At 72.0% G+C, this 55,703-nt stretch carries 37 protein-coding genes and 1 pseudogene; 15 read left to right on the top strand and 23 right to left on the bottom strand.

Going from position 1 to position 55,703, the window contains the following annotated elements:
* Positions 1-240, bottom strand: a pseudogene (locus tag ABD481_RS39905) (hypothetical protein); the annotation flags it as partial.
* Positions 241-355: 115 nt separating this feature from the next.
* Here ABD481_RS39905 and ABD481_RS39900 point away from each other — a divergent pair.
* Together ABD481_RS39900 and ABD481_RS39895 are read left to right on the top strand one after the other, a co-directional pair.
* Positions 356-2,041, top strand: a complete 1,686-nt coding sequence (locus ABD481_RS39900) for a Rieske 2Fe-2S domain-containing protein (RefSeq protein WP_344671090.1) — start codon at positions 356-358, stop codon at positions 2,039-2,041.
* Positions 2,042-2,159: 118 nt separating this feature from the next.
* A complete protein-coding gene (locus ABD481_RS39895) occupies positions 2,160-3,032 on the top strand; it encodes an LLM class flavin-dependent oxidoreductase (protein WP_344671089.1) in 873 nt (290 codons plus the stop codon).
* A gap of 400 nt (positions 3,033-3,432) precedes the next feature.
* On the opposite strand, the gene ABD481_RS39890 is transcribed toward ABD481_RS39895, so the two are convergent.
* Together ABD481_RS39890 and ABD481_RS39885 are read right to left on the bottom strand one after the other, a co-directional pair.
* Positions 3,433-4,011 carry a mycothiol transferase gene (locus ABD481_RS39890; RefSeq protein ID WP_344671088.1) on the bottom strand — a complete coding sequence of 193 codons (579 nt, stop codon included), beginning with the start codon at positions 4,009-4,011 and terminating at the stop codon, positions 3,433-3,435.
* Between the two features lie 77 nt (positions 4,012-4,088).
* Entirely contained in the window at positions 4,089-5,060 is a 972-nt protein-coding gene (locus tag ABD481_RS39885) for an oxygenase MpaB family protein (protein WP_344671087.1), read from the bottom strand.
* 27 nt (positions 5,061-5,087) lie between these two features.
* On the opposite strand from ABD481_RS39885, the gene ABD481_RS39880 reads away from it, so the two are divergent.
* Positions 5,088-5,543 carry a pyridoxamine 5'-phosphate oxidase family protein gene (locus ABD481_RS39880; RefSeq protein ID WP_344671086.1) on the top strand — a complete coding sequence of 152 codons (456 nt, stop codon included), beginning with the start codon at positions 5,088-5,090 and terminating at the stop codon, positions 5,541-5,543.
* Positions 5,544-5,563: 20 nt separating this feature from the next.
* On the opposite strand, the gene ABD481_RS39875 is transcribed toward ABD481_RS39880, so the two are convergent.
* The gene (locus ABD481_RS39875) at positions 5,564-6,097 is read right to left on the bottom strand and encodes a DUF5336 domain-containing protein (RefSeq protein WP_344671085.1); all 534 of its coding nucleotides are present in this window, start codon (positions 6,095-6,097) and stop codon (positions 5,564-5,566) included.
* A gap of 341 nt (positions 6,098-6,438) precedes the next feature.
* Here ABD481_RS39875 and ABD481_RS39870 point away from each other — a divergent pair, with 341 nt between their 5' ends.
* The 4 genes from ABD481_RS39870 (at position 6,439) to ABD481_RS39855 (ending at position 11,549) form a co-directional block, all read left to right on the top strand.
* Entirely contained in the window at positions 6,439-7,629 is a 1,191-nt protein-coding gene (locus ABD481_RS39870; protein ID WP_344671084.1) for an acyl-CoA dehydrogenase family protein, read from the top strand.
* A gap of 17 nt (positions 7,630-7,646) precedes the next feature.
* Positions 7,647-8,771 carry an acyl-CoA dehydrogenase family protein gene (locus tag ABD481_RS39865; protein WP_344671083.1) on the top strand — a complete coding sequence of 375 codons (1,125 nt, stop codon included), beginning with the start codon at positions 7,647-7,649 and terminating at the stop codon, positions 8,769-8,771.
* A 9-nt stretch (positions 8,772-8,780) separates the two neighbouring features.
* Positions 8,781-10,394 (top strand): acyl-CoA synthetase, encoded by a 1,614-nt coding sequence (locus tag ABD481_RS39860; RefSeq protein WP_344671082.1) that lies wholly within the window; start codon positions 8,781-8,783, stop codon positions 10,392-10,394.
* Between the two features lie 174 nt (positions 10,395-10,568).
* Entirely contained in the window at positions 10,569-11,549 is a 981-nt protein-coding gene (locus tag ABD481_RS39855; protein WP_344671081.1) for an acyl-ACP desaturase, read from the top strand.
* 1,429 nt (positions 11,550-12,978) lie between these two features.
* Here ABD481_RS39855 and ABD481_RS39850 read toward each other — a convergent pair.
* The 3 genes from ABD481_RS39850 to ABD481_RS39840 are packed head-to-tail and all read right to left on the bottom strand — an operon-like array spanning position 12,979 to position 16,139.
* Complete coding sequence (locus ABD481_RS39850) at positions 12,979-13,881, bottom strand: carbohydrate ABC transporter permease (protein ID WP_344671080.1); 903 nt, start codon at positions 13,879-13,881, stop codon at positions 12,979-12,981.
* Entirely contained in the window at positions 13,881-14,816 is a 936-nt protein-coding gene (locus ABD481_RS39845; RefSeq protein WP_344671079.1) for a carbohydrate ABC transporter permease, read from the bottom strand. Before ABD481_RS39845 ends, ABD481_RS39850 begins: the two co-directional genes overlap by 1 nt.
* A gap of 24 nt (positions 14,817-14,840) precedes the next feature.
* The gene (locus tag ABD481_RS39840; RefSeq protein WP_344671078.1) at positions 14,841-16,139 is read right to left on the bottom strand and encodes an extracellular solute-binding protein; all 1,299 of its coding nucleotides are present in this window, start codon (positions 16,137-16,139) and stop codon (positions 14,841-14,843) included.
* Between the two features lie 436 nt (positions 16,140-16,575).
* Here ABD481_RS39840 and ABD481_RS39835 point away from each other — a divergent pair, with 436 nt between their 5' ends.
* From ABD481_RS39835 to ABD481_RS39825, 3 genes are all read left to right on the top strand, one after another.
* Complete coding sequence (locus tag ABD481_RS39835; RefSeq protein ID WP_344671077.1) at positions 16,576-17,250, top strand: cysteine hydrolase family protein; 675 nt, start codon at positions 16,576-16,578, stop codon at positions 17,248-17,250.
* Positions 17,251-17,254: 4 nt separating this feature from the next.
* The gene (locus tag ABD481_RS39830; RefSeq protein ID WP_344671091.1) at positions 17,255-18,163 is read left to right on the top strand and encodes a GlxA family transcriptional regulator; all 909 of its coding nucleotides are present in this window, start codon (positions 17,255-17,257) and stop codon (positions 18,161-18,163) included.
* Positions 18,164-18,345: 182 nt separating this feature from the next.
* A complete protein-coding gene (locus ABD481_RS39825) occupies positions 18,346-20,439 on the top strand; it encodes a phosphodiester glycosidase family protein (protein WP_344671076.1) in 2,094 nt (697 codons plus the stop codon).
* A gap of 304 nt (positions 20,440-20,743) precedes the next feature.
* On the opposite strand, the gene ABD481_RS39820 is transcribed toward ABD481_RS39825, so the two are convergent.
* From ABD481_RS39820 to ABD481_RS39785, 8 genes are all read right to left on the bottom strand, one after another.
* The gene (locus ABD481_RS39820) at positions 20,744-21,298 is read right to left on the bottom strand and encodes a COG4315 family predicted lipoprotein (protein WP_344671075.1); all 555 of its coding nucleotides are present in this window, start codon (positions 21,296-21,298) and stop codon (positions 20,744-20,746) included.
* A gap of 155 nt (positions 21,299-21,453) precedes the next feature.
* A complete protein-coding gene (locus tag ABD481_RS39815; protein WP_344671074.1) occupies positions 21,454-22,530 on the bottom strand; it encodes an FHA domain-containing protein in 1,077 nt (358 codons plus the stop codon).
* 207 nt (positions 22,531-22,737) lie between these two features.
* Positions 22,738-24,072 (bottom strand): vWA domain-containing protein, encoded by a 1,335-nt coding sequence (locus ABD481_RS39810; RefSeq protein ID WP_344671073.1) that lies wholly within the window; start codon positions 24,070-24,072, stop codon positions 22,738-22,740.
* Positions 24,069-25,136, bottom strand: coding sequence for a protein phosphatase 2C domain-containing protein (locus tag ABD481_RS39805; protein ID WP_344671072.1), 1,068 nt, complete (start codon positions 25,134-25,136; stop codon positions 24,069-24,071). Before ABD481_RS39805 ends, ABD481_RS39810 begins: the two co-directional genes overlap by 4 nt.
* Positions 25,133-27,418 (bottom strand): serine/threonine-protein kinase, encoded by a 2,286-nt coding sequence (locus ABD481_RS39800; RefSeq protein WP_344671071.1) that lies wholly within the window; start codon positions 27,416-27,418, stop codon positions 25,133-25,135. The genes ABD481_RS39805 and ABD481_RS39800 overlap by 4 nt, the downstream gene beginning before the upstream one ends.
* A 79-nt stretch (positions 27,419-27,497) precedes the next feature.
* Complete coding sequence (locus ABD481_RS39795; RefSeq protein ID WP_344671070.1) at positions 27,498-28,733, bottom strand: hypothetical protein; 1,236 nt, start codon at positions 28,731-28,733, stop codon at positions 27,498-27,500.
* Between the two features lie 63 nt (positions 28,734-28,796).
* On the bottom strand, positions 28,797-29,891 hold the full coding sequence (locus tag ABD481_RS39790) for a glutamate ABC transporter substrate-binding protein (protein WP_344671069.1): 1,095 nt from the start codon (positions 29,889-29,891) through the stop codon (positions 28,797-28,799).
* 13 nt (positions 29,892-29,904) lie between these two features.
* Positions 29,905-31,293 (bottom strand): hypothetical protein, encoded by a 1,389-nt coding sequence (locus ABD481_RS39785; RefSeq protein WP_344671068.1) that lies wholly within the window; start codon positions 31,291-31,293, stop codon positions 29,905-29,907.
* A gap of 135 nt (positions 31,294-31,428) precedes the next feature.
* On the opposite strand from ABD481_RS39785, the gene ABD481_RS39780 reads away from it, so the two are divergent.
* The 3 genes from ABD481_RS39780 (at position 31,429) to ABD481_RS39770 (ending at position 35,518) form a co-directional block, all read left to right on the top strand.
* On the top strand, positions 31,429-32,673 hold the full coding sequence (locus tag ABD481_RS39780; protein WP_344671067.1) for a L,D-transpeptidase: 1,245 nt from the start codon (positions 31,429-31,431) through the stop codon (positions 32,671-32,673).
* Between the two features lie 30 nt (positions 32,674-32,703).
* Positions 32,704-34,527: a glycoside hydrolase family 15 protein gene (locus ABD481_RS39775; protein WP_344671066.1), complete on the top strand. Its 1,824-nt coding sequence runs from the start codon at positions 32,704-32,706 to the stop codon at positions 34,525-34,527.
* A gap of 283 nt (positions 34,528-34,810) precedes the next feature.
* Complete coding sequence (locus ABD481_RS39770; RefSeq protein ID WP_344671065.1) at positions 34,811-35,518, top strand: HAD family hydrolase; 708 nt, start codon at positions 34,811-34,813, stop codon at positions 35,516-35,518.
* A 118-nt stretch (positions 35,519-35,636) separates the two neighbouring features.
* Here the strand turns inward: ABD481_RS39770 and ABD481_RS39765 are convergent, their stop codons facing one another.
* From ABD481_RS39765 to ABD481_RS39750, 4 genes are all read right to left on the bottom strand, one after another.
* Positions 35,637-38,540 carry a hypothetical protein gene (locus ABD481_RS39765; RefSeq protein ID WP_344671064.1) on the bottom strand — a complete coding sequence of 968 codons (2,904 nt, stop codon included), beginning with the start codon at positions 38,538-38,540 and terminating at the stop codon, positions 35,637-35,639.
* Positions 38,537-41,899: an FtsX-like permease family protein gene (locus tag ABD481_RS39760; RefSeq protein WP_344671063.1), complete on the bottom strand. Its 3,363-nt coding sequence runs from the start codon at positions 41,897-41,899 to the stop codon at positions 38,537-38,539. The genes ABD481_RS39765 and ABD481_RS39760 overlap by 4 nt, the downstream gene beginning before the upstream one ends.
* A gap of 132 nt (positions 41,900-42,031) precedes the next feature.
* Entirely contained in the window at positions 42,032-44,791 is a 2,760-nt protein-coding gene (locus tag ABD481_RS39755; RefSeq protein ID WP_344671062.1) for an ABC transporter permease family protein, read from the bottom strand.
* A gap of 83 nt (positions 44,792-44,874) precedes the next feature.
* A complete protein-coding gene (locus tag ABD481_RS39750) occupies positions 44,875-48,288 on the bottom strand; it encodes an FtsX-like permease family protein (RefSeq protein WP_344671061.1) in 3,414 nt (1,137 codons plus the stop codon).
* 102 nt (positions 48,289-48,390) lie between these two features.
* Between ABD481_RS39750 and ABD481_RS39745 the strand changes: the two genes are divergently transcribed.
* Entirely contained in the window at positions 48,391-48,894 is a 504-nt protein-coding gene (locus tag ABD481_RS39745) for a GNAT family N-acetyltransferase (RefSeq protein WP_344671060.1), read from the top strand.
* A 115-nt stretch (positions 48,895-49,009) separates the two neighbouring features.
* On the opposite strand, the gene ABD481_RS39740 is transcribed toward ABD481_RS39745, so the two are convergent.
* The 4 genes from ABD481_RS39740 to ABD481_RS39725 are packed head-to-tail and all read right to left on the bottom strand — an operon-like array spanning position 49,010 to position 53,878.
* Positions 49,010-50,098 carry an ABC transporter ATP-binding protein gene (locus ABD481_RS39740; RefSeq protein ID WP_344671059.1) on the bottom strand — a complete coding sequence of 363 codons (1,089 nt, stop codon included), beginning with the start codon at positions 50,096-50,098 and terminating at the stop codon, positions 49,010-49,012.
* A gap of 44 nt (positions 50,099-50,142) precedes the next feature.
* Positions 50,143-51,030: a carbohydrate ABC transporter permease gene (locus tag ABD481_RS39735; protein ID WP_344671058.1), complete on the bottom strand. Its 888-nt coding sequence runs from the start codon at positions 51,028-51,030 to the stop codon at positions 50,143-50,145.
* Positions 51,027-52,481 carry an ABC transporter permease subunit gene (locus ABD481_RS39730; protein WP_344671057.1) on the bottom strand — a complete coding sequence of 485 codons (1,455 nt, stop codon included), beginning with the start codon at positions 52,479-52,481 and terminating at the stop codon, positions 51,027-51,029. Before ABD481_RS39730 ends, ABD481_RS39735 begins: the two co-directional genes overlap by 4 nt.
* Before the next feature lie 2 nt (positions 52,482-52,483).
* On the bottom strand, positions 52,484-53,878 hold the full coding sequence (locus ABD481_RS39725; protein WP_344671056.1) for an ABC transporter substrate-binding protein: 1,395 nt from the start codon (positions 53,876-53,878) through the stop codon (positions 52,484-52,486).
* A gap of 211 nt (positions 53,879-54,089) precedes the next feature.
* Between ABD481_RS39725 and ABD481_RS39720 the strand changes: the two genes are divergently transcribed.
* Entirely contained in the window at positions 54,090-55,277 is a 1,188-nt protein-coding gene (locus tag ABD481_RS39720) for an ROK family transcriptional regulator (RefSeq protein ID WP_344671055.1), read from the top strand.
* Positions 55,278-55,703: the final 426 nt, after the last annotated feature.

The raw sequence follows: 55,703 nt of genomic DNA, 5'->3' as shown, positions 1-55,703 counted from the left end.
GTCGGCGTCGGTGTCGGCGTCGCCGGTGCCGCCGGCGGCCGCGGCGGCCAGGCCCGGCGGGTCGGCGGCGGCCGCGGCCACCGCCACGGCCAGCGAGAACGCGTCGTGCCCGGTGGACTCGCCCAGCCAGATCTCCCGGTAGCCGAGCTCGTCGGCGAGGCCGGCCAGCCGCACGGTCAGCGCCGGGTCGCTGTCCGTCCGGTTGCCGAGCAGAACCCCGTCCACGATCACTTGACTCACTGCCCCCTGGTCTGGCCCGTCTCCGTCGGGTTCCGCACACCCGGGGCCGGTCACTGTGATCCGCCCCGCTGGCAGAGTACCGGTCGGGGGTACGGCGGTGCGATACGTTGGATCGATGCGCATCACGTCGATTGGTCACGCGGGGATGCTGGTGGAGACTGCCGCCGGCCGGATCGTCTGCGACCCGTGGTTCACCCCGGCGTACTTCGCCTCGTGGTTCCCCTTCCCGGACAACTCGGCGTTCGGTTCCGACGCCGACCCGGCGGGCATCCGGGACGCGGAGTACCTGTACGTCTCGCACCTGCACCACGACCACTTCGACCCGCGCTGGCTGGCCGCGCACATGTCGAAGGACACCACGGTCCTGCTGCCCGACTTCCCGGTGCCGGACCTGCGCAACGAGCTTGAGGAACTGGGCTTCCGGAACTTCGTGCAGACCCGCAACCGCGAGGTCACCGAACTGCCCGGCGGGCTCCGGATCCTCATCGACGCGCTGATCACCCCGACCGACGGCCCGATCGGCGACAGCGGCATCGCGATCGACGACGGCGAGGTGCGGATCTTCAACCAGAACGACGCCCGGCCGGTCGAGGACGGCCCGGTCGCCGCGTTCGGGCCGTACGACGCGCACTTCCTCCAGTACTCCGGCGCCATCTGGTACCCGATGGTCTACGACTTCCCGGAGCGGATGAAGGCCACCGTCGGCCGCCGCAAGCGGGAGAACGGCATGGCGCGCGCGCTGCGCTACGTCGAGCAGTACCACGCCAAGCAGGTCTTCCCGTTCGCCGGGCCGCCGTGCTTCCTGGACGAGCGCGACGGGCTGTTCGCGATCAACGACTTCGACGACGACCCGACCAACGTCTTCCCGAGCCAGCTGGCGTTCCTGGAGTTCATGCGCGAGCAGGGCCACGACAACGGGCACCTGTTCGTCCCGGGGACCACCGTGGTGCTGGGCGCGGACGGCAAGTGCGAGGTCGAGCAGGTACCGCAGGCGCAGATCGAGGAGATCTACGGGCAGCGGCGCGCCTACCTGACCGCGTACCAGGAGCGGGCGCGGGCGCAGATCGAGGCGATGCACGAGAGCCTGCCGAAGGACAAGTCGGACCTGGTCGGGCAGCTGAAGGAGTGGATCGAGCCGCTGCTGGAGTGGGCCGACCACACCTGCGCGGGGCTGAACGGCCGGATCCTGCTGGAGACCGTGGACCCGGCGACGCGCGAGGTGGACGACCGGATCGTCTTCGACTTCCTGACCCGGACCATCGGCACGTGGGACGGCGAGGCCGAGTGCCGCTACAAGTTCCGGGCCGAGCGGCCGCTGATCGAGGAGCTGGTGCGGACCCGGACCCAGGACTGGGTGAACGAGCTGTTCCTGTCCTGCCGGTTCGAGGCCTCGCGCAAGGGGCCGTACAACGAGTACATCTACACGTTCTTCAAGTCGCTGTCCGAAGAACGCATGACGTATGTGGAGGGCTACTACGCCGAGTCCAGCGACGTCACGGACCTGGCGCAGGCCGACGGGTACGCGGTGCAGCGGCACTGCCCGCACCTGAAGGCCGATCTGACGCGGTTCGGGACGGTGTCCGGCGGCGTGCTGACGTGCTCGATGCACGGCTGGCAGTTCGACCTGGCCTCGGGGCGCTGCCTGACCAGCGACGACCGCAAGCTGGTGGCGCGGCCGTTGACGGCTGAGGACGGGGAGCTGCCGGAGATTCCGGTGGAGGCGGCTGCGGGGGCGGCTGCGGCGCCGGGGGCGGTGGCGGCTCCGGGGGCGGCGTCGGCGGAGGCGTCGGCGGCGGGCTGAGGCCTGGCTAGCCGGTCCCCCGAGCCCCCGGCCCGGGAACAGTGGGGCACGGCGCGGTAGTTTGCTTGTCTGGTCCGGTCCGATCCGGGCCGAAAAGCGAGCGGAAGGACAACGCGCCGTGCGGCTGGGGGTCAACGTCCCGAATTTCGGTCCGGCCACGACCGTCGAGGTGATGGAACGCTGGGCGCACGTCGCCGAGGGTCTGGGCTTCGACCTGCTGATGATGTCGGACCACGTGCTGATCACGCCGGACGTGTCCGTGCGCTACCCGGGGCCGTTCCAGGACCCGTTCACCACCCTGGCCTGGCTGGCCGGCCGCACCAACGGGCGGATCCAGCTGGGCATCACCGTGCTGATCATGCCCTACCGGCCGCCGGCGGTGACCGCGCAGCTGGCGGCCAGCCTGCACCGGCTGACCGGCGGCAAGTTCGTGCTCGGGGTGGCCGTGGGCTGGGCCCGGCAGGAGTTCGAGGCGCTCGGCGTCCCCTACGGGCGGCGCGGGCGGCTGACGGACGAGTACCTGGACGAGATGCACCAGATCTGGGGCGGCGGCGTCGAGGGCGTGGCGGCGGCCCTGACCCCGGAGGAGCTGCCCGGTCCGCCGGTCTGGATCGGCGGCAACAGCGACGCGGCGCTGCGCCGCGCGGTGGTGGCCGGCAGCGCCTGGCACCCGCTCGGCTTCACGATGGACTGGCTCACCGAGGCGGTGGACCGCCTGGCGGCCTTCGCCGACGAAGCCGGCCGCGCGGTACCGACGCTGGCGCCGCGGATCAAGGTGCGCCTGACCGCCGAGCCGGTGACCGACGCGGACCGGGACGCCGGGATCGGAACGCTGGAGCAGGTTCTGGACGACCTGGAGCGGCTGGCGGCGCTGGGATCGGAGACGGTGGTGCTGGATCCGTACCACGGGGACCCGGCGGAGCTGGAGCAGCCGGAGCGGTCTTGGCGGGAGCTGGCGACAGTGGTGGAGGCTTGGCGGGGAAGGAAGTAGGCCGGCTCAGCGGCTGAAAAGGACTGCGGCCGAGGAGGCTGCGGGGACGGCTTGGCGTAAGCAGGCGGCAGCGGCGGTGGAGGCTTGGCGAGGGAGGAAGTAGACGGGCTCCGGCGGACCGAACGGCCTTGGCGGGAGCGGAGACAGCCCGGCCAGGCGGCTGGAAAGGGCTGCGGCCAAGAAGGCTGCGGGGACCGCTTGGCGTGAGCTGGCGGCAGCGGCTTGGCGGGGCCGGAAATGGGCCAGCTCCGGCGGGCCGCGAGGGCTTGGCGAGGCTGGCGGCCGGAGACAGCTCGGCGTGAGCTGGTGGCAGCGGCGGTGCCGGGGCAGTAGCAGTAGCGGTAGCGGCGGCAGTAGCAGTGCAAGCGTGGCGCGGGCAGAGACAGCCCACCCCACCTCCCTACTCCACCACCAACCCTCCGCCCCCGCTCACCGGCCGCCAGCCGGCCGGCGGGTCCTCGCCGACGCGGCCGTCGACGGCTTCGCGGAGCAGGTCGGCGTGGCCGGTGTGGCGGCCGTATTCCTCGATCAGGTCGCAGAGCAGGCGGCGGAGGTTCGCGGTGCCGTGGCCGGCGTGGACTGGTTGGTCGAGGGCGCCGTGGGCCAGGGCCAGGGCGAGGCGTTGGTGGGAGCGGGCCACGGCGCCGTCCCAGAACTCGTACAGTTCGTCGGGGGTGTGGTTGTCGGCTTCGAAGGTGAAGGCCCAGCTGCCCTCGCCGTCCCAGCCGAGGGCCTGCCAGGGGGCGCCGACCGGGGCGCCGGCCAGCTTGGCCGTGAACATGTAGTCCTCGCAGCAAGCCAGGTGCTTCAGCAGGCCGCCGAGGGTGAGGGTGGAGGCGCCCACGCGGCTCCGCAGGCCTGCCTCGTCCAGGTCGTCGGCCTTGTAGCGGAAGGTCCAGCGGAGCCGGTCCAGTGCGCCGAGCAGGGCCTCGGCCTCGCTGCCGGCCAGCGGCGGTTCCCACGGATAGTCATTCGCCATGGGCTCCACCGTAGATCGTCTCCCTGACATTCACCGCCGCGCGCTCCGGCCGGCTCCCAGCCGTGGCGGTGTCCCGTCTAGCGCCGACCGGGCGGGGTCAGGCCCATCCGGCCGTAGGCCGCCGCGACGATCAACGAGGGCTCCATCGCCCATCGCAGCGCTCGGCCCGCGGCCTGTGCCAGCGGCCGGTCGACGAGCAGCCGGGCGGCGTCCGAGCGGCCCAGCCGGAGCGGTTCGCGGGCCCAGTCCGGCAGCAGGGCGGCGGCGCCGTTCATCAGGACCCGGGTCGCGGCGCGCTCCTGCGGGTTGGCGCCGAACGTGCGGATGAAGTGGATGCCCTCGATCGCGGCCTCGGTGATCCGGAGTTCGGGCCGCATGTCGTGCAGATACTGCGCCACCTCGGCCGCCGACTGCGGGACGTCGCGCGCGCCGAGCCGTCGCGCGGGCTCGGCGGTCTCGCGGAAGTAGCGGTCCCGTTCGGCGGGGGTGAGCGGCGGGGCGCCGAAGCGCTCGTAGCCGGCCAGGAAGCAGCGGACCTCGGCGATGTGGACCCAGGTCAGCAGGTGCGGGTCCTCGGCGCTGTAGGGACGGCCGTCCGGCGCGATGCCGTTGATGTGCGGATGCACCCGGTCGCGGACGTGCGCGATGGCGGCCTCGGCCACGGCGGTGCCGCCGAAGGTCGTGGACACGACGTAGGCGACGGTCCGGTTCAGCCGGCGCACCGGATCCTGGCGGAAGTCCGAATGCTGGTCCACCCCGGCCATCGCCAGCGGGTGCAGGGACTGGAGCATCAGCGAGGCGAAGCCGCCCATCAGCATGCCTGGGGCGTCGGCGTGCACCCGCCAGGTGACGCTGTCCGGCCCGAACAGGCCGGGATCGCCCGGCGGCTCGGAATAGCGCTCCAGGTCCAGGCTCCCGGAGCCGTGCACCGTGGAGGAGACCTCGCGCTGGACGTAGTGCCGCACGGCGCGCGCCGGGGCCGTGCCGGATACCTTGCCCGACACCTTGCTCGACACCGTGCTCGATACCTTCGGGAGCCTTGCCGTCATCAACCGAAACCTGTTCTACTTTCCGGCATGAGTCAGCGGGACCGCATCCGGATGTCCGATGCCGAGATCGAATCGTTTCTGACCTCGGCACGCAAGCTCCAGGTCGCGTCGGTCAATCCCGACGGCACGCCCCACCTGGTGACCATGTACTACACGGTACTGGACGGCGACTTGGCCTTCTGGACCTACGGCAAGGCGCAGAAGACGGTGAACCTGCGGCGCGACCCGCGGATCACGTGCCTGGTCGAGGACGGCGTGGCCTACGACGAGCTGCGCGGCGTCACGGTCTACGGCGAGGCGGAGCTGATCGAGGACTACGACCAGGTCGTGGCCTTCGGCATGACGCTGACGGCGCGCTATCCGGAGGTCTTCGGCGCCGACGCCGAGGCCATGCGGCCCTTCGTCGAGCAGCAGGCGCACAAGCGCACGGTGGTCCGGGTCCGGCCGAAGCGCACCACGTCGTGGGACCACTCGAAGATGTGAGCCGCTAGCGCGGGCGTGCGCTAGCGGCCGGTGATCACGCCGGCGTCGAACAGGTATGCCAGCCAGGCGATCACGAATTGCAGGCCGCCGAAGACCACGAACAGCGTCTGGAGATCACCGCCGCCTTCGGAGCCGAGAGCGGACAGCACCAGGGTCACGAAGATCGCGCTGGTGATCATCGCCGGGAGGGCGCCCGCCGAGCGTTCGCCGGGCAGCCAGCCGCGCAGCGCGACCAGTCCGCCGAGGAACAGCATGGTCGGGGCCAGGGCGAAGACGGCGACCCCGGCCTTGTAGAGGTTCACGGTGATCAGGTCGTCGTTGGAGACGTAGCCGAGGAACAGGTTGATGACGCCGAGGGCTGCGACGCAGAGATAGAGCATCTTGCCGAGCGGGACGGTCACTGCGCGCGGCCGGGCAGCCTGGGGCTGGGGCTGGACCTGGGGCTGACCGTGGCCGGCGGCTGCCGCAGCGACGTAGCTGTGTTGTACGTCGTGCTGGGACGACGAGTGCGCGAGCGGATGCGTCGGCGGGTGCGGCGGCGGTGCCGACGGCACGGGAGCGACCGGACCGCCGGGACCGGACCCGGCCGGCCCGACGGGTCCGGCAGGGCCCGCCGGACTGGGCGGAGGCCCACTCGGCGGACCGCTGGGCGGACCACTCGGCGGACCGCTCGGCGGCTCCGGCTGATCCGGCGTGTTCGGTGTGTTCGGCGTGCTCATCAGTGCTCCGTTCCACCCGTCGACGGTCGGCCGCCGTCGGGCGCCGCGTCCTCCCAGCCGAGCACCCGCCCCCGCGCACCGCCCGCCCCACAAGCCGTTCGGGCGATCGCCGCCGCGATCTGATGATCCATCAGAAACTCTTGCCATCGCAGCTGTAACACGTTCTAATTCACCTCATGCGGATCGCGTACACCGAGGCGCAGGCGCAGCTGCGCGACACTCTCCGCGCCTACTTCACCGAGCTCGTGACCCCCGAGGTCGCCGAGGAGATGTCCACCGGCGAGTTCGGCGGCCCGCGCTGCCGGGAGGCGGTGCGGCAGATGGGCCGCGACGGCTGGCTGGGCGTGGGCTGGCCCAAGGAGTACGGCGGCCAGGGCTTCACTCCGGTGGAGCAGTTCGTGTTCTTCGACGAGGCCCAGCGGGCCGGCGCCCCGGTGCCGTTCCTCACGATCAACGCCGTCGGGCCGGCCATCCAGCGCTTCGGCACCGAGAAGCAGAAGGCGGAGATCCTCCCCAGGATCCTGGCCGGGGAATGCATGTTCGCCATCGGCTACTCCGAGCCGGACGCCGGCACCGATCTGGCCAGCTTGAAGACCCGCGCGGTGCTGGAGCCGGACGGCAAGCACTACGTCGTCAACGGGCAGAAGATCTTCACCTCGCTGTCCGACCACGCCGACTACGTCTGGCTGGCCTGCCGCACCGACCCCGAGGCCCCGGCGCGCACCGGCAAGAAGCACAAGGGCATCTCGATCCTGATGGTGCCGACCTCCGATCCGGGCTTCAGCTACACGCCGATCCACACCATCGGCGAGGCCTCGACCTTCGCCACGTACTACACGGACATCCGCGTCCCGGCCGAGAACATCATCGGCGAGCCCGGCGAGGGCTTCCGGGTCATCACCACGCAGCTGAACCACGAGCGGGTGGCGCTGTGCGCGTCCGGCTCGTTGGAGCGGCCGTTCACCGAGGTGGTGGAGTGGGCCCGGCAGACCAAGCTGGCCGACGGCTCGCGGGTCATCGACCGCGAATGGGTGCGGATCCACCTGGCCCGGATCCAGGCCAAGCTCTCGGCGCTGCGCCTGTTCAACTGGAAGGTGGCCGCGGCCGCCGAACTCGACGTCGCCGACGCCTCGGCGACCAAGGTGTGGGGCACGGAGCTGTACTGCGAGGCTTACGGCTTGCTGCTGGAGGTGCTCGGCGCGGCCGGCGCCCTGAAGCGAAGCTCCCCCGGCGCGCTGCTGGCCGGGCGGGTCGAACGCGCCTACCGCGGAGTGCTGATCCTCACCTTCGGCGGCGGCACCAACGAGATCCAGCGGGACCTGATCGCCTTGTTCGGGCTGAGCATGCCCCGTATCCCCCGCCATTAGCCGACGAGGAGCAGGCCATGGACTTCGAGCTGACCGAGGAGCAGCAGGCGCTGGTCGAGCTGGTGGACCGGATCCTCGGTGACCACTGCGGCAACGAGCGGCTGGCCGAGCTGGAGAAGGAGGCGCGGGGCAGCGGCCTGGGCTCGGTGCACGACGCGCAGGCGTGGCGGGCGCTCGCCGCCGCCGGGGCGATCGGCGCGCTGCTGCCGGAGCCCGACGGCGGCGACCTGGGCGTGCTCGGCCTGGCCCTGCTCGCCGAGAGCGCGGGACGGCACACCGCGTATATACCGGTGGTGGCGGCGATCGCCCTCGGCGTGCTGCCGCTGGCCCGCTTCGGCGGCCACGACGACCTGGTCGCCGAGGTCGCGGCGGGCACCAGGCTGATCACGGCGGCGCTGGAGGAGCCCGGCGAGCCCGCGACGCTGGCCACGACCGCGCGCCGGGACGGCGACACGTACGTGATCGACGGCGCCAAGACCATGGTCCCGTACGGCGACCTGGCCGACAGCGTCCTGATCCCGGCAGCGCTGGACGGCCGGCCGGCGCTGTTCCTCGTGCCGCGCTCGGCGCTGACGGCGACGCCGCTGCTGACCACCGGGTTGCAGCCGTACGCGGACCTCGACCTGGAGGCCGCGACGGTGCCCGAGTCCGCGCTGGTCGCGCGGGGCGGCGACGCCCTGGACTGGCTGCGCGACCTGGGAGAGCTCACGCTGGCCGCCGAGGCGTCCGGCGTCTGCGCCGAGGCCGTCGGGATGACGGCGCGCTACACCAGCACGCGCAAGCAGTTCGGCGAGCCGATCGCCTCGTTCCAGGCGGTCGCGCAGCGGGCCGCCGGCGCGCACATCGACGCCCAGGTGCTGCGGCTGACGACGCTGCGCGCGGCCTGGCTGCTGGACGACGAGTCCCGGGGCGGCGACACCGCCGAGCGCGCGGAGGTCTCCGCCGAGGTCGCCGTCGCCAAGTTCCACGCCGGCGACGCCGGCTCCCGGGTCCTGCACGCCGCCCAGCACCTGCACGGCGGGATCGGTGTGGACACCGACTACCCGCTGCACCGGTACTTCGTGCGCGGGAAGCAGATCGAGCAGACGCTCGGCACCGCCACCCGCCAACTCCTCCGCATCGGCGCACATCTCGCAGAGTAGGGACTCCCCATGCAGTTCAACCTCGCGGACCTGTTCGAGAGCGTCGTGGACAAGATCCCCGAGAAGGAGGCGCTGGTCGTCCGGGGCGCGCGGCGCTGGACGTACCGGGAGCTGGACCGTGAGGCGAACCGCCTGGCGCACTTCCTGCTGACACGCGGCGTCGGCGTGGGCGACCACGTCGGGATGCACATGTACAACGGGTCGGAGTACGTCATCGCGGTGCTGGCGTGCCTGAAGATCCGGGCCGTGCCGATCAACATCAACTACCGCTACCTGGCCGACGAGCTGCGCTACCTCTACAACGACGCGAACCTGGTCGCGGTGGTGATCGACAGCGAGTTCGGCGAGCGGCTGGCGGCCGTCGCGGACCGGACACCGAAGCTGGCGACGGTCGTCTCGGTCGGCGGGCGGATCGACCACCCCGGCGCGGTCGCGTACGAGGAGGCGATCAGCGGCCGGTCCGAGGACCGCGACGGTCTGCTCCCCTCCGGCCCGCGATCGGCCGACGACCTCTACATCATCTACACCGGCGGCACCACGGGGATGCCGAAGGGGGTGATGTGGCGGCACGAGGACATCTTCTACGCGGGCATGGCCGGCGGCCGCCCCTACGGGGAACCGATGAAGGTGCCCGCCGAGATCGCCGACGGCATCGACCCGGCGGCGGGCCAGCTCTCGACCTTCCCGGTCGCGCCGCTCATGCACGGCGCCGCGCAGCTGGCCACCTTCATCAGCTTCAACATGGGCCAGAAGGTCGTCCTGAACCGCAAGTTCGACGCCCACGAGGTGCTGCTCACCGTCGCCGAGGAGAAGGCGAACATCATCTCCATGGTCGGCGACGCGATGGGCCGGCCGCTGGCCGAGGCCCTGGCCGGACCGCTGGCCGGCACCGACATGAGCAGCCTGTTCGTGCTCAGCTCGGCCGGGGCGATCCTGTCCGAGGCGGTGCGCGAGCAGCTCCAGTCCCAGCTGCCCCACGTCCTGATCAGGGACAACTTCGGCTCCACGGAGAGCGGCTTCAACGGCGACGCGGCCCCCGGCACCGGCCCGGCCGGCGGGATGCGGTTCACCGTCAACGAACGCACCACGGTCTACCTCGACGAGGAGAAGCGGCCCGCGACACCCGGCGACGGCAAGGTCGGACGAGTAGCGCAGCACGGCAACGTCCCGCTCGGCTACTACAACGACCCGGTGAAGACCGCCGAGACCTTCTTCGAGCACGACGGCCGCCGCTGGGTCCTGCTCGGCGACCTGGGAACGCTGGAGGCCGACGGCTCGGTGTCGGTCCTGGGCCGGGGCTCGCAATGCATCAACACCGGCGGGGAGAAGGTGTTCCCCGAGGAGGTCGAGGCCGTGCTCAAGGCGCACCCCGACGTCTTCGACGCGATCGTCGCCGGAGCCCCGGACGAACGCTTCGGCACCCGGGTCGCGGCGGTCGTCCAACTGCGGACCGAGAACACCACCGACGCCGAACTGGAGGAGTTCTGTAGGTCACGTTTGTCCGGTTACAAAGTGCCGCGCCTGCTGGTGCGCGTGGCGGATATACGACGCTCCCCGAGCGGCAAGCCGGACTACCCCTGGGCCAAAGACCTGGTGACGAGGGCTGTGCATCCCCCACAATGAGACCCGGCCCACACCGCCTGGAATTCCGGTTGACAGCCGCGCCCCCCGGACCGCTGGACCTTTGCCGACACGGTGACTTACGCTAACGTAACCTACGAACCCGTAAGTTTCGGGTCCGTAGGGTCCGTCCCCAAGGGCCCGACCAGCAGGCCAGAGCGTGTAGGAGCCGCCCCGATGACCATCACAGACCTGCCCCGGCAGGGGCGCCCCGACACTCCCGGACTCACCGAGACCGCCCTGCTCACCGAACTCGAGCAGGTCGTCGCCACCAACCTGGACCGGCACTTCGGCACCGCCAAGGAGTGGTTCCCGCACGAGTACGTGCCGTGGACCGAGGGCACCAACTTCGACGGCCCGTACAACGGCACCCCCTGGTCCCCGGACCAGAGCGGAATGCCCGAGATCGCGCGCATCAGCCTGGTCCTGAACCTGATGACCGAGGACAACCTGCCGAGCTACCACCGGGCCATCGCCGTCCAGTTCGGCCAGGACGGCGCCTGGGGCACCTGGGTCCACCGCTGGACCGCCGAAGAGGGCCGCCACGGCATCGCGATCCGCGACTACCTGCTCACCACCCGCGCCGTCGACCCGATCGCCCTCGAACGCGAGCGCATGATCCACATGTCCAACGGCTACGCCCAGCCGGACAGCTACGACGCGCTCCACTCCATCGCCTACGTGAGCTTCCAGGAACTCGCCACCCGCATCGCCCACCGCAACACGGGCAAGATCAGCGGCGACCCCAACTGCGAACGCCTCCTGTCCCGCATCGCGCAGGACGAGAACCTCCACATGCTGTTCTACCGCAACCTCCTCAACGCGGCCTTCGACCTCGACCCCGACCAGGCCATGCGCGCCGTGACCAACGTGGTCCGCCAATTCCAGATGCCCGGCAGCGGCCTCCAGGACTTCGGCCGCAAGAGCGTGATGATCGCCAAAGCCGGCATCTACGACCTCCGCATCCACCACGACGAAGTCGTGATGCCGATCCTCCGCCAGGTCCGCGCCCTGGAACGCACCGACCTCGGCCCGACCGGCGAAATCGCCCGCACCGAACTGGTCGAGTTCCTGTCCGGCCTGGACTTCGCCGCCGCACGCTTCTGCGAGAAGCGCGAAGCACTGCTGGCGAAGCAGGCGGCACGACGGGCCCGCTGACGGCGGCTGACGGCACGAGCCGCGAAGCAGACAGCGGCGCGGCAAGCAGACAAAAGCAGCCGGACGACGAACACTGACCGGCTGCGCGACTGCACGACTGCACGACTGCACGACTGCACGACTGCACGAGCTTGCTTGAACAACAGCACTATGGGCGTGACGACCGAAACTGGTCGCCACGCCCATTGTCATTCGCGAACCGGCGGCCGCAGTCGCCGCGCACCCATCACCGCCGCCGAGTCCTTCAGCCCTCTGCCTGGGTTTTGGTTCGTTCCCCTCGGTCACGTCGGCAGGGCTTTGCCTACAGTGCCGCCGACCGGGTGTCAAGTTCACGCTGTACGCAACCGCCGCCAACACCTCAAAAGCAAGCGCGTGGACTTTACACCCGGGCGGCGGCGCTGTACCCGTAGGGCTGCCGACGGGACCGAGGGGAACGAACCCCCACCTCACCGACCGCCAGCGCAGGGACTAGCAGTCACCCCCCTATGGAGCCGGCGCCAGTTCCCCGAGGGATCCGAGGCCCCCGCTGGAAGCGCCTGCTTTTAGCCTTTCAAGCCCTTCGCCAAAAAAATCTAAACCAGACCCCTAAAGCCCCCCACCATCCCTGCCGATACATCTAATAAGCGGCCCAGCCCAGACGACGCCCACGTACCTGCCCTCCGTGAGCTCGCCACAACTGGATCGCCTCCTGGTAGCAGGTCCCCGACAGGTTGCCCCCCGGCCTGTCGGGGACCAGTTCGACTCCTGTACGCCAAGGGCGCCAACGCGTCCCTCAGAAAAGGCGTCAGCGCCGTCGACGCCGTAGCCGCAGCCGTAAAGTGCAGCCGGTCGGCGCGGATGAGCATCCCATCAGCGAACGCCGGACACTGCCCGTCCGAACAGAACCAGGCACTGGTATCCACGAACCTCGCACGACTGTCGCCAACCGCAGCGATGGCACGGTCTTCGATGACGTCCACCCCTACGAAGCCGCCCACCGGCTGCTTGAAGAGGTGGTCCGCGAAGACCGCCAGGACTGCCACCGCACACTGCCCTTCGATGTCCTGGCGGATCCTACGCGGTGTATGAGCGTTTTCATTCACCTGTCTACGAGGCCCTGCCGCCGGCGCTTCGATGCTCCGGCCACTGATTCGCGAACGCGCCTAGTCAACGAGGAATGCCCGCCGACATGGCTCAGGACATGTCAGCGGGCAGCTCTTGGGACGAGCCCCTCAAACAACGGCTACCCGGCACGGCGCCGCACACAGCAGCGACGACCGACGCATCGGGCTCCAGCAAACCAGCGCGGCCAGCAACAGGCGACAGGCGACAGGCGACTCAAGCAAAGGCAACCACCGCTGGCAACCCCCCTACGGGCCACCAACCATCGCCACCATCACCATCACCGCCACCATCACCATCACCATCGCCACCACCGCCCCACCCACCCCTACTTGATCGACCCCGCCGTCAACCCATCCACAACCTTCCGCTCAATCAACCCGAACAACACGATCACCGGAATCGTCGCAATAACCGTACTCGCGAACAAATGCCCATAATCAACTGTGTACTGCCCGATATAGTTGTCCACCGCCACCGACAACGGCGCCTTGTCCGGACTCGTCGTCAGCGTCAGCGCCACGATGAACTCGTTCCACGCCGCGATGAACGTGAAGATCAGCGCCGTCACGATCCCCGGCATCGCCAGCGGAATCGTCACCCTGCGGAATGCGCCGAAGCGGGTCGCTCCGTCGATCATCGCCGCCTGCTCCAGTTCCACCGGGATGGCCGCGAAGTACGCCGACAGGATCCACACCGCGAAGGCGAGGTTGAAGCCGGCGTCGACCATGATCAGGGCCCAGACCGAGTTGATCAGGCCCAGGTCGCGCATCTCGCCGTAGATGCCGACCACCATGGCGGTCGGTTGGAACATCTGGGTGACCAGTACCAGGACCAGGAAGAGTTTGCGGCCGCGGAAGCGCTTGCGCGCCGTGTAGTAGGCCGCCGGCAGGGCCACGATCAGGACCAGGAAGGTGGCGCCGAAGGCCACTTCCAGGGTGATGCGCATGTTGGTGCCGAAGCTGGAGGTGCCGGAGAACACGGAGGTGAAGTTCGACCACTCGAAGTGCTTCGGGATCAGGGTCGGGTCCGCACCCTCCTTCACCGGTCGCAGCGCGGTGAGGAACATCTCCAGGTAGGGCGTGATGAAGATCAGCGCGATCAGGTACGCGCCGCCCATCACCGCCATCTTCTTCGGGCCGGGCAGGCCCCGCTTGGGCTTGGGCGGCCGGGGCGGGGTGGCCGGGCCGCCGTGCCGGCCGGTGCGGGAGGAGGACGTCAGCGTCGTCATCAGTCGGCCTCGCTGTTCCACTTGCTCACCTTGAGGAAGGCGAGGACGATCACGATCACCAGCAGGAAGTTCACCACCGACAGGGCGGCGGACTCACCGATGTTCTGGCGCTTCAGGATCCACATGAACACCGTGGTGGTGGAGGTGTCGTAGCCGGGTCCGCCGCGGGTCATCTCCCAGATGATCGGGAAGCTGTTGAACACGTTCATCACGTTGATGACCGTGGCCACCAGCAGCGAGGGCCGCAGCATCGGCAGCGTCACCGACCAGTAGGTGCGCAGCTTGCTCGCGCCGTCCATCTTGGCCGCCTCGTACACCTCGGCCGGGACGGTCTGCAGGCCGGCGATCACCGTGTAGCTGGTGAACGGGATGGACACGAAGACCGCGACGCCCATCGCCCAGACGAAGCCGGAGGTCGAGTGCCCCAGCCAGTCGGCGGTGGGGCTGCTGCGGTCCACCAGGCCGAGGTCGTCGAGCAGGATGTTGATGAAGCCGTAGCCCTGGTACAGCATCCACTTGAAGATGATGGCCGTCATCATCACCGAGGCCGCCCAGGGCGCGATCAGCGCCCAGCGGGCCACGGTGCGCCCCGGGAAGCGCTGGTTGAACAACTGCGCGACGCCGAGCGAGACCAGCATGGTGACCGAGACCACCACCACGACCCAGATGCCGGTGCGCAGCAGCACGCCGCCGAGGTCCTGCTCCTTGAACAGCTTGCTGTAGTTGTCCGTACCGTTCGAGCCCAGGTCCACGCCGTAGCGGGACCAGTGCCGGGTCGAGGACTGGACCATCTTGACCACCGGCCAGAGCACGGCGAAGGCGATCAGTACGATCGCCGGGCCGATCCAGGCCAGCGGGGCCAGGCCGGACAGAGCCGACCTGGCGCCGTGGGGGCGGGGCCGAGAGCTTCGGCCCCGCTCAGCGTGCGTCGTCATGAGGGACGTGGACTTCCGCCGGGCTCAGCTGCCGTTGGCGACGGCCTGGATCTGGTCCAGGACGCCCTTCGGGTCGCTGGAGACGGCCTTGCCGACGATGTCCTTGATCTTCTGCGAGGTCGGGTCCCACTGCGGGTCCGAGCTCGGGTACCAGGCGGCCGAGGGCAGCGCGTCGATGAACGGCTTCAGGGCCGGGGTCTGGGTGGACAGCTCGGCGGCCGCGTCCTGGGTGGCCGGCAGCAGGTAGTACTCGTTGTCGAACTGCTCCTGGTACTGCTTCTGGAGCGCGAAGTCCAGGAACTTGCTGACCGCGGCCTTGTGGTCCTTCTTGGTGTTGAAGGCCTCGATGAAGTCCGCGACGCCCAGCGGGGAGGCCAGCGGGCCGGTGTTGCCGGGGATGGCCACCGACTTCCAGTTGTCGCCGATCGTGCCCTGCTTCAGGATCGGGATCAGCGCCGGGGAGCCGTTGATCATGCCGATGTTGCCGGCCGCGAAGTCCTTCCACAGGTCGGTGCGCTTCTTGGTGGCCGGGTCCGACTCGGTCAGACCGGGCTTGACCAGGTTGTCGGTCAGCCACTGGAAGGTCTGGACGTTCTGCGGGGAGTTGATCGCCCACTTGCCGGAGGCGTCCTTGTAGCCGCCGCCGTTGCCCAGGGTCCACAGGTAGGTCTCGGCCTGCGCCTCCTCCGAGCCCAGCGGGAGGCCGAAGCCGGTCTTGCCCAGCGCCTTGATCTTGGCGGCGTCCGCGGCCACGTCGGCCCAGGTCTTCGGGGCGTCGGTGATGCCGGCCTGCTTGAACAGGTCGGTGTTGTAGAAGAACGCGCGGGTGGAGGTGGTGAACGGGATGCCGTACTGCGCGGTCTGGCCGTCCGCGCCCTTGGTCTGGCCCAGCTCGGCGACGTGCGGGATCAGGTTCTTCAGGGTGTCGGCCGAGACGATGTCCGAGGCCTTGTACAGCAGGCCCTGCGCCGCGACGTCGGCGTAGCCGCCGCCCTCGAACAGGTCCGGGGCGTCGTTGTTCTGGATCGCCGTGGTCAGCTTGGTGGCCAGGTTGTCCCAGGTCGCCATCTGCAGGTCGACCTTGATGTTCGGGTTCTTGGCCTGGAAGTCGTTGATGATCTGCTGCCAGTACAGCTTGGTGTCGTCCTTGTCGCTGCTGCCGTAGGACGGCGCGAGCAGCGAGATCGTGACCGGCTTGGAGGAGTCGCCGCCGGCAGCGGTGTTGTTCGCGGACGAACCGCCCGAGGACTTGCTGGAGGAGCAGGCGCTCAGGGCAAGGGACGCGACCAGACCGGTCGCGGCGAGGGTGGCGAGACGCTTCACCTGGGGTTCCACCTTTGTCGTCAAGGGTGAGGGAGGTACACAACGGGGACGTGCAGGTCGTGCGGTTGCGCAGGTCGGCCCATGTCAAAAAGCGTCTACAGAACTCCGTCCGGGGACGAGACGCCGGACAGCGACGGCCGACTGAGGGCACACGCTAACCAGGAAACGCCGAGCGGTATAGACCAGACGGGCTTCAGGTATAGACCAGTTATCGAACCGTCACCTGGGAACCCCAGGAAATCCGGACAAAATCTGACGTAATTCAGCGCTGGAAAGCGACTTCAGGGTGAACCGGAGCCCATCCAAGGATGATCGAAGCGCGTTCGGCGACCGTTCGAGGCCAGTGGTCTATACCGGTAAGCGCTGACCGGATCGTTCCGCATCGGGCCCGGAACGGGTCTGCCGCCGGCCCGGCTCCCCCGGCCACGATGGGGTCATGACCAAGCGAGCCCTCATCGTCATCGACGTCCAGGAATCCTTCCGCGCCCGCCCGCTGTGGCGCCTGCTCGACAACACCGACATCGCCGACGACGTCAACCGGCTGGTGGACCACGCCCGGGCGGCCGGCGACCTGGTGGTGTGGGTGCTGCACAGCGAGCCCGGCAGCGGCACCTCCTTCGACCCGGCCTCCGGCCACGTCCGCTACCTCGAAGAACTGCGCACCCCGCGCGACGGCGAACCGCAGGTGCGCAAGACCGCCCACAACGCCTTCACCACCACCAACCTCCAGCAGGTGCTCACCCAGCACGGCGTGACCGAGGTCCTGGTCTGCGGCCTGCGCACCGAGCAGTGCTGCGAGACCACCACCCGCCTGGCCTCGGACTACGGCTACCAGGTCACCTTCGTGCTGGACGCCAACGGCACCTTCCCGATCCCGCACCGCGACGCCCCGGCCGACCTGACCCCCGAGGAGATCCTCGCCGACCCGCGCACGCTGTCGGCCGAGGACATCACCGAGCGCACCGTCTACGCGCTGGCCGGCCGGTTCGCGACGATCGCGACCGTCGACGAGGTGGTCGGCACCGCAGCCGAAGCGACCGCCACCATCACCACCGCCGCCACCGCCACCACCACCACCACCACGAAGCCGGACCCGGTCGCGGTAGGCTGACCGGATCGTGAACGTCGTCTTCCTGCTCATGCCCCGCGTCCATCTACTGGACCTCTCCGGCCCGGCCCAGGTGTTCTCGGCGGCCGATGATCTCGGCTGTCCGTATCGGCTGCACTACGTGGCGGAGCAGGAAGACGTCACCGCGGCCCAGGGCGTCCGGCTGCGCGCCGAGACCGAGTGGCCGCCGACCGGCCCGGACGACCTCGTGGTGGTCCCGGGCTGGCGCTCCCCGGTCCTGAAGGGCGGTCCGCGCCCGAGCCGGGAGACCCTGGGCCGGCTCGTCGCGCACCACGCCGCCGGCGGCACCGTCGCCAGCGTCTGCTCCGGCGCCGACCTGCTGGGCCAGGCCGGGCTGCTGGACGGCCGCCGCTGCACCACCCACCACGAGCTCCAGGACGAACTGGCCGAGCGCTACCCGCGCACCCGCGTGGAGCGCGACGTGGTCTACGTGACCGACGACCGCGTGGTCACCTCGGCCGGCATCGCCAGCGGCATCGACCTGGCCCTGCACCTGGTGGCCGGCCGGCACGGCCCGGCGGCCGCGGCCCGGGTCGCGCGGTCGATGGTGGTCTACGCGCGCCGCTCGGGCGCCGAGTCCCAGGACAGCGCCATGCTGCGGCACCGCTGGCATCTGCGCGACGCGGTGCACCGCGCGCAGGACCGCATCGACGGCTCCTTCTCCGAACCCCTGCGCCTGGCCGATCTGGCCCAGGCCTGCGGCGTGAGCGAGCGGACGCTGACCCGGCAGTTCGTGGAGAGCACCGGGCTCACCCCGCTCCGCTATCAGCAGACGCTGCGCCTGGAACGGGCCGAGCATCTGATCGGGCACGGCGCGACGGTGGAGTCGGCCGCCCGCGCGGTGGGGTTCGCCGACGCGCGGATGTTACGGCGGCTGCGGGCGCGCACCGACTGAGCGCTTCCCTCAACCACTTGTCGCGTGGTACGGAACACACCTGTTCGCCCCCTTGATCCGGAACCGCCAGTAGTGGTTTCCGCGTCTGAGACCAGGACGCGAAAACTGGCAAGCTGGCGGCACCCATCAACGAATGGCCATACTCTGTGGCTGGATCGGGGACCGGAGCGAGAGGACTGTGAATGACACCGGCACCCACGGGAAGGACCGGCGACGGCAATCCGGGGCGCGGGGTGCCACCGCGCTCGGACCGCCCGCAGGGCCCGCCCCGCGGCCGGGACGTCCCTCGACCCCGTCCCCCGCAGGACCGGCGGCCGGGCGCCCCGGGCCCGAACCCGGACCTGGGCGCGTCCCAGGGCCAGTACCCGCAGGTCGAGCCCCGGACGCCCTGGGACGACTACGCCACGCCGCCGCGCCCCCAGCGTCCGGCGCGCCAGCAGCCGGGACGCGATCCCCGCGCTGATCCCCGGGCCGACCCGCGCAACGACCCCCGGGCCGACCCGCGTGGCAACCCCCGCAACGACGCCCGGGCCGATCCGCGCGCCGACCCCCGCGCCGACCCCCGCGCCGGCGAGCCGCGGCCGCCCCGCCAGCCGCGGGACCCGAGCCATCAGCAGCACCCGAGCTTCCAGCAGAACCCGAGCTACCAGCCGCGGCCCGGCCACCGCGCCGAGCCCGGGAAACGGCGGCAGGCGGGCGGACCCCAGGGACCCCAGAAATCCCAGAGCCCCCAGGGATCCCAGAATCCGCAGGCGCTCCAGGGCCAGCAGGCCCCGTCGAGCCCGAGCTATCAGCGGGTGGAGGGCGCGACCCGCGATGTGCGCCCGGTCGAGGAGACGCACGTCCCGCGCGGCCGGCGGCGCCGAGTACCTCAGGACGTTGAGGAGCTGCGGCCGGTCGACGCGTCCGGGCGCGGCGGTCGGGCCCGCGGTCCGCGCGACCGGGACCGGGACCGCGACCGGGACCGCGACGAGCTGTCCGCCAGCTTCCAGGACGCCTACGGCCGGACCAGCGCCGGCCACGACGTCCTCGACGTCGAGTACGACGACTTCGGCAACCCCGTCAAGCCCGCCCCCGGCGGCACCGCCCCCCGCGCCGACGGCCACGGCCGCCGCCGGGTACGGCGCAAGGACCGGCTGACGCCGCTCCAGCGCCGCCGCCGGATCCTGATCCGCCGGATCGTCGCCGGGGTGCTGGCCGTCCTCTTCCTGACCACCGGCTACTCGCTGTACGGCACCCTCACCGCGCCGGGCAACATGAGCACCGAGGCCCGGATAGCCGAGTGGGCCCGCGCGCACTGGATGGGCTGGGCCGTGACCTGGCTGGAGAACCAGCAGTACCAGGCCGACAAGCCCAAGACCGGCGGCACGCTGACGCCGCAGCAGCTGGCCGAGCTCTCGCCGCCGACGGTCAGCGCCCCGCCGCTGGCCAAGGACGAGCACGTGCTGCCCCCGATGAAGCCGTTCGTGCCGAACCCGGCGCCGGGCGAGGGCGACTGGCGGCCCACCGTGGTGGTGAACGGCATCCCGATCGTCCAGACCGCGCAGCTGCGCTCGGACCCGGACCACCTGCAGTACCTGTCGGCGGTGGCGTGGATGGACCAGAAGCACGCCAACTTCGTCCTGCACCCGGGCTCGCAGCAGCCCGGCACCGACGGCTACAACCAGACCGACCACTTGTCCGGGGACCAGCTGAAGAACCTGATCGCCACCTGGAACGGTGCCTTCCTGCTGAAGCCGAACGACGCGCACGGCGGGTTCTTCCTGAACGGCAAGACGTTCGGGACGCTGGCCGACGGTCAGGCCTCGGAGGTCTTCTACAAGAACGGGACGATGAACGTCGGGACGTGGAACAGCGGCCCGGACTTCACCCTGAACCCGAACGTGGTCGGGGTCCGCCAGAACCTGAAGCTGCTGGTCGACAACGGGCAGATCAACCCCAGCGTCGACAGCGACGACAAGAACCTGTGGGGCGTCACCGTCAAGAACGCCTACTTCGTGTGGCGCAGCGGCATCGGGGTCACCGCCGACGGGAACGTGGTCTACGCCATGGGCCCGGCGCTGTCGGTGCGGACCCTGGCCGAACTGCTTCAGCGGGCCGGCGCGGTGCGCGCGATGGAGCTCGACATCAACCAGCAGTGGGTCTCGTACATGACGTACGACGGGAGCAAGGACCCGATGAACCCGGCCTCGACGAAGCTGTTGGACTTCGCGCGGACCGAACGGCGGTATTTCTCGACCGAGGAGCGCGACTTCGTGGCCGTATACAGTCACTGAGCGCCAACTCGCTCGCTCTCCAGCTCCCCTCTCGCTACCTTTGTTCGGGTAGCGAGAGGGGAGCGGTGCATTATGAACGCGAACGTACTCGGCATCATTTTGATCGTGATCGCGGCGTCGGGAGCCGCGGCGCTGTGGATCGACACGGTCCGGAAGCGGGACAAGCAGGGGTCCGACGGGGACTGATCCCCGCCGGCCCCACCCCTGGGACCACCCATCATCGGCTCGCGCGGTCGGCAGCGGTTGGCAGAGGTCGAACAGCGGTCGATCAGCGGTCAGCAGCCGTCGCCGGCCGTCAGCAGCATCAGTAGCCGCCCGAGCCGTACCCGCCGCCCGAGGTCGAAGGGCTGGCCGGGGCCGGGTTCGCACCGGCGGCCAGGCTCGGGGTGGCGGCATGCCACTCCCCCATCACGCCTTCCCCCTTGGCCTGTCCGGCGGCGCTGTCCGGCTTGTACTCGTACAGCGGATGGCCGTTGTAGACGACCTGGCCCCCGGTGGCCGAGACGGTGAGCTTGCCGGTGACGCCGGACGCCTCGCTCGGCGTCGCGGACGTCAGCGGCGGCCACAGCGCCGCGCAGCTCCCGGTACAGGTCGGCTGCCCGCTCGCGGTGTCCGGGGTGAAGAAGTACAGGGTGTGGCCGTCGGGGGCGGTGAGGACCGTGGTCTGCGCGCCGCCGACGGTGGCCGTCCCGGTGGCGACCGTGGTCCCGGCGGCCGGCGCGCCGGCCGGCGGGTTCGACATCGACGTCGACGACGAGCCCCCGCCGGAGGAACAGGCCGCGGCAAGGGTCAGCAGCGCACCCACCGACGCCACAGCGGCGACGCGCCGGGGACGGCGAAGGAAACCCGGTTCGGACATGATCGTGCCCCCTTGGGGTGAATGGAGGCTTTCGTCCTCCATAGGTGGCACGTACAGCGGTCCGATCCGGTTCAGCCGGGTTTCCCCGGCCGACTTCCCGGCCGGCTCCCCCGGCCGACTTCCCCGGCCGACTCCCCCGCCGGCTCCGGCGCCGGTCAGGACGCCTGGATCAGGGTCAGCGTGGTCCAGACGCCGACGTGGATCCGGAACCCCGCCTCGACCGGGAAGGCCTGGTTCGGCGGGATCGGGGCGGTGTCGTCGTTGAGCACCGTCCCGTTCATCGACTCCAGGTCCACCACCGACCAGCCGCCGTCGGGCCGCTGCTGGAGGACGGCGTGCAGGTGCGAGACACCGGGATCGGTCGGCGGCCCGGACAGGTCGATCTCGACATTGCCGCGCTTGCCGGAGCGGCCGATGCGGACCGCGTCGCCGGCGAGCGGGTAGTGGCGGTCCGGGCAGTAGGCCGGGAACGGATAGGCGGTCGGGTCGATCTCGCCCTCGGCCACGACGGCGTCGTAGTAGGCGCGGTCCGCGCTGGCGATCGCCACCCAGCCGGTGTCGGTGCCGTTGGCGGCCGGGGCGGAGGAGCCGGCGCCGGGCGCGGCGGCGATGGTGCTCGCCAACGGGTCCACGGCGTTCGGGTTCGAGGACGCGGAGACCGAGGTTCCGCCGGACACCGAAGTGCTGCTCGCGGAGGACTGCGACGACGCGCGCGCCGCCTCCTCGGCCCGGCGCAGCTCGGCCTCCAGGTCCGCCATCGGGTCCGAGCCGCCGGTGGACCCGCTCGGATAGCCGGTACCCGGACCGGAGCCCGGGGCCGAGCCGGAACCGGGACCCGAGCCGGCGCCGGAGCCCGAGCCGGACCCGAAACCCGAGCCCGAGCCCGGACCGGAGACCGTCCCGAAGCCCGTCCCCACGCCCGTCCCGGTCCCCGGGTGGCCGCCCGCCGACCCCGGGTTCAGCGTCGGCGCGGTCAAGGTCGGCGCCGGCTGCTCGTTGGCGAAGTCGAACCCGCAGCCCTCGCAGAAGGTGTCGCCCGCCTGGCGCGGGAGCAGGCAGTTCGGGCAGGGCTCGCCCGCCGCCCCGTAGACCGACGTGCTGCCGGCGCCGGACGGCGCCGATCCGCCGCCGCCGGCCGGGATCGGGGCCGGGGCCCCGATCGACAGGCCGCACTCGTCGCAGTAGTCGGTCGCGACCGACTGGTGTCCGTCCGGACACGTGGCCATCGTCATCCACCCGCCTTCACGTCGGCCGCGCCAAGGCGCCGGCCAGTACCCGTCGTCATCGTCGTCATCTCCCCGCGTCGTCGGCGGCCGCGCGGCCGCCGGCCCGAGTATCCGAGTTCGTGGTCCCCGTGTCCGGGTCCGTGGTCGTCGCCGGCGGCCGGCGTCCCCCGCCGGACCGTGTGCCGTCCCGTCCGGGTCCGCTCCGGCGCGGGCCTAGTTCCGCTTGGCGCGCACCGTCTTGGTGGACACCACGTCCAGCTCCATCACGTCGCCCTTGTCCACCTTGGCCTTGGCCCGCACCTTCGAGGTCGCCGGATCCACCTCGGTGACCTTGCGCAGCATCTTGACGGTGTCCTCGTGGCCGGACTCCACCGCCAGGTCCATGGCGCGGCCCAGGCGCGAGGTGGCGGTGTCCAGGTCCCCGGCCTTCTGGGCGTCCAGGCCCTCCTGGATGGCCCGGGCCATCTCGGCCTGGCCGGTGTAGTGCGCCACCCGGCCGTTGATCCGGGTGGACAGGTCCTCGTCCTCGGTCCAGACCGCGCGGATCTTGTCCTCGCCCAGCAGGGTGGCCCCGCCGGAGTCCTTGGCCACCAGCTGCACCCGGCCGGCCAGCTTCTCCTGGCCGATGTTGCCCGGCTCGACCTCGACGCAGATGTGGTACTCGCGGGTCTCGGCGCCCCAGGCCCCGGTCGGGTAGTCGCCGGTGAGCGGGTTGTCGCCGGGCACGCGCATCCCGGACAGGTCGGCCAGCGTCGGGCTGACCTGCTTGACGTAGCGGACCACCGCGCCCTTGGGCGCCCACAGCCGCAGCGCGACGTCGGCGATCTCCTTGCCCATGCTGTTGGCGGTCATCTCCCGGAAGTCCTCGGCCAGCCGGGCCGGCTCGCGGATGATGCCGACGGTGCCCAGCAGCGCCTCGGCGATCTTGCGCAGCTCGTCGACCTCCCAGTCCTCGCCGATGCCGCGGCAGTCGGCGGTGAAGTTGCCGATGCTGGCCTGGATGGCCCGGGCCAGGTCGGCCGGGGTCTCGGACTCGTCCTTGCCGTCGGTGAGCAGGATCGCGTGCTTGATGGCGTTCGGGTGGGCGTCGAAGATCCGGTTGGCCTGGGCCAGCCAGCGGCCCATCGCGGTGCCGCCGTTGGCGGCCAGCCGGGAGACCGCGTCCTTGGCCTGCGCCCGGGTCTGGTAGCCGGCCGGCAGCAGGTGGCCGCCGGTGGGGTAGACCACGCGCGCGCCCTCGGTGCCGGCCACCACGGCGAAGTAGGCGCCGTCGGACAGGGTGTCGATGGCCACCTTGGTGGCCTCCTTGGCGGCCATCATCTTGGTGCGCGGGTAGTCCATGGACCCGGAGCAGTCGACGATGATCACCTCCACGTTGTCCTTGCCGGAGGCGCCGCCGGCCGGCGAGCCGTAGGCCGGCACGGCCGCCGAGGAGCCGCCGGCGGTCGGCGCGGCGGTCAGGGTGACCACGGCGTGCACCTCGCGCACGCCCGCGGCCAGGAACTCGTTCTGGTTGATCTCGAAGGCGAAGTTCGGGAACTGGCTCATGGCTGGCTTTCTCCTCGGGCGGCCGGCTCGGCGGGCGCCGCGACCGGGTAGGGGACGAGGACGGCGGTGATGTTGTCGTGGCCGCCGGCGTCCAGGGCCGTGCGCACCAGGCGCACCGCGGCGCCCATCGGATCGGCCGCGGCCTGCGGCAGCGCCAGCGCCGCCAGGTCGGCGGCCTGCTCGACGTAGTTCCACAGGCCGTCGCTGCACACCAGCACGACGCCGGGGCCGGGCGGGGTGAAGGAGGCCACGTGCGGCTCCGGCGCGCCGGAGTCGGCGCCGAGCCAGGCCTCGATGGCGTGCGAGCCCTCCTCGGCGTCGTCCTGGGTCAGCTGCCGCGCGCCGCCGGCCGCGTCCAGCCAGTAGGCGCGGCTGTCGCCGAGCCAGCCGACGGTGACCCCGGAGCCGGCGCCGACCAGCGCCGAGACGTAGGTGCAGGCCGGCGGGTTGCCGTGGTCGGAGTCCCGGGCCAGGGCGGCCACCGCCTCGTCGGCGGTGCGCACGGCCTGCGCGGTGAGCTCGGCGGCGGCGACCCCGCCGGACTGGACGCCGGCCAGCAGCAGCCGGGCGGCGGCGGCCACCGCGGCCGCCGAGGCCTCGTCCGGGCGCTCGGAGGTGGACACCCCGTCGCAGACCACGGCGACCACGACGGTGCCGCCCTCCGGGGTCACCGCCGGGCGCAGCGCCATCGAGTCCTCGTTGCGGTGGTGGCGGCGGCCGCGGTCGCTGATCCCGGCCACCACGGTGAGGTCCACCTCCATCCGGTCCCGCCGGCGCGGCTGCAGGTCCCCGCAGTCGATGCAGTAGCCCTCGTCGTCGATCTCGGTGCCGCCGCAGGACACGCAGGCCCTCGGGCCGGCCGCCTCGGCGGCCGGCTCCTCCTCGCCGGTGACCGGCTCGGCCAGCGCGTACCCGCAGGCCTCGCAGAACCGCGACTCGGCGTCCATCACCAGGTCGGTCGCCCCGCAGTTCGGACAGGCCAGCTGTAACGGCATCCGCTCCGCCTCCAGTTCGGCACCGCCGCCGGACGCCGGGACGGCCCCGGCGGCCACCTCGACGGTCATATCAGGGTCCTGGGCCGCACGGCGTTGGCCCGGTCGACCAGCTCCACCCGCCGGGCCCGGTCGGTGGCCAGCCGGGCCAGCGACCGGTAGGCGTGCTCCATCCCGGCGCGCAGCGCCCGCTCCTGGACCGCGCAGCCGATCAGCTGCTGCCCGGCCCGCAGGTCGGCCGGGACCTGCACGTCCAGGCGCCGGCCCGCGGTCTCGAACACCTCCAGCGCCAGCCGGTGCGCGTGCTCGGGGTCCAGCCGCTCGGCCAGCCAGCCGTAGCGCAGGTCGATGTCGGCCAGGTCGGCGCCGGTGAGGTCGCGGTCCCGGTCCACCAGCAGGGCGCGCAGCGCGGCCTCGGCGGCGGCGGTGTGGTGGGTGGAGGTCAGCGGCACCGCGCCGAACACCCGCACCGCCAGGTCCCGCTGCCCGTCCCGGAGCAGGGCCCGGGCCAGGCCGAAGGCGGCGCTGACGTAGCTGTGGTCGGTGCGCCAGACCGTGCCGTAGAAGCCGGCCGCGGTGCGGGCGTCGCCCTCCAGCTCGGCGCAGGCGGCCAGGGCCAGCTTCGGCGCGGCCTCGCCGGGCAGCGCGTCGTAGACCGCGCCGAACAGGCCGCGAGCCCGGGTCAGCAGGCCGCCGGCCAGGCAGATCAGGCCGCGGTACCAGAAGGTGCGCCAGTCCCCGCCGTTGGCGTTCTCGAACTCGTCCAGCCGGCGGTCGGCGTCGGCGTAGTCGCCGACCGCGGTGGCCGCCAGCACCAGCCGCAGCTGCATCTCCGGGGACTTGGCCACGGCCTCGCCCGGCTGCGCCAGCAGCGCCGCGCGCTGCTCGGACAGCTCCACCGCGCCCAGCCCGCCCAGGAACTGCGCGCCGGGGTCGTTGCGGTCCACCTGCGGCACCGGCAGCGCCCGCACCACCGCCCGCGGGTCCGGGGCCAGCGCGGTGGTGCTGGGCACCCGCACCTCCGGCCCGAACATCGCCGAGGCGCCGGGGTGCTGCTCGTCCTTCTCCAGCGAGAGCACCTCGCGCAGCACCGCGGTGAGCTGCTGCGCCATCTGCTCGGCGGAGTCGAAGCGCAGCTCCGGGTTCGGGTGGGTGGCGCGCAGCAGCAGCTTGTAGAACGACTCGTGCCGGGCGAACAGCGGCGCCTCGGCCGGGGTCGGCAGACTGTTGAGATAGGTGGTGGTGTAGCCCTTGAAGTCCAGGGTCAGCACGGCCAGGGTGCGCCCGACGGTGTACAGGTCGGACTCCACCGACGGGCCGTCCTCGGCGATCTCCGGGGCCTGGAAGCCCTTGGTGCCGTAGATCGCCGAGTCCAGGTCGTCCATGTGGATCACGCCACCCATGTCGATGAGCTTGAGCTGCTCCTCGGACTGGATGATGTTGTCCGGCTTGAAGTCGTTGTAGACCAGGTTCAGGCCGTGCAGGTAGCCGAAGGCCGGCAGGATCTCCACGGCGTAGGCGATGGCCTGCGCCACCGGCAGCGGCGCGGCCAGCCCGGCCGACCGGTGCTCGCCGCGGATCTGCTTCAGCGAGCTGCCGCCGACGTACTCCATCACGATGTAGCCCACCGGGGCCCCGGTCTTGGGGTCCGGGTGCTGCACGAAGTTCAGGATCTGCACGATCGAGGGGTGGCTGACCTCGGCCAGGAACTTGCGCTCGGCGGCCGCGGCGGCCATCGCGTCGGCGTCGCCGGAGTCCAGCAGGCCCTTGAGGACCACCCAGCGGTCCGAGACGTTCTTGTCCTTGGCCAGGTAGATCCAGCCCAGACCGCCGTGCGCGATGCAGCCCAGCACCTCGTACTGGCCGACGCGGTCGTCGGCCTTCAGCTTGGGCTCGAAGGAGAACGCGGTGCGGCACTTGCGGCAGAAGCCCTCGGTCCGGCCCGGGCTGCCGTCGCGGCCCCGGCCCACCGGCTCCCCGCAGTTCGAGCAGAACCGCTTGTTCTCCGGCACCTGCGGGTCGACCATGATGGCCGACATCGGGTCCTTGTACGGGACCGGCGGCACCTCGATCAGCCCGGCGCCCAGGTTGCCGCGCCGGGAGCGGCCGGTGCTGCCGCCGCGCGAGCCCCGGGTCCGGCTGGACACCGAGGCGGAGTTCCGGCTGGAGACCGACGTGGACGTGGAGCGCGTGGCCCCGGTGCGCGTGGAGTGCGAGGTGCGCACCGACGCCTGGCCGGCGGCGGTGCGGGCCGGCGGCACGGCCGCGGCCCGCACGGCCGCGGTGCCGCAGGTGTCGCAGTAGCCGTCGGCGGCGACGGTCCCGTCGCAACCCGGCTCAAGACAGGCGGTCACTGGATTCCCTCTCCCCTATAACCCTCGTGGTGTCCGTGATATCCGTGGTGTCCGCAGGGTCCGCACGCCGCACCGCCCCCTACGACCGGCTCGGCAGCGCCGCGCCGACGGCCGCCTGGTAGCCCCGGACCGCGTACTCGGCGGCCGACAGGTCGCACGGCGCCGACCACAGCAGGTCGTGCGCCGCCCGGAAGGCGGCCACCAGGCGCGGGCTCTCGGCGACGCCGTGCCGGGCGGCCCGGGCCCGGTAGGCCTCCAGCAGCCCGCGCAGCTCGTCGCGCCGCTCCAGCGGCGCCCGCACCTGCGCGACGCGTTTGTGGGCGTTCTCCAGGATCACGCGGCTGTTCTTCTCCAAGGCCGAAAGGTTCCGGCCCAGCAACGTCCACGACTGCCCGGATCGTTCCCGGCGCAGCGCGGCGACCTTGGTGCGCAGGTGCGCGGCCGCCGCCGAGGCCGGCGGCAGCCGGGGCGCGGCGATCTTGGACAGCACGTCGGCGCGCACCGTCTCGGCCTCGGCCTCGGCCTGCGCGATCAGCAGGATGACGTCCTCGATGCCGGCCAGCCGGGTGTCGAACTCGGCCCGGGCGCTGAGCGCCTGGTCCAGCTCGGTCTGCACGGCGGCGAGCTCGGCGCCGAGCCGGTCCACCCGGGCCGGGGAGCCGGGCCCGTCGCCGGCCACCAGGCCCAGCGGGTCCGACAGCGCCCGGCGCCGCAGGTCGGCGGTCTGCGCCTCGATGCCCGCCAGCCGCGCGAACACCGGATCGGTCCCGGTCCCGACCGCGTCGGCGGTGCCGCGCGCGGTGTGCACCCGGGCCTTGAGCTCGTCCAGCGGCTCCAGCAGCCGGTTCCAGGCGTCCTCGGCCTCGACCGCGACCTTCTTGACCACCTCGTAGGTGCGGGTCATGGACTGCACGGCCTCGTCCAGGGTCAGCAGGTCCTGGGTGGAGGCCGGGTCCAGCAGGCCGCGCCGCTCGAACGGCACGGCCTGGCGGGGCAGCGCCACCGAGCGGCCGGTGAGCAGATCGGCCAGGGCCGCCAGCTCCCGGTCGCCGAGCCGGGTCTTGGGGCCGCCGCGCAGCGCGGAGACCCGGTCCAGCACCTGCTGGTAGGCCTCGAACACGGTCCACAGCGCGGCGAGCTCGGCCGAGGCCCGCTGCCACGCGGTCGCCGTGACGCCCGTGAGCTTGGCGCCGTCCAGGAGCCGGCGGCCGGGGTGGTCGTCCAGCTCCAGCAGGCCGGCGGAGACCCCGGAGCGTTCCTGGGCACGGCGGTCGATCGCGGCGTCGATCGCCTGCCGGGTCCACATCGTCGTCACGGTCGTGCTCTTGCTCCCCCCATGCCTGGCCTCGCCGGGCCGTCGGCCCGATCCGCCGACCCGCTACCCAAGAGGGTAGTGGTCCGGAATCTCCGGCGGTCCACTCGGCTTCGTTTGCAAATCGTTCGCGTACAACTGGGCCCATCCGCTCGGCCCGGCGTCGGCGATCAGGTTCGCCAGGGCGCTGTTGACGAACGGGGTCAGGTCGTTGGGCTTGGCCGGGTCGTACTTCGTCACGATGCCATAGGGCTGCTTCTGCACCGGCGGGGCGGTGGTGAGCGCGACGTGCGGGTCCTGCGCCGCCATGCCGCGCAACAGCGCGTCGTCGGTGAAGATCGCGTCGACCTGGTCCTGCTGGAGCAGCGCCAGGCAGTCCAGGGAGTTCGGCACCGGGTAGGCGGCGTCCGCGCCGGCCTGGGCCTTGATGGTCTCGATGGCCGTGGAGTTCTTGGTGGCGCAGACCTTCTTGCCCTTGAGCCCGGTCAGCGCCGTCGCCTGCGGCTTGCCGTCGTCGCCGAGCGGCATCAGCAGCTTCTGCTCGGCGGTGTAGTAGGGGTTGGAGAAGTTCATCCGCCGGTCGCCCTGCATCCGGGCGCAGGTGATGGTCGTGGTGCGCACGACCAGGTCCACGTTGCCGTCCTGGAGCTGCTTCCACTCGCCGGTGGCCGGGTCGGCCAGGGTGACCACGCGGAACTGGACGTGGCCGTCCTCGCCGAAGACGGCGCGGGCCATGGCCTTGGCGATGTCGATGTCGAAGCCCTGCGGCTGGTTGGTGTGGTGCGGGTCGTAGCCGAACAGGTAGGTGTTCAGGTCGATGCCGGCGATCAGGAACCCGCGCGCGCGGATCTTGCTCAGCGTGCCGCCGGCCGGGTCCTGGTCCTGCGGCCCGGGCAGCTTGTCGCCGGGCAGGTGGTCGGCGGTCGCCTCCGGTCCGCACGGCTTGGGCGGGGTGGTCGGGGCGCCGGGCAGGCCGTTGTTGCCGATGCCCTCGCCGGCCCGGGGAACGTTCGGGGAGGCGATGCCCTCCTTGGAGCTGCTGCACGCCGCGGTGAATCCGACCGCCGCGACCAGCGCGGCCGTGCTCCAGGCGCGGATCCGCCGATCGGGTCGGCGCTTCGGGGTATTCATCGGCAGGGTTTTCCGGTACTCGGTACTCATCGTCACTGCCCCCTCAGTGGTATTCAGCAAGACGCCGGCCCAGGCCCACGACGACCGCGCCGGCCATGGCCAGGCTCAGCACGCCGAGCCCGATCTGCAGGCCGGTCAGCGCGTCGGAGGCAGCCTTCGCCTCGGTCTGGAAGGAGTCCTCGGCATGGCGGATCGCGCTGTCCAGGTCGCTTTGGAGCGTGGCGAAGGCCAGCGCCGCACTGGGCTTGGGGTCGGTGAACTCGGTCCCCTCGCCGAGCGCCGAGTCCACCGCCTTCTGGTACTGGTTCTGGCGGTCGAAGTCGCGCAGCGCCTTGTGCTGCGTCTCCCAGGCGTCGACGTCCGTGGCGGCCTTCAGGGCCAGGTCGTGGGCCTGGCCGTCGGCGGCGGAGACGGCGGCCAGGTGCAGGGTGTCCAGGAGCTTGTCCAGGGTGCCGGGCGTGTGGGAGCCGTTCGCGTCGGTGCCGGCGAAGTCGGTCTCCTTGTCGTCGGCGGTGCCCCGGCCGACCAGGGTGAGCATCTCGTCGGTCCGGCCCTGCAACGACAGGATGCGGGCGGCGGCCAGGGTGTTGATCTGGTCCGAGCCGCGCTTCTTGGCGTGATCGACGTGGGCGCTCTGGATCGAGGCCGCGGCGGCGGTCCACACCAGCGACAGCAGCAGCGCCGCGGTGGCGCCGAGCAGCCCGAGGCTGAACAGCCGGTGGGTGCGCCGGGACTCCCGGACCTGGACCACCGCCAGCGCGGCCAGCATGAGCACGCCGGCGACGACCATCAGCACCGGGAACTGGGTCGCGGTGTCCTCGGCGGCGGACAGGTTCTTCGCCTCGGCGTCGCTCAGCTTCTGCGCCTGCGGCAGGATCGTGCCCTGCATCAGGGTCGAGGCCTGGGTCAGGTAGCGGAAGCCGACCGGGTAGCCGACCAGGTTGTTCGCGGCCGCGGTGGCGTTGAGCTTGGCGTAGATCGGCAGCTGCTGGGAGATCTCGGTGAGCGCCTGGTTGGCGACCGGGTCGGTGCCGGCCTCGTTGGTGGCGGCCAGCAGCGCGGCCTGGGCCGCCTTGAGGTCGTCGTCGTACTGGGTCAGCAGCTTCTTCGGCGCCTCGCCGACGTGCAGGTAGATGGTCGCCGAGGTGGCGTCCGCCTCGGAAAGCTTGTGGTAGAGCACCTCGGCCTGCTGGATCAGGACCCCGCTGTGCGACTTCACGTCGTCGGAGCCGTCGGCGCGGATCTGCGCCGAGGTGATGCCCGCGGCGCCGAACACCAGGGCGCCGACGGCCAGCAGGGCGCGGGTGCGGCGCAGCCTGCGGTCGGTCCGGGGGCGGGTCACCGGCTTCATCGGCGGGCCCGGCAGGAGCGCGCCGCCCCCCGCGGCGACCGGTGTCCCCGAGGTCGGCGGGTTTCCGGTGGCAAGCGTCATCCAAGGCCCCCTTTGTTCCATCCCTTGGCAGTTGGCATTGTGCCTCGCCTCTCGTTAAGGAAAACCTAACGGTTCGACAGCACGCTGCGGGGCATCGGTACCAGCTGGTTATACGATCGAGCACAGGAGGCGATTATGCGCGGACTGCGGAAGCTCGCCCTCATGATGACCGTCGCGACGCTGGCCGCCGGCTGCGGCGGGGGTGGTGGCGGTCCGAAATCGGCGCCGCCGCCGAGCGGCGGACCGACCTCCGGATCCTCGGCACCGGCCGCCGACGGGACGTCGTCGTCCGGCCCGGGAGCGGCGCCGAGCACGGCCACGTCCTCCGCGTCGTCGGCGGCGGTGGTCGTCATCAAACCGTCGACGAACACGTCGAACGCCGATCCCGCCTCGCAGATCCAGGTGAGCGTCGCCAACGGGAAGCTGACCTCGGTCACCGCGCTGCTGTCCGGCGGGGACGCGGTCGCCGGGACGCTGGACGCCTCCGGGGACGCCTGGACGTCCACCGACCCGGTCGGCGTCGGCCACACCTACCTGGTGACCGCGCTGGCGACCGGTGACGACGGCAAGCAGCAGACCGTCACCTCGCAGTTCACCACGGCCAAGCCCACCGGCCTGTTCGTGGGCACCTACACGCCCGACAACAACACCGTGTTCGGCATCGCGCAGCCGGTGTCCATCACCTTCGACAAGCCGATCCAGGACAAGGCCGCGGTGGAGAAGCAGCTGACCGTGACCGCCGATCCGCCGGTGGACGGGGCCTGGCACTGGTTCGGGTCGCAGCGCGTGGACTGGCGTCCGCAGCAGTACTGGGCGCCGGGCACCAAGGTGTCGCTGCGCATGCGCCTGGACGGCGTCAAGAGCGGCACCCTGTACGGGAAGCAGAACCGGGACGCCACCTTCACGATCGGCCGCGCGCTGGTGGCGACCATGGACGCGAACGCCAAGAAGATGACGGTCACCACCGGCGGCAAGACCACGACGCTGCTGACCAGCTCGGGCAAGCCCGGGTTCGAGACCTGGAACGGCACGATGGTGGTGCTGGAGAAGCAGCCTGACATCCGGATGGACTCCACGACGGTGAACATCTTCGGCGTCAACGCCTACGACATCCCGCACGTGTACTGGGACGTGCGCCTGACCCCGTCCGGGACCTTCGTGCACGGCGCGCCGTGGAACGCCGGCAAGTTCGGCAAGGTCAACGGCAGCCACGGCTGTGTCGGCCTGTCGTCGGCCGACGCCGAGTGGTTCTTCAACCAGGTGATCCCCGGCGATCCGGTGACCGTGGTGAACTCCAAGGACACCGTGCGGGCCGACAACGGATACGGCGACTGGAACCTGAACTGGGCCGACTGGACGGCCGGGAGCGCGTTGCGCTGAGCGGGGTCCCGCGGACTGTATGGTCTGCGCATGACTTCGCACCCTTACCCTGCGATCGATGATCACGCCCTCCTCGGTGACCTGCGGACCTGCGCTTTGGTCGCCGGGGACGGCACGATCGACTGGTTCTGCCCCGGCCGCTTCGACGCCCCGAGCGTGTTCGGCGCGCTGCTGGACGCCGAGCACGGCGGGGCGTTCCGGGTGTGGGTCCAAGGGGCGGCGTCGAGCCAGGCGTACATCCCGGACACCGCCGTGTCCGTGACCCGGTTCACCGCGCCGGACGGCGCGGCCGGCGAGGTCGTGGACTTCCTGGTGCCGGACGAGACCGGCCCGGACGAAGGCAGGACCCTGCTCTACCGGATCGTGCGCGGGGTGCGCGGCACGGTGCGGTTCTCCATGTTCTGCCGTCCGCAGTTCGACTACGGCCGCTCGCAGGCCCCGGCCCGCCCCGAGCTGGGCCGGCGCGGCCCGGCCCAGGTCGCGACCTACCAGGCCCCGGCCTCGGCGTCCGCGCTGACCCTGTTCAGCACGGTGCCGCTGATCGCCGACGACGACGCGGTGGTGGCCCGGGTCGAGCTGGCCGCCGGCGAGGCCGCCGTGTTCCTGGTGGACGCCGGCTACCGCGGGGTGCCGAACGACTGGGCCCCGGACCTGGACCACGAGGCGGAGCGCTCGCTCGCCGAGACGCTGGCGTTCTGGCTGGGCTGGGTGGCCCGCAGCAGCTACCGGGGCCGCTGGCCGGAGGCCGTGCACCGCTCGGCGATCACCCTGAAGCTGCTGACCCACGCGCCGACCGGGGCCATCGTCGCCGCCGCGACCACGGCGCTGCCCGAGGAGATCGGCGGCCCCCGCAACTGGGACTACCGCTACACCTGGATCCGCGACGGCTCCTTCACCGCCCGGGCCCTGCTCGACCTCGGCTACCGCGACGAGGCCGAGGCCTTCGCCCGCTGGGTCACCGACCGGCTGGCGGCCGGTCCGACCGTGGCCGGCGAACCGATGTACATCATGTACCGGGTGGACGGGGACTGGGCGCTCACCGAGGAGGAGCTGCCGCACTGGGAGGGCTACCGCCGCTCGGCCCCGGTCCGGATCGGCAACGGCGCGGCCGAGCAGCTCCAGCTCGACGTCTACGGCGAGTTCCTCTACTCCCTGAGCGGCACCGACCACCTGCGCAGCGCCGAGGGGCAGGCCGCCGTCGCCAAGCTGCTCGACTGGCTGGTCGAGAACTGGAAGCGGCCCGACGAGGGCATCTGGGAGACCCGGGGCGGCCGGCGGGACTTCACCTACAGCAGGCTGATGTGCTGGGCGGCGTTCGAGTACGGGCTGCGGATCGCGGCGACGCAGGAGAACGCGGGGATGTGGGCCGTGATGGCGCACGCCATCGCGGACGAGATCCGGACCAAGGGCTGGGACGAGAAGCAGGATGCTTATGTCCAGAGCTACGGCGACTCCGCGCTGGACGCCTCACTGCTGCTGATGCCGGTGGTCGGGTTCACCGGCCCGGGGGACCCGCGCTGGCACTCGACGCTGTCGGCGATCGAGAAGGGGCTGACGCACAAGGGGCTCTGCCACCGGTACCTGGTCAGCGACTTCAGCGACGGCCTGGAGGGCGACGAGGCCAGCTTCGACCTGTGCACCTTGCTGTTCCACATGGCGGTGGCGGGCACCGGGGACAAGGAGCGGGCGCGGGACTGGTTCACCCAGTTCCTCGGGCACGCCGGGCCCACGGGGCTGTTCGCCGAGGAGCTGGCGGCGGACGGGCAGCAGCTGGGCAACTTCCCGCAGGCGTTCACCCATCTCGGGGTGATCTGGGCGGCGCTGGCTTTGGACAGCGCGCTGGACGCGGCTTAGGGACGGGTTCGGAGGGGGCGGGGGGCGGGGGCCGACGCCGCGGCTGCGTCGGACGGTCTGGCGTCGGCTGTTCTGGCGTCGGCTGCTCCGGCGTGGGCCGCCCCGGCGCCGAGCGCCGCGCAGGCCGCGCCACCCTCTCGCTGTAACCCGTTGGCATGAGTTTCCTATACAACGCCGCCCGATCGCGGAAACACAGTTTTACAATCACCGCAGCCGCCATAGGGCACTGTTGGGAATGGGGAGCTGTCCGACGCTGACGCGTCCCGCGAGAGGAACCGGCACCATGCACACCCCTGGCAAGTCCCGAACGATCGAGGCCGTCGTCTTCGACGTCGGAGAAACGCTGGTCGACGAGACCATCGAGTACCACAACTGGGCCGACTGGCTCGGCGTCCCCCGGCACACGTTCTCCGCGGTCTTCGGCGCCACCGTCGCCGCCGGCCGCTCCCACTTGGACGTCTTCGAGCACTTCCAGCCCGGCTTCGACCTCACCGCCGAGCGCGAGGCCCGCATCCGCGCCGGCCGCCCCGAGGGCTACGGCGACCGCGACCTCTACCCGGACGCCCGCCGCACCCTGGCCACGTTGAAGGACGCCGGGTACCTGGTCCTGATCGCCGCCAACCAGACGGCGGCGTCGCACCGCATCCTGGAATCTCTGGACCTCCCGGTCCATCTGGTCACCACCTCCGCGATGTGGGGCGGCCTGGAGAAGCCCGACCCGGCCTTCTTCGCCAAGGTCGTCGAGGTCTGCGACGAGGTCTCCCGCGCCGAGGGCCGCGGCCCGCTGCGCAACGCAGGCAGCATCCTCTACGTCGGCGACCGCCTCGACAACGACCTGCGCCCTGCCTGGGGCGCCGGGCTGCGCACCGCCTTCATCCGCCGCGGCCCCTGGGGGTATGCGTTCGCCGACCACCCGGACCTGTTGGCGAAGACCGACTTCTGCTTGTCGGGCCTGGACGAGCTGCCGGGGATGCTCGCGGACGAGGTGTAGGGCGGCTGCCCGGCACGGATGAGGGCCTTCCGGCCGGGTGTGGATCGCGGTATCCACGCCCGGCGCTCGTAGAGGCCTCATCACCGAGGGAGGGCCGGGCAAGAAACGTGTCAGATCCTCACTCGAAATCCGCCCCCCGCAGCCGCACCGTCAGCCCTCCGCCCCGGCCCGCCACCGCCCCCGCGACCATCTCGCCCACGACCCCCAGCACGACCCCGGCCACCAGCACCCCCGCGGCCGCCACCACCCACTCCGCCCCGGTCGGCGCCATCCCCACCACCGCCGAGCCGCCCTGCGTCACCGGTCCGACCACCGGCCCCAACGCGGCCCCGGCGCCGACTCCGGCCGCGACCGCCGCCAACGCCAGCGGCAGCGTCACCAGCACCCCCACCAGCCGCCCCCGCCCCGGCCGCAGCCCGAACACCTGCATCAGCAGGGCGCTGTCCCGGCTGGCCCGCCGCGACGCGGCCAGCAACAGCAGCAGACACAGCACGAAGTAGGCCGCGCACAACAGCTCCACCACGTGGAAGATCGTCCGGGCCGCCGCAACCCGCGCGTCGGCCAGCCCGGCCCGCTCGTCGTCGGCGAACCGGTCGATCACCAGCCCGCCGGGGCTCGACGGCCCCAGCGCCGCCTGGAGGTCCCGCACCGCCGGACTCCCGGTGATCCACGCCGTGTTCGGCGCGCCCAACGACGTCACCGGCACCGTCGCCGCCGTCGGCACCTGATCCGCGGCCAGGATCACGAACGAGTTCCCGTTCGCCGCGGTCACCGCCTCCGCCGGGGGCAGGTCCACGGCGGCCACGTAGGCCACCCGGACCGGCTGCCCGTTCGGCCCGACCGTCCCGGTCGCCCCGACCTTGCCCGCCAGGTCCGGCGACACCAATGCCTGCGCGGTCCGGTCGGCCCCCACGTCCCCGGGCCAGGAATCCGGCACGCCGCCCATCGGCACGTCGCCGAACTCGGCCCGCGTCCCGGCCACCATCGTCCGGAAGGACTCGGGGTCCACCACGATCACCGCCACCGCCTGCCCGTCGGGCACGCCCCCCGGATCCATGTTCCCCGGCCCCACCCACGCCGTCGCGACCCCCGTCACGCCGCGCACCCGCGAAGCCGCCGCCGTGAATTCCGGCGCGAACGCGGGCACGGCGGCACCCGGTGCCGACGTCAGCTGGCCGGCCGTGATCCGGGCCGCCGACCCGGCGGTCCGCAGCGCCTCGTTCCGCACCTGCTGCGGCACCGCCGCGTCGTAGCCCGCGGCGAACATCCCGGCCGCGATCACCACGGCCAGCCCCGTCAACGGCGCGGCCACCGCGCGGACCCGGCGCACCGCCAGCACCGTCGCGACGAAGCCCACCGCCGCGCGCCGGGCCCGCGCCGCGAAGGCCGGTCCGGCCAGCAGCGGCGGCACCAGCCGCACCGTGATGATCCCCGCGCTGAACGCGAGCAGCGCCGGCGCCGCCACCGCGACCCAGTCGATCCCGCCGGACGCCGAATCAAGCCCCTGCGACCGCAGGAAGGCCAGGGCCCCGACCGCGCCGAGCAGCAGTCCGGCGTCCCGCACCGCGAGCCGGGCCCGCGCCTCGCCGCCGAGTCGCTCGCGCCGCTGCGAGGGCACCCGGTCGGTGTGCCGCCGCACCAGCACCAGCACGATCCCCACCGACACGACCGTGGCCAGCACCGCGCCGTACCAGGACTCCGACGCGTGCCGCGCCGTGGGCGTCGGCCCCGTCTTCAGCGCCACCGCGACCCCGACCGCCCCGGCCGCCGCCACGACCGCGCCGGTCTGTACCGCGAAGCGCGCGGCCAACCGCCAGGACGACGCCCCGCGCGCCTTGCACAAGGCGATCTCGGCGGACCGCCGCGCCACCGCCATCCGCAGCATCAGCAGGAACGCGGCCAGCGCACCGGCCACCGTCCCGCCGAGCACCAGGGCGTCCAGCGCGTGCCCGGCCCGCTGATCGGCCTCGGCCTGCGCGATCAGCTTGGGCAGCCCGGTCCACAACTGCATCGGATACGGCTGGCCGGTCGGGTCCTTCGGCGTGGCGCCGGTGCCGAACCGTTGCAGGTCCTGCATCCCGGCGCCGACCGCCGACAGATCGGAGTGGGCCAGCCGGTCCTGGTCCACGACGTGCTCCACGGTCACGACCACCGTGTCCGCAGACGCTTGTCCCAGAACGCTGACGACCGACGGATCGGCCACCACCACGTCGAGCATCCACACGTCGACCGGCGAGTCGCAGTCGTTGCGCGGCGGGTCGCAGGCCCGGGTGTGGACGGCGCCGAGCGCGTCGGGCGTGAACCCCCACACCGGGTCGTCGGCGGGCCCGGCCGGGACGAAGATCCCGCTCACCACCAGCTCCACGACCGGCGCCTCCGGAACCAGGACGACCGGCGCGTGGACCTTGTCGCCCACGCGCAGGCCCAAGGTGTCGGCGACGCTTTTGGACAGCGCGACCGGCACCTGCCACACCGGCAGCGGCCGCGGCGCCCCGGCGGGCTGCCCCGGGCTCCCGACCGGCGGCTGCGGATTCCCCTGCACCCCGCCGATCTGCCCGAACCCGGTCGGCGGCGGCCCCGGCGCCGCGGGCGCCGCGCCGGCGACGAACGAGACAGAGTTCTGATATCCGACCATCGCGACCGGCCGCGCATGCACCGGCATCGTGACCCCGGCCGGCGGGTCCAGCAGCCGCAGCGCGAACTCCTTCACCGCGGTGATCCGCGTCCCGGTGGTCAGCGCGCCGACCGCCGGCGGCAGCGACGACCGGCTGGCGTCCCCGACCGCCCGCAGCGCGGGGCCGTCCTCGACCGTCGGGTCCCCGGCCGGGACCGACCGCGTCAGCACCACGTTCCGCTGCGTGTGCAGGGCCTGGCCGGCGACGGCCGAGACCGTCGCGCTGTCCGAGGCGTCCATCTCGGCCGGCACCGCGGCCGCCGCCCCGGCGGTGACCGCCGCCAGCAGCGCCACCAGGGCCAGTACCGAGCGTCCGGCCCGCAGTTCGGCGATCCAGCGCACGCTCACCGTTCGGCCCCCGCCCGCAGCACCAGGCCCGAGGCCTCGTTCCGCCCGCGCAGCGCCGCGTAGGAGGCCCCGAACAGGAACAGCGCCGCGACGCCGACCGCCCCGACCAGCATCGGCCAGTCGACCACCTGATGGGCGGCCGGCGCCGGCGGCGCCCCGGTGTCGGTGAAGATCATGAACGACAGCTCCGATCGGATCGCGACGCCGGCCAGCACCAGCCCGGCCGCCGTGCCGAGCAGCACCAGCAGCGCCTGCTCGGCGAGCAGCATGGCCAGGGTCCGCCGCCGCGACAGTCCCAGGGCATTGAGAAGGGCCAACTCCACCGAGCGCTCCCGCAGCGTGGTCACGGCGTGCAGGCTGAAGCCGACGAGGATGAACAGCAGCGCCGCCGAGGCGCCGACCAGCAAGGTGATCCGGATCCCGGCGGCGAAGGGATCGTCGCGCAGCGCGGCGGCCAGGCTCTGCCGGTCGGCGACGTGGTGCGTTCCGGGATAGCGCGCCAGCACCGCCTGGATCCGCGCGTCCAGCTGTGAGGGCGAGGTCCCGGGCGCGGCGGCGGCCCACCACTCGGGGGCGTGGCCGTTGCCGTTCGGGGCGTCGCGCCAGGTGTAGAAGTCCTGCGGCAGCACCAGGACCGGACGGCCGGAGCCGGGGTTCCGGGTCGGGTCCGGATCCGCGCCGGGGATCGCGTCGAGCACTCCCACGAAGTGCAGCGTGACCTTCGCGCCGCCGCCCAGGCCCGTGGTCTCGTAGGTGTCGCCGACGTTCTTCCGCAATGCGGTGAGCAGTTGCGCGGAGGCCAGCGCCGGGACCGCGCGCACCGGCGGTCCCGAGAACAGCACGGCCTGGGCCGACGCCGACGGCGCGTCGATGCCGAAGCCGGAGTTCTGCCGCATCGTGAACAATTCAGTCCCGGTGTCCGCGGAGATGGTCATGGGCCCGGGATCCCGGTCGCGCAGCTTCGGCGAGCCCGCCCCGGCGCCGCCGGCCGGCTGCGGCTTGACGTCGCCGGGCCGCGCCACCGCGGTCCCGCCGGCGGTCAGGTCCGACATCCGGATCGTCACGTCCTCGTGCACGAACGCCGGCTGCGTCTGGGGATCCGGGCTGACGCAGTTCGGATTGGTGCTCGGGCACACCGGCTGCTTGTAGGAGAACAGAATGCTGAGCAGCCGCAACGGATACGCGACGGCACCGCCCCCGGGGTCGATCCGGCCGCCCAGCGTGTGCGGGGCGCCGTCGGGCGCGTCGATCGACCCGAGGTCGATCCAGCTCAGACCGCCGTGGTCGTCGGCGACCGCCGCGGTCGCGGTCATCGACCCCAGGCCGCTCGGCGCGCTGGCCGAGCTGTAGCGAACGGTCACCGCCAGCCGGTCGGGCCGGCCCGGCAACGGGATCCCGCCGGCGCGGCCGCGGGCGTCCCAGCCGTCCGCGGCCAGGGCGCCGGCCAACGCCGGCCAGGGCTGGGCGGCCTGGTCGGGGCGCAGCGTGAGGACTTTCGCAATACGCTGCGGATCGACGCCGAGCACGTCGGCGTTCACGGTGTCGGCGCTCGAATACCCCAGGCTCGCCGTGTCGCGGACCACCGCGGTCCCGACACCGGTGCCGGGCACGGCGGCCAGGCCGCCGAGCGTCCCGAGGCCGCCGGACGGGACGGTGGTGGCCCGGACGTCGGCGCCGACCGTGTAAGCGGCCTGATCCTGCGCGGAGCGGTCCGCGGAGGCCAGGAACACCGTGGCCTGCACACCGACCGCCACCGCCATGATGAGCAGGATCAGCGGCGCGGCATAGGCCCGCGCGGTGCGGCCGACCCGCCACCCGGCCAACGCTCCGATCGCGCCGCGACGCCGCGCGGCGAACCGTTCCAGCACCGCGACCAGCATCGGCAGCAGCCGCAGCGACACCAGCGCACCGGCCAGCAGCAGCACCGACGGCGCCACCGCCTGCGGGACGCCGAGCTGCCCGACCCGGGCGACGTCGGCGGCGTGCACCACCTCCCACAGCGCGGCGGCGCCGAGGACCACGACCATCACGTCCAGCCCGGCGCGCTGCACGGCGGTCCGCGCGGTGGACCGGCTCTTGGCGCGTTTGACCCCGACGAACGACAGCGCGCCGCCGAGCCCGGCGGTGGCCAGCAGCAGCACGGTCACCGCGGCCACGCCGAACGCGACCGCCCAATGCCCGCCGGAGATCGGCGGGCTGCCGCCGGTGGACCACCGGGCGGACGTCAACCGGTGGTCCAGCCAACGCGCGGCGTACGGCGCGACCAGCGCCGCCGGGACGGCCATCAGCATGCCCTCGGCCACACCGATCCGCAGCAGACCGGCGACGGAGGCCCCGCGGGCCCGCAGCAGACCGTCGGACTCCCGCCGGTACTCGGCGAGCAGCCGGGCGGTGAGCACCAGCGCGGTGGCGGCGAGCATCGCCAACTCCAGCACCTGCAACAGGTTCAGCCGGTCGCTGATCTGCTGGCCGGTGGTGATGCCGAGGGTGTGGGCCCCCAGCGTGTCCCAGACGGTGGGCTGGATCCCGTCCGGAGCCACGGTCCTCAGCACGGTGTCGAGCCCGCCGACCCGGTCGGTCAGCGTCTTGGCCTGCGCGCTGGTGACGGCCGCGAACAACGGCGTCGCGGCGTATCCCAGGGTCTTGATCTCCAGCACCGGACCGGCGGTGACGGTGGCGTCCACGACCAGCGGCCCGAACGTCGGCCGGTCCAGGTGGCCCTGCTGCTTGCCGAGGAACAGCTCGCGCTGCCAGAACGGCGCGTCGGTGTCCGTGGGCTGATACACGCCGGTGATCCGGAAGGTCGCCTTGGCCCCGTCCTGCCGGGAGTCCACGGTGACCGTGTCGCCGACGCTCCAATGCTGCGCGGCGGCGACCGCCTCCGGCACCGCGGCCTGGAACAGCGCTCCGGCGGCGGCGCCGGCCCCCAGCGGCCCCGGCCACGTCCCGGCCGTCAGCCGGGCGTGCGCGGCCATGTCGGAGGCCGACCAGAAGTACACGCCGACCTTGGGCGTGGCCGTGTCGACGCCGTACGCGGCGCTGGCGACGGTGGACCCGACATCGATCGGGATGTCACCGAAAGCCGCGGCGAACGTGCCGCGCACGGCGCTGTCCGCCTGAGTGCGGACGGCCGGATCGGTCGGCCACTTGGAGCCGGTGTCGTAGGCGGCGGCAATGGTGCGCGCGGCAGGCGGGATATCACTGAACGCCTTGCGCAGACCGTCCCGGTCGGCGGCGGCGGTGTGCATCCGGACCAGGGTGACGAGCACCAGCGCCGGGAGCAGCACCGTGACCGCCGCCGCCAGCAGCGTCGCCTGCGCGGCCGCACGCCGCCTGACCAGGCCCGAACCGCGGCTCACCGCTCGGTCTCGGGGCGGCGGACGGCGGTGGCGGCATAGCTCATGTGTCGAAGGACGGACTGATCACGCTCCGCCGTTGCGGCCGTTACCGAAAGGTGATGTCGCCCGCCTCGCCTCGATATCAGGAACCTGTTATTCGAACTCGGCCGCGCGCAGTCGCACCGACATCCGCTGCCGGCCGCGCGTGCCCGCCTCCAGCGCCACCCCGGCGCAGGCGCCCAGCACCGCGACGCCCGCGACCGGCAGCAGCCAGCCGTCGCTCGGCGCCCCCGGCACCACGTCCCCGAGCAGCGGCGCGAACGCCGTGCCCATGGCCAGACCGGCGGCCAGCGCGAGCAGCAGCAGGGGCAGCGTGATGGCCGGACCCAGCAACCGACCGCGGGACTCGGCCATCCCGAACACCCGCAGCAACAAGGCACTGTCCCGGGCGGCGGCGCGCGTGGCGCCCAACGTCTGCAACAGGCACAGCAGCGCGAAGCCGACGGACAGCAGTTCGGCCATCCGCAGCACGGCGTGCGCGGCGTCGGTGCGGGCATCGGCGTAGCCGGCGGCGACGACCTGTGCGTATGTGCCGGTCGGGTACCACGGCTGGACTCCGGGCAGCTTGCGCAACGCACCGAGGTCGGGGTGTCCGGTGATCCACACCGCGTTCGCCTTCGGCGCCGCCGCACCCAGCTGGTCGGCGGGAAGCACGACATATCCGGGCCCGAATTCGGCGCCGACAACGGATCCGGTGGGCAGGTCGGCGGTCCCGACCAGCTCGACATCGACGGCTCCGGTCCCGAAGTCCAGCGTGGCCCGGTCCCCGGCCAGCCGCGCCAGATCGGGCGACACCAACGCCGTGACCGCTCCCGGCCGCACCGGCCGGGACGGCCACCACTTCGGAAGGCTCCCGGAATGCGCGTCGGCCTCGCCGGCCGCGCGGCTTGTCAGGCTTCGAAGCTGCGCCGAGTCGGCGACGAGTACCGCGACGTTCGACGGCGCGTCCGGGTTGTCGCTCACGCCCGCGGCGCCGACGTAGGCGCCAAGCACCTGTCCGGTGCCGGGCAGCGCGGCGGCCCGAGCGGCGAAGCCGTCCGGGAGGAACACCTCGGCACCCCGGTTCAGCGCCGTCATGGCCCGATCCGGCACCGCCTCGACCCGGGCCCCGGCCCCGACCGCGTACAGCGCGTCGTCGCGCACGCGTTGTGCCACCGAGGAATCCAGCCGGGCGGCGAAGGTCGCGGCGGCGGTCGCCGCGACCAGTCCGGCCAGCGGCGCGGCCAGCACCCGCACCCGCCGCCCGGCCAGCGCGGAGGCGACGAACGGCAGCGTGCCACGGCGACGCCGCGCCACCCCGAACGGCACCGCCCACAGCACCGGCACGGCCCGCACCACGACCAGCGCCGCGGCGAAGGCGAGCAGCGCCGGGGCGGCGACCGCGAGCCAGTCTACCGAGCCCGATCCGTTCCGGGCCCCGCTGGTCCGCAGGACGCCGACGGCGGCCGCGGCGGCCAGCGGCACGGCGAGGTCGCGGACCAGGCGCGGCGTACGGGTACCGGCATCAGCTTCCTGCGGTTCCCGCCGGGCGGAGACCGGATGGTCGGCATGGGCCAGCACCCGGCCGAAGACGACGGCCCCGGTCGCCGGGGCCAGCACCGCCACGGCCGGCCAGCCGCCGACGCCACCGGCGGAGGCGACCCCGGCCGCGCAGGCCCCCAGGACCCCGACCACCGAACCGACGCCGACCACGAACCCTGATTGCACCGTGAACCGCGCCGCCAGCCGTCGGGGCGAGGCGCCCCGCGCCTTGCAGAGCACGATCTCCGCCGACCGGCGTGCGACGACCATGCGGAGCATCAGGAAGAACGCCGCGAGCCCTCCGGCCACCGTCGCACCGAGCACGACATAGTCCAACAACCGCGTTTGTCGTTCCGCGACCCCGGCCTTGCCCGCCAACTCGCCGAGCTTGGTGGACGGAGCGATGGGGAACCGGCCGCCGTCGTCGGTGGAGACATCCAGGCCGCGGCCCCCCACCACCAGCTCGTGCACGGCGCTCTGGACGGCGGTCGGATCGGCCTTCCGCATCCGGTCCGGATCGACGGCGAGCTCCATCTCCGCCGCGGCTGCCGGGCTGCCGGGGAGTGCGGCGGTGGCTGTGACCAAGGTGACCGCGGGAGCCAGAACATCCAGGCGCCAGACCGCCTGGGAGACCGCGCACGCCGGGTCGCGGACGTAGCCGTCGGGCCCGTCGGTGCCGCAGATCGACCCGATCCCCGGAGCGCGGCCGTGTTCGGCCACCGACCAGAACGGGGCGTCCGCGGTGTCCGGGGATGTGAACAGGCCGGAGACGGTGACGGTGAAGTCGAGGTGCCCACCGGTGAAGGTGGCGACGGTGTGCAGCACCGAGCCGACATGCAAGCCGAGGCTGTCGGCAGCGGATTTGCTGATCGCCACCTCGCCGTCGGCCTTCGCCGTCGCCGGGCTCGCGGCGCTGTCCACGTCCAGACGGACCTTCGTGACCGGCGCGGTCCCGGCGACGAAACGCACGTGCTGCTCATAGTCGTACGCCCGCACCGGACGCAGGTGGACCCGCAGTCCGCCGGGCCCGGTGAGGCCGTCGACCGGCAGTTCGGCCGTGGCCGCCACGGTGATGTCGGTCTCGGAGACGAGCCGCGTCAGCAAGGGCGGCATGCCGCCGAGGACTTTCGAGGTCACCCTCGGCAGGAAGGTGTCGTCCCACAAAGTGGAGGAGCCGGGAGCCAGCACGATGTCGCGGTCCTGGACCGGCGCCGCGCCCACGGTGTCGGCGATGATCGCGCGGTCGGAACGCTGTGTCTGATACGGAACCGCGGCGGCGGTGGCCGCCGTCGCCCCGGCGAACAAGGCCAGCAGCGCCAAGGCTCCGCGCACCGGCCGGGCCTCGGACCACCACCGCGGCTGCCGCCTCGACCAGTGTGTCGACCACTGTGTCGACCGTCTCGTCGACCGCCGCATCAGTCCACCTCCGCACGGAACGAGGCCCGCTCGGTCATGCCGAACGCGACGAGGACGGCCAGCGCCCCGAACATCGCGGCCGCGGCGCCCGCCACCGCCAGCGTCGGCCAGTCGAAGACCTGGACGGCCGGCGGTGTCGGCGGGGCGCCGGACGGGGTGAAGACCATGAGCTTGAACTCCGATCGCAGAGCGAGCCAGGCCAGGCCGAGGCCGGCCAGGGCGCCGAACAGCGCGATTCCCGCTTGTTCGGCGAGCAACAGCAGGGCGGCCCGGCGGCGGGTCAGGCCCAGCGCGTCGAGGATCGCCAGCTCCGCGGCCCGCTCGCGCAGCGCCGAGACCGTGTGCAGGGCCAGGCCCAGCAGCACGAAGGCGAGGGCGGCGGCGGTGCCGAGTTCGAGGGTCAGGCTGAAGCCGGCGGCGAACGGGTAGTCGCGCCGCGACGCGGTCTCGCTCTCCCGGTCCTCGACGACCGGTGGGCGCGGCAGACGCGCAGCGGTCAGAACCGTTCTGTACTGCCGGGCCACGGACAACGCGTTGCCGGCGCCGACCGCGGCCCACCATTCGCCGGTCATCGGCGCGAGCTGCTGGCCGTCGCCGGTGGGGCCGAGCGACGGCCGCTGGAGTTCGTGCGCCAGCAGGCCCAGCGGGACGATCAGCGCGTCCTGGGTCCCGGGGCCGCCGCCGGGCATCCCGGTGACGGCCGCGACGAACCGCAGCCGCACGGGCTGTTTGAACGCCGAGGTCAGGAAGGTGTCTCCGACGTTCTTGTCCAGAGCGGCCAACAGATGGCCGGTGGCGATCGCCGGAACGGTGACGGGTTGGCCGGTCGTCGCGGGCCCGAGTTCGAAGACCCGGCGCAGCTGATCGGTGGCTCGTTCGAGGTCTGATTCCCCGACCGGCTTGGCCGTCCAGCCGGCGGCCGTGTAACCGATGTGTTCGGTGTAGGTGAAGGCCGCGGAGCCGTCGGCGGCGGTCGTGATCACCGGCCGGCCGTCCGGCGCCTGGGAGGTGCTGCCCGGCCCGACGCCGCCGATGACGTCCGCGTCCGAGGCCTGATAAGGGATGCCGTAAGTCAGACCCTTGGGAAGGGCCAGAGGCTTGCCGTCGAAGGCTGGCGCGGTGAGGGCGATCGTGACACCGTCGGCCGGCGGCACCGCGACGACGGCCGGACACAGCGGCGGCGGAAAGCTCTCCGCGACCGAGGTGATCCGGATCGGATAGGCGGTCGCGGCCGGATCGAGGCGTCCGGTCAGCCGATGCGGGACGCCGTCCGGACGGTCCACCGTGCCGAGGTCCACGGAGCCGGGAAAACCATGGGCGTCGGTGAACTGGAGGACGACGTGCAACGCGCCGAGCGCGCACGGAGTGCCGGTGCCGGTACCGTCCCAGGTATAGGTGACGTCCGTGGACAACAGGCTCGGCGTACCGGGCACCGCGGCCCCGACAGCGCCGTCGGCGTCCCAGCCGTCACCCGCCAACAGGGCGCTGAGTTGCTGCCAGCTCTTGCCGCCGGCCTGGTCCGGGCGCAGGACCACCACGTTCTGCGATGCGGCGGGATCCAGACCGAGGACGTCGGCGGTCGGCGTGGTCTTGTCGAGGCCGCCCTGTGCGGCGACGGCCTGGCCGGTGCGCGTCAGCCGATAGGGCGCGCGCAGCGCGGCGAAACCGCCGCCGGTGCCGGGAACGGTCGCCAACGCGTGCATTGTCTGCGGAGAAGCCAGCGTCAGCCCCGAGGCCCGCACCTCGGCCCCGACGGCGTACCCGGCCTGGTCGGCGGCCGACCGCTGCTGGGAGGAGAGCAGCACACCGGCCTGCACCCCGATCGCGACCGCCACGACGAGCAGCGCCATCGGCAGCGCCTGGCTGCGCACGGCCCGGCCCAGACGCCAGCCGACCAGCGCGGCCAAGGCGCCCCGGCCGTGCGCGGCCAGCCGGCCGGCCGGGGCGGCGAGGAACGGCAGGATCCGGAGCACGGCCAGCGCGCCGGTGAACAGCAGCACCGCCGGGGCCACCACCTGCGGCCAGGGCAGAGCCCCGGTCCGGGCGGCGTCGCCCCCGGCCTGGAACAGCTCCCACAGCGCGGCCAGCGCGAGCGCCAGGACGACCAGGTCGACCGTGGCGCGTTGCAGGATCGTCCGGACCGCCGAGCGGCGGCGGACGCGCGCCACCGTGGTGTAGGACAGCGCCGAGCGGATGCCGACCCAGCTGAGCAGCCCGGCGGCCAGCAGTCCGCCGAGGCCGGCGACGACCCACTGCGCGGGCTGGAGCCGGTCGGCGTCGGTGCCCAGCCCGGCGGCGCCCGGGTCGCCGTGCGTCCAGGCCGCGCCGATGTGGCGCTCCGTCCAGGCCGCGAGCCAGGGGGCCAGCACGGCGCAGGGCAAGGCGAGCAGCAGGCCCTCGACCACGTGCACCCGGGTCAGGGCACTGATGGAGGAGCCGCGGGCGCGCAGCAGGCCGTCGCCGGCGTGGCGGCGGTCGGCCAGCGCGCGGGCGATCAGCGCCATCGCCGCCGCGGTGAGCACGCCGAGTTCGGCGGCGACCAGCCACTCCAGCCGCAGGCTGACGGTGGTGACGCCGACCAGGTCCGCGATCCGGGGCGCGAGGCGGTCGTCGAGGGAGGCGGCGAAATCGTCGGCGGTGGAGGAGCCGGGCACCCAGGCGTCGAAGGCGGCGAGCTGCCGGTCGAACCGCGGGATGCGGCCGGCCGGGAAACCCGCCGGATCGGGTTCGGCGGTCACGGTGGCCCGGGACAGCACCGTCCCCGCGCGGCCGGTGACCGCGGCGTCGACCAGGACCGGGGCCTGGTCGCCGTCGTGCTGCCAGAAGCGGTCGGCGGGATCGACGGGCTCGTACACGCCGGCGATCCGGAATCGCAGAACACTGTCGTGCTCCCAGCCCGAGCGGGTGGCGACCAGGTCGCCGAGCTTCCAGTGGTGCGCGTCCAGGCTCTGCCGGGAGACCAGCGCGGGAAAGTCGCCGTCGCCGGGGCCCGGCTCGGGCCAGGCGCCCTGCACCAGGCGCGCCTCGTCGCGCAGGCCGTCGCCGGACCAGAACGCCACGGCGTCCGTACCGCCGCCCTCCAGAACGTAGGGCCCGGACACGACGGTGGTCGCGATTCGGGCGCCGACACCGACGAAGGCCGCGTCCACCTGGCGGTGCAGTTCGGCGAAGAAGGCGGTGCGCTGGTCGGGCGTCGCCTGCCACTCGGTGCCGGATCCGTAGACCACCCGCACTGTCCGCTCGTCCGGAGCCATCGTCTTCAACGCGCTGCGCACGGCCGCGGCCCGCACCGCCGAGGCGTGCAGACCGATCAGCGTGACCAGGACCAACGCCGGGAGCAGCACCGCCACCACGGCGGCCAGCAAGGTGCGTTGGGCGGCGGCACGACGCAGCAGCAGACGGGCAGAGCTCATGCGGTTTAGGACGAGAATCCGGTACGCGAAGTTGCGTCCGTTATCGAACGGTGATTGTCACAGGAGGCTGATACCTTCGGCCCGGACCCCCGGGAGGCCGAAATGCTGCTGCGCAATGTCGCACCGACCGACATCGACGCCTATGTCGCCATGCGCTGCGACCCGGTGATGATGGCCGAGCTCGGCGGCCCGCAGCCGCGCGAGGGCATCGATCCGAAGGTCGCCAAGGACGTCGCGGACGCCGAGGCCGACGTCAGCTGGATCAAGATGATCGTGCTCGACGAGACCCGGCCGCGGGAGGTGGCCGGGACGGTCACGCTGTGGCGCAACCACCACGGCGACGACTTCTTCTCCGAGATCGGCTGGATGGTCCTGCCCGGCCACCAGGGCCGGGGCATCGGCAAGCGCGCGGTGGCGGCGCTGTTGGCGGACGCCCGCGCCGACGGCCGCTGGGGATTGGTGCATGCCTTCCCCGGAGTGACCAACGCCCCGTCGAACGGCATCTGCCGGTCGCTGGGCTTCGAGCTGCTCGGGGTGGAGGAGATCGAGTTCGCCGGGCGCCTGTTCACGTCGAACCATTGGGTGGTCGACACCGGCAGCGGGTGACGCGGGGCCGGTCGGAGAGCGTGCGCTCCGGCGGGGCTCGGGCTCGTTTCCGGGCTCGCTCCCGAACTCGCTCCCGAACTCGTTCCCGGACTCGTTTCCGGCCTCGCTCCCCGGCTCAGTCCGGCAGGCGCACACCGTTTCCCGCGTCGAACAAATGCAGACCCGCTCCCTGGCGCACGCCAAGGACCACGCTCTCACCCTTCACCGGCACCGGGCCGCCGGAGTGCCGCACCACCAGGTCGCTCTCCACACCGTCGACGACCGTGCGCGCGGTCACCAGATAGTCCCGGCCGGTGTCGCGGACGAGGACCGCCGTGGCCCGGATGCCCTCGGCGCCCTCGGCCCCGACCGCGAGGTCCTCGGGCCGGATGCCGATGACGACCCGGGGCCCGGTCAGCGCCGCGGCCTGGGCCGGCGTCAGGGCCAGGGCCAGGCCGCCGAGCCGGGCGACACCGTCGGCGGCCGGCGCGGTGACCAGGTTCATGCCGGGCTCGCCGAGGAACTGGGCGACCGCGATCGTCGCCGGGGCCGCGAAGACCTCGGCCGGGGTGCCGAGCTGCTGCACGCGGCCGCTGTCCAGGACCGCGATCCGGTCGGCGATCTGCCACGCGTCGACCGAGCTGCAGGTCGCGTAGAGGGTGGTGATGCCCAATTCGCGCTGGAGCGCCGCGATCGGGGACCGGCCGCGCATCATCAGCGGCGTGCCGGAGCCGGCCAGCGGCTCGTCCAGGCACACCACGTCCGGCCGCCGGACGATCGCCCGGGCCATGGTGGTGCGCTGGCGGACGTCGTAGCCGACCGCGTCCGGCTTGGAGTTGAGATGGTCGGCCACCCCGCACAGCTCCGCGACCTGCTGGACCCGGGCCGCCGCGGACTTCACCGAGGACTTGCGCATGGTCAGCGGGAGCGCGATGTTCTCGCGGATGGTCTGGTTCGGGAACAGGGCGAAGCCCTGGAAGATCATCGACACGCCGCGCTTGTCCGGGGCGGTGCGGCCGACGTCCTTGCCGCCGATCAGCACGGTGCCCCGGTCCACGGGCTCCAGGCCGGCCAGCATCCGCAGCAAGGTGCTCTTGCCGCTGCCGGAGGGGCCGGTCAGGACGAGCAGCTCGCCGTCGCGGACGTCGATGCTGACGCCCTCGACGGCGGGCCGCCACGCCCCGTGGAACACCCGGGTGGCGTCGATGAAGCGGACGTCCGCCACGGTCTCGCGCTCTCCTGCCTGCTGCCTGTGGCCCTGCGGATCTGCTAGCCCTTGACCGAGCCGGCCATGAGCCCTTGCACGAAGTATCTCTGGAAGGCGAAGAACACGATAAGCGGCACCGACAGCGACAGGAACGCGCCCGGAGCCAGGATGTCGATGTTGCTGCCGAACTGCCGCATGTTGGACTGCAGGGCGACTGTCAAGGGCTGGGTTTTCACGTTGGAGAAAACCAGGGCCACAAGGAGGTCGTTCCACACCCACAGGAACTGGAAAATGGCCAGTGAGGCGATCGCCGGCAGCCCCAGCGGCACGATCACCTTGCGGAAGATCGTCCACTCGCTGCCGCCCTCCATCCGGGTGGCCTCCAGCAACTCGCGCGGGATCGCCGCGAAGAAGTTGCGCAGCAGGTAGATGGCGAACGGCAGGCCGAACCCGACGTGGAACATGACCACGCCGAGGATGGTCCCGAAGATGTGCAGCTTGTTGTAGAGCGAGGCCACCGGCAGCAGCGCCACCTGGATCGGCACCACCATCAGCCCGACCACGACCACGAACAGCCAGTCCCGGCCGCGGAAGTCGATCCAGGCGAAGGCGTACGCCGCCAGCGCCCCGAGGAACACCACCAGGACCGTGGCCGGCACGGTGATGAGCACCGTGTTCCACAGCGACTGGATGATGCCCTTGTTCCCGAAGATGTCGGTGTAGTCCTTGAAGGTGAGCTGCGCCGGGTGCGTGAACACGGTCCACCAGCCGCTGCCGGTGATGTCCGAGGCCTTCCGGAAGGAGCTGATGAACAGTCCCAGGGTCGGGATCAGCCAGACGACGCCGACGAGCAGGACGACGATGTAGAGCGCGCCGCCGGTCAGGCGTTTAGCGATGCGAGTGCCCAGCGGTACTTGGCCTGGTACGGCTACCGGTCGCGTGACGCTCATCGTCCCTCCTTCTTCTCGTTGCGCAGGCGGCGGATGTTGAAGTACATGGCCGGCAGCACCAGCACATACAGGAACACGCCGATCGCGCTGCCGAGGCCCTGGTCCTGGGCGCCTCCGAACGAGACGCTCCACATATGCACGGCCAACACATTCGCGTCGGGAAGCGTCGAGCCCGGTGCGATGACGTAGACCAGGTCGAACACTTTCAGCACATTGATGATCTGGGTGACCATCACCACCAACAGCACCGGCGCCAGCAGCGGCACCGTGATGCGCCAGAAGATCTGCCGCTCGTTGGCGCCGTCGACACGGGCCGCCTCCTGGAGCTCCCGCGGGATCGACGCCAGCCCGGCCGCGATCAGCACCATCGCGAATCCGGCCCAGATCCACAGATAGGAGGCGATGATCGCCGGTGTGACCAGGCTCGGTCCCAGCCATTGGATGCCCCGATAGGGCTCGGCGAAGTTGCTCCCCGGGATCTCCAGGGCGTAGCTCGCGCCGGGTTTCAGGCCTTTGATGGTGAAGGTGCCGTCGTTGTGCGCCGAGGCCGAGCCCGCCGACTTCCCGGTGGCGGGGTCGACCGCCTTGACCGAGATCCCCGGCATGCCCTTCTTGCCGGCGTCGATGTGGTTCGGCGTCCCGCCGCCGCCGTAGATGATGTCCAGCCAGATCGTGCCCTCGATCTGGTCGGCCGCCGGCTGCGCGGCCGGGGCCGCCGCCTGCTGCGCCTTGCCCGGCAGCTTCGCGGCCTGGATGCCGACCAGCGGCACGTTCGCCACCGAGCCGGCCGGGTAGGTCCGCACCGAGCTGAACGAGCCGCCGGCGACCGGCTTGGCCAGGTCCGTCCGCGGGTGCGCGCCGGGATACTTCGACGACGGCGCGAACGTGTCGTGGATGCCGACGGCCACGGCGTTGGCCACGCCCTGGTTCGGGTCCTGCTGGTAGACCAGCTCGAAGATGACGCCGGCGGCCAGGAACGAGATGGCCATCGGCATGAAGATGATCGCCTTGAACGCGGTCGACCAGCGGATCTTCTCACTGAGCAACGCGAACATCAGGCCCAGCGCGCAGGCGATGGTAGGCGCGCAGACGACCCAGATGACGTTGTTCTTCAGTGCTTTGAGCGTGGCGTCGTCGCTGAACAGGGTCTTGTAGTTGTGCAGGCCGACCCATTTCGAGCCGTCGTGGTCGTGCAGGCTCAGCCAGATCGAGTCGATGGCCGGATAGATGATGATGGCCAGCAGGATCAGGGCGGCCGGGATCAGGAAGCCGGCGCGCACGCGGACCGGGATCCGCAGCGGGCTGGGGCCGCCGTGCCCGGCCAGCGGGTGCGGGCCGGAGGGCAGGGCCGGCTGCGCCAGGGGGAGGCCGGCCGGGAGCGGGGTGGGCGGTCCCGCCGCCGGGGAGGGGGGATCCCCGGCGGCGGGCGACGCGGACAGGCTGTCTTCCATGGCTACTGCCAGGTCTCCTTGGCCGCGTCCTTCTCCAGCTGGGCGGCGGCCGCGTTCGGGTCACCGCTGCTGAGGAAGTCCTGGAGGTCCTTCCACTCCCCGGCGCCCTTCGTGCCGCCGAAGCCGGCCGGCGCCTGGTCGGACATGTCGAACCGGAAGTTGTCGCCGGCGCCGACCAGCATCTGCGCCTCGGCCTTGGTGGTGTCGTCCGGGTAGGCGCTCACCGGCACGTTCTTGTCCGGGGACAGGAAGCCGCCCTGCGAGGCCCAGGCCTGCGCCGCCTCCGGCGAGGCCAGGAACTGGATGAACGCCATCGTCGCCGGGTTGTCGTTGGTGGCCAGCGCCGCGTCGCCGCCGCCGACCACGAAGTTCGCCAGCGAGCCGGCCGCCGGGAACGGGAAGAAGGCGGCGTCGGCGCCCAGCTTCGCCTTCGTGGTGCTGGTGATCACCGATCCGGCGAAGTCGCCCTCGTAGGCCATCGCGGCCTTCGGCGGGGCGGTGAAGGTCTGCGTGATCGAGGTGTTGAAGTCGGTCTGCAGCGCCCCGGTCTTGCCCCCGGCCAGCAGCTTGTCGTTGCCGAACAGCTGCTTGAGCGTGGTCAGCGCCTGCACCACCGTCGGATCCGTCCACGGGATCTTGTGGTGCGCGAGCTTGTCGTAGTTGTCCGGGCCGGCCTGCGAGAGGTAGACGTTCTCGAACCAGTCGGTGAGCGTCCAGCCGTCCGCGCCGCCGACCGACACCGGGGTGATGCCGGCGTCCGACAGCGTGCCGGCGGCTTTGATGAAGTCGTCCCAGGTCTTCGGCGGGGTGACGCCGGCCTGCTGGAACTGCGCGGTGTTGTACCAGAACGTCGACTTGTTGGCGGCCTTGAACATGATCGAGTAGACCTTGCCGTTGACCGTGCCCAGGGTCTTCCAGCCGGCCGCGTAGTTCGCGTCGATGGTGCTCAGCACGCTGTCCGACAGCGGCTTGATCTGCCCGGCCTGCGCCAGCTGCGCGATGGCCCCGGGCTGCGCGACCAGCGCCACGTCCGGCGCCCCGCCCCCGGCGAGCTTGCTCTTGAGCACCGTGACCGTCTGGTCGCCCGCGCCCTGGTAGCTGACCGAGGCGTGGGTCTTGGCGGTGAAGGCGTCGATCACCTTCTGGAAGGACTTCTGCTCCTCGCCGGACCACTCGGCCAGCACCTGGATCGACTTGCCGGACAGGTCCGGCAGCGCCGTCCCGGACGCCGACGAGGACGAGGAGGAGGCCGGCCCGGACGCCGAGGACGAGGACGTCGTCCCGGTGGTGCCGGCCGACGGCTTGGAACTGCTGGAGGAGCAGCCGGCCAGCGCCAGGCCGGAGGCGAGTCCGACGGCTATCGCAACCGTGACGGACCGGTGGGTGCTTGCGCCCATGATCAGCCTTCTTTCATCAACGAGAGTGAGGGGTCTGTGTCGCCTGGAACGGAGCCGTTGTGTGGGGACCGTAAAGCCGACGAAAAGAAGCCGTCAAGGATGTTGCTATTCCGTGATGACCGAACAAATTCCACCGAACTAACCAGGGTCTCTACCCCCTTATTTGTTTGATCCTTGACTAATGGCGACCCCTGACACATCCTTCAATCCCATGAGGACCCCACTCCCGGAGTCCCGCGCCGAGCGCAGCCGGATGGCCGTGGTCCGCCTGCTGCGCGAGCAGGGGACGATGAGCCGCGCGGACATAGCCCGGGCCGTCGGCCTGTCCCGCTCCACGGTCTCCGGCATCATCGCCGCCCTGGTGGAGGACGACCTGGTGGTCGAACTGGAGGCCCGCCTGGCCCCGGCCGGCGGCGGCGCCGGCCGCCCGGGCGCCGCGGTGATGCTCAACCCCGCCAGCGGCGAGGCCATCGGCGTCGACTTCGGCTACCGCCACGTCCACGTGATCATCGCCAACGTCGCCCACGCCGTGCGCATCGCGAAATCCGTCCGTCTCCCGGTCGACTACGAACCCGGCCAGGGCTTCGACCTCGCCGCCGACCTGGTCCGCACCGCCATCGACGAAGCCGGCACCGACCCCAGCCGCATCCTCGGCGTGGGCGTCAGCGTCCCCGGCCCCTTCGACACCCGCCGCGGCGTCCCGAACAGCGGCATGCCCTCCCCCTGGAGCGGCATCCCGGTGGCGGCCGAACTAGGAGCCCGCCTGGGCCTCCCGGTCCTGGCCGACGGCGACACCAAACTGGGAGCCCTGGCCGAACGCCGCTGGGGCGCGGCCCGCGGCTGCGACGAATTCGTCTACATGAAACTCCACGGCGGCGTAGGAGGCGCCTTCGTCTCCAACGGCCGCCTGGCCCGAGGCGCCACCGGCGGCGCCGGCGAGATCGGCCACCTGATCGTCGACGCCAACGGCCCCCTCTGCCGCTGCGGCAACCGCGGCTGCCTGGAAACCTTCGTCGGCCTCCCGGTCGTGATGCGCGCCCTCGAACCCGCCTACGGCGACCGCCTGACCCTCCGCAACGTGATCACCATGGCCTGGCAAGGCGACCGAGGCTGCATCAGAGCCCTGTCCGACGCCGGCTCCATGGCCGGCCGCGCAGTAGGCATGCTCGGCAACATCCTCAACCCCGAAACAGTCATCATCGGCGGCGCCCTCTCCGCCGCCGGCGAACTCCTGATGGGCCCCCTCCGCGAAGCCGCCGCAGCCGCCTCCCTCCCCCTCGCCGGCGACGCGATGACCATCCAGGTGGGCTCACTGGGACCGCAAGCCTGCGCACTGGGAGCGGTGGCGATGGTGCTCGGCGAGACGGATGAGAAGCTGCTGGCGGCGATGGGGTCTTGAGGAGCAGCCACCACCGCGACCGGTCGCCCCGCCACCACAACAACAGTTCGCCCCGCCACCACCTCAACCGGCAGCGGCCAGCCAGTCCCGCCACCATCACAACCCGTCGCCGCACCACCAGCGCGACCGGCGGCGGCCAGCAGAACCGGTCGGCATCGAAACTGGCCGCCCACCGCATCACCACCGGCGGCTGCTGGCAGAACTGTTCAGCCTCGCGACCGTTCGCACCCCTGCCAGCATCACAACCGACAGCGGCCAGCAAAACCTGTGGTCATCGCAACCGGTCGCCCCGGTTTTGCTTTGCCCCAAAGTTAGGTCTTCGGTTCCGGTCTTTCCGTCGCTTCGGCGGGCGCAGCCAATCGCGCCGCCCAGGCGGTGTCAAGGCTCGCATCAGCCGGGGCACGGCACCCAAAGGGTCGCCTTGAT

The organism is Catenulispora yoronensis (assembly GCF_039531695.1).
In the GTDB taxonomy this organism is placed as follows: domain Bacteria; phylum Actinomycetota; class Actinomycetes; order Streptomycetales; family Catenulisporaceae; genus Catenulispora; species Catenulispora yoronensis.
This window is presented reverse-complemented; position numbering and strand designations above follow the sequence as displayed.

What these genes read in the sequence shown, in the direction of transcription:
- ABD481_RS39900 (WP_344671090.1), top strand. Translation starts at nt 356, where the DNA reads ATGCGCATCACGTCGATTGGTCACGCGGGGATGCTGGTGGAGACTGCC.
- ABD481_RS39890 (WP_344671088.1), bottom strand. Translation starts at nt 4,011, where the DNA reads ATGGCGAATGACTATCCGTGGGAACCGCCGCTGGCCGGCAGCGAGGCC.
- ABD481_RS39885 (WP_344671087.1), bottom strand. Translation starts at nt 5,060, where the DNA reads ATGACGGCAAGGCTCCCGAAGGTATCGAGCACGGTGTCGAGCAAGGTG.
- ABD481_RS39880 (WP_344671086.1), top strand. Translation starts at nt 5,088, where the DNA reads ATGAGTCAGCGGGACCGCATCCGGATGTCCGATGCCGAGATCGAATCG.
- ABD481_RS39870 (WP_344671084.1), top strand. Translation starts at nt 6,439, where the DNA reads ATGCGGATCGCGTACACCGAGGCGCAGGCGCAGCTGCGCGACACTCTC.
- ABD481_RS39865 (WP_344671083.1), top strand. Translation starts at nt 7,647, where the DNA reads ATGGACTTCGAGCTGACCGAGGAGCAGCAGGCGCTGGTCGAGCTGGTG.
- ABD481_RS39860 (WP_344671082.1), top strand. Translation starts at nt 8,781, where the DNA reads ATGCAGTTCAACCTCGCGGACCTGTTCGAGAGCGTCGTGGACAAGATC.
- ABD481_RS39855 (WP_344671081.1), top strand. Translation starts at nt 10,569, where the DNA reads ATGACCATCACAGACCTGCCCCGGCAGGGGCGCCCCGACACTCCCGGA.
- ABD481_RS39850 (WP_344671080.1), bottom strand. Translation starts at nt 13,881, where the DNA reads ATGACGACGCTGACGTCCTCCTCCCGCACCGGCCGGCACGGCGGCCCG.
- ABD481_RS39845 (WP_344671079.1), bottom strand. Translation starts at nt 14,816, where the DNA reads ATGACGACGCACGCTGAGCGGGGCCGAAGCTCTCGGCCCCGCCCCCAC.
- ABD481_RS39835 (WP_344671077.1), top strand. Translation starts at nt 16,576, where the DNA reads ATGACCAAGCGAGCCCTCATCGTCATCGACGTCCAGGAATCCTTCCGC.
- ABD481_RS39825 (WP_344671076.1), top strand. Translation starts at nt 18,346, where the DNA reads ATGACACCGGCACCCACGGGAAGGACCGGCGACGGCAATCCGGGGCGC.
- ABD481_RS39820 (WP_344671075.1), bottom strand. Translation starts at nt 21,298, where the DNA reads ATGTCCGAACCGGGTTTCCTTCGCCGTCCCCGGCGCGTCGCCGCTGTG.
- ABD481_RS39815 (WP_344671074.1), bottom strand. Translation starts at nt 22,530, where the DNA reads ATGACGATGGCCACGTGTCCGGACGGACACCAGTCGGTCGCGACCGAC.
- ABD481_RS39810 (WP_344671073.1), bottom strand. Translation starts at nt 24,072, where the DNA reads ATGAGCCAGTTCCCGAACTTCGCCTTCGAGATCAACCAGAACGAGTTC.
- ABD481_RS39805 (WP_344671072.1), bottom strand. Translation starts at nt 25,136, where the DNA reads ATGACCGTCGAGGTGGCCGCCGGGGCCGTCCCGGCGTCCGGCGGCGGT.
- ABD481_RS39790 (WP_344671069.1), bottom strand. Translation starts at nt 29,891, where the DNA reads ATGAGTACCGAGTACCGGAAAACCCTGCCGATGAATACCCCGAAGCGC.
- ABD481_RS39785 (WP_344671068.1), bottom strand. Translation starts at nt 31,293, where the DNA reads ATGACGCTTGCCACCGGAAACCCGCCGACCTCGGGGACACCGGTCGCC.
- ABD481_RS39780 (WP_344671067.1), top strand. Translation starts at nt 31,429, where the DNA reads ATGCGCGGACTGCGGAAGCTCGCCCTCATGATGACCGTCGCGACGCTG.
- ABD481_RS39775 (WP_344671066.1), top strand. Translation starts at nt 32,704, where the DNA reads ATGACTTCGCACCCTTACCCTGCGATCGATGATCACGCCCTCCTCGGT.
- ABD481_RS39770 (WP_344671065.1), top strand. Translation starts at nt 34,811, where the DNA reads ATGCACACCCCTGGCAAGTCCCGAACGATCGAGGCCGTCGTCTTCGAC.
- ABD481_RS39750 (WP_344671061.1), bottom strand. Translation starts at nt 48,288, where the DNA reads ATGAGCTCTGCCCGTCTGCTGCTGCGTCGTGCCGCCGCCCAACGCACC.
- ABD481_RS39745 (WP_344671060.1), top strand. Translation starts at nt 48,391, where the DNA reads ATGCTGCTGCGCAATGTCGCACCGACCGACATCGACGCCTATGTCGCC.
- ABD481_RS39735 (WP_344671058.1), bottom strand. Translation starts at nt 51,030, where the DNA reads ATGAGCGTCACGCGACCGGTAGCCGTACCAGGCCAAGTACCGCTGGGC.
- ABD481_RS39730 (WP_344671057.1), bottom strand. Translation starts at nt 52,481, where the DNA reads ATGGAAGACAGCCTGTCCGCGTCGCCCGCCGCCGGGGATCCCCCCTCC.
- ABD481_RS39725 (WP_344671056.1), bottom strand. Translation starts at nt 53,878, where the DNA reads ATGGGCGCAAGCACCCACCGGTCCGTCACGGTTGCGATAGCCGTCGGA.
- ABD481_RS39720 (WP_344671055.1), top strand. Translation starts at nt 54,090, where the DNA reads ATGAGGACCCCACTCCCGGAGTCCCGCGCCGAGCGCAGCCGGATGGCC.